This is a genomic window from Aliiglaciecola lipolytica (assembly GCF_018860635.1).
Lineage (GTDB): Bacteria > Pseudomonadota > Gammaproteobacteria > Enterobacterales > Alteromonadaceae > Aliiglaciecola > Aliiglaciecola lipolytica_A.
This window is the reverse complement of record NZ_JAHKPT010000017.1, coordinates 1-57,671: the sequence shown is the minus strand read 5'-3', so window position 1 is coordinate 57,671 and position 57,671 is coordinate 1. Positions and strand designations below refer to the sequence as shown.

The following is a 57,671-nucleotide window of genomic DNA, read 5'->3' as shown; positions in this document are numbered from 1 at the left end:
AAAAAAACCGCTGCGGTAACATTATATTACGACGACAAAACCCTTAGTGGGCGGATTTCAGCGTCCTATCGAGACAATTATATCCATCAAGTCAATCCAATGACTTTACAAGACGAAGATGAAACTGGTTTTCATTCCACCTTATATATTGATGCGAGTTTTAGCTTGCAGTTGAATCAGCAGTGGCAATTCAGCTTAGAAGCACAAAACCTTACTAATCAACGAGAAGAGCAATACAGTGATTCGACCGATCGAGCGTACAACTCAACTACCAGCGGTCGTACGTTTTATGTGGGTTTATTATATAAATATTAATCTGTTTAGTTGCGAAAAAAATGGATTACAACAAACACCTTTGCTGCTTGTATTTGTTCTCGCTTGCCTGCCTAATTAAGCGTTTAATATTGGCTATTTTTGGCATAAAGCTCTCAATTTTTTGATATTCATCTCGATAGCTTATTCTGCCGAGTATGCCTTTTTTAGCAAATAGTTTTAGTTCTGGCTTTAGCTGCTCATTAATCGATTGGATGTCCGCTAGGGTTTTATTTTGTACCTCGACGCTTTGTTTTTTAAACTTGCTGACAAAACATTGGCATAGATCGACACTTTCAGTTTTACTCACTTTTGAATCAAACAAGCCGATGAGCTCTTCACCGCTAATATCGTTTAGTACCTGAAATTGCGCCATGTAGATTACGATGGAGTGTTCGGTTTTATCTCGACAACTTGCATAAAGCGTATCAACGCTTAGTTGTTTGCTGCATGCGGTCAGCAGAATAGTGGCTAGCAGTAAGAAAACGAGTACTTTCAAGTTACTTCCTTGTCTTTAGATTTGCGCTTGTTGGCTAAAAACGCGACTGAATTAGAGTCTATCTAAACGCAAAGATTAACACTAATGCGTCAACTCTGTGAGATTAGCGAAACTATCCTTACCTTTTTTCGGCGCGTGTATCTCTCATCAATTCAATTAATTGCGTTAGGCTTGCGGTGGCATCTTCAGATTGTTGCTGAGTTAAATTATCTTCCACTTGTTTCGCTAATTCACTTATACGGTCGAATCCGTAGCTACCCGCAGAGCCTTTTAATTTATGCATAAGTTGCTGCACTTCATTCCAATTTTGCTGTTCAACAGCGCTTTGGATATCGCTAATTTTGGTCCCAAAGCTAGCTTTGTAGTCTTCAATTAATCGCTCAAACTCGCTGCTAGGCTGAGAGGTTTGGTGCTCTATTGGATTATGCGTACGCAAATCCATCAACTCACTTAATTTAGCGTAAAATGCCTCGGTCTTAATGGGTTTACCAAAGTGCCCTGTTGCCCCTGCCTGCATCACTTGTTTAATACTTTCGCTATCAACATTGGCGGTGAGCATCAAAATAGGACATTGAATACCCGAACTTAACAATCTGCGAGTTGTTTCTAAACCGTCCATATCGGGCATTTGCATGTCCATTAATACCAATTCGAAGTTATGTCGTTTCGCAAGCTCTAGTGCCTCAATGCCGCTGCTTGCTAAACTAATTTTCACACCGGTTTTTCTGAGTAAATAGGCGACTAACTGTAAATTGTCTTGGTTATCATCCACACACAGAATATGTCCCGATAGGCGTGGTATTTTTAGGTCGTTGTGTTGGTACTGCTGGGCAATATCATCGGCTTCTTTTTGGGATGTTAGCATTGCCTTATTGCGGGCTTCAGACCAAGGTAAATAAACAGCGAACTGGCTACCTTCGCCCTCTTGAGAGGTGACTTTAATATGCCCCCCCATAATTTCAATCAGTTGTTTGCTGATATATAAACCGAGTCCTGTGCCTCCATATTTACGATTAATCGCAGAACTTCCTTGAGAAAAGGCGGTGAACAGGCGCAACTGTTGCTCTTCACTCATGCCCACGCCACTGTCAGACACGACAAAAATTAAACGTCGTTTATAACTATCAAAATAAACCTGCAACTCCACCTGGCCTTGGTCGGTGAATTTAATGGCGTTGTTGCACAAATTAAGCAATATTTGCTTCAATCGAGTGGGATCTGTATTGATATAATGGGGCAACGGGAAGTGCAGTTGCAAATTGAACTGCAAGCTTTTTTCTTCAGCAAAACGGCGCATGTAGGACTGCACTTCATTTAATAAACTGACGGTGCACGTATCGATATTTTGCAGGTGGATTTTGCCTGCCTCAATCTTAGATAAATCCAAAACATCATTAATAATATTTAACAGATATTGGCCGCTACTGTTTATCGCTCGCGTTGCTTGCTGTTTTTCCTGAACGCTTGCTTGGCTATCATCTAGTACTTGGGTATATCCAATAATGGAGTTCAACGGTGTGCGTATTTCGTGGCTGACATTGGCTAAGAACCGATTTTTAGCTTCATTGGCAGACTTCGCCAACTCCTGCTCTTTTTGCACAATTTCAATTTGATATTTGGCTTTATTGGTTTGCCTGATTTCTTCGGCCTGATCTTTTATCTTTTGTTCACGCTGCATAACAGCTTGCTGCATGTTGCCAAACTCCAGCGCCAATTCGCCAAGTTCACTTTTTTCGGATACCTGAATTGCATCACTGTATTTGCCGCTGGCGACCAATTTAGCCGCATCCAGCAGTCGACCTACGGGTCGAGTGATACTGCGCGCAATATAGTAGGAACCAATCACCGCTAACAATAAACCCACCGCGAAGAATGGCAGTAACTCGAGCATAAATTGTCGTAAGGTATTCAACCAAGTCTGAATGGAGTCTTGCAATACCACGACAAACTGTCGACGATTATCTTCAAACAGCACAAATGGCAATAATACGGTGTCATGGGTGTCTACCGTTTGAAACTCGATAGCGCGATTTTCGTCTGGCAACATTAGACTGGCGTTTCTTATAGCATCATTTAACAATTCGTCGTTATCAATAGTCGATAGCGGAAGCAGTGCTTGATTATCGCTGACAACAGTAAGGTTGATATCAAGAGAAATTAAACTTTTAATTCGCTCGAACAGGCTTAAGTTGAGCTTTTTACCCATGATTAACCAGCCAATCACGCCGGGAGCACGAATAGGCTCAGCGGAAACCAAAAACGGCTGTTCTCCCATCATAGTGATCCAAGCTTGGTGTTTTTGTTCGTCACTCAGTTCTCGGCCTAAGGCTTGGGCAACTTGACTGTCCTGCCCACCATACTGGGAAATAAGCTTAAACTTTTTATCTAACACTAGGGCAATATCTGCGTCTATGCGGCTCCCAAAGTTAAATAAAATAGTACGGATAGATTCCTCATCTTCTCCTTGTCCAATGGCACTGCGCAGTGCCCAGTCTTTGGAAACCGTTTCTACATTTAGATCAAGTTGCGATTTGGCATTCGCCAACTCGTTTAAAAATACATTGCGGCCCACGTTCAAACGAGACAAAAATTGACGTTCAGCCTGATTATAGGCAGCGTTGTATATACTCAGCAGAGTTAACGCGAACACCATGCTAAACAAACTAACCACCAGCACAAATATTTTAATTTGTAATGGAGTCCAGATTAAATGTTTGCGTCTGCCTAAAATTGGCTTCAAATTAAAACCTAATAATTTAATTAATGATTAAAAAAACCTGCATTGAGGTTAGCCAGGTTGTTTGATTCTTCTGTGGGTAACTCTAACAGAGTGACCCGAACCTCAGTGCATAACTTTCATTGAATCAGATGTATATTTGACACTTTCTGTCAGACTTTTTGACAAGCGTCTAAAACACCTCCCCCACCAAAAACACTTAACCTTTTGTTTTTAAATAACATATCAAACATGGTTCGATTTATGCTGTATAAGAATAGTACAGTTTTTTTGATTGGTAACCCCAGAAGTATCAGGTGAAGTATGTCTTGTTTAACTCGTAAGTTGCAGCAAAATTTAACACGTTATGTCAAAAAGCACAGCGCTAACATTGCCGATAAGCCAGTGGAATGTGTAAAAGAAGAGTTAGTAGATAAGGGCCTGTGTCCGTCACACATCACCGACGACCAAATGCGCGAAATATTGCGTTGCGCTTATCAGTCGGGTAAATAGCCAGTAGCCAGCCAATCGCAAAAGGCATCTAAGTGCTAATACAATATGTATTTTGCACTAAATGCTAGATGGCTATATTTTCTTCAAAGTAACGATTAAAGTCGATGTCGAATTGGCTGGGCTTGACCCCCTTTTCAACCTTCATTTGGCTTTGGGTCAAGTCGATCTCTTTGATTGGTAAATAATTTCCAGTGCGGGCAGAATAAAAGATCTTCACAACAGGTTTCAATGGTGCCAATTCATTGCAACTGACCACCATACCCACTTGTTCGTTGTTTAGCTTCACTAGGCTGCCTACAGGGTAGACGCCAACACATTTAATAAACTTTTGCACTAAGGGCTGATCGTACATCACAGGTGAGTCAGCCAGTAATATTTTGAGGGCTTTTTGAGAAGACATGCCTGATTTGTAACAGCGATCGGCTGTTATCGCATCATAAGTGTCGACTATGGCTATCATGCGGCCATATAAGCTAATTTCATCCCCTCGTAAACCTTCTGGATACCCATAACCATCCAGACGTTCGTGATGCTCTGACATGATTTTTATAATGTGTTCAGGTAATCCCATTTCTTCTAAGGTTTGAATCCCAAGAAAGACGTGATCGCGCATAATATTCATTTCTTGATCGGTAAGTCGGCCGGGCTTGTGCAGAATACTATCTGGTATTTTAATTTTACCAATATCGTGTAAAAAGCCGGCTAACGCGAGTTCTTGCACTTCAATTTCTTGTAAGCCAATAAATTGCGCAAAATTCGCAAGCAATATCGCCACGTTAAGGGAATGCTCCAACAGATAACTGTCTTTTTCACGTATTTTAGTTAAACACATCAGCGCGTTGGGGTTACGATCGATAGAGCCAACAAGTTGTTCAGTAAATTCTCTAGGCAGTTTTAAATCAATTGGTAAGCCTTTGGCTACCAACTTAAACATCCTATTTTGAATTACTTTACCTTTGTCGTGTAATTGCTTAGCAACTGCAATTTCACTGTCAAAAGTAATATGTCCCCTGCGTTTAGTGGGCTGTTTTTGTTCTTCTGAGGGTTGATTATCTACGTCTGGTTCAGGCTCTGGAGTAAACTCTTTACTAGGATCAATAAGAAGTCGGATGATGCCTTTTTTTTTCAACTGGCTGACAATAGCGCGTTTAGTCACCTTTCCTTGGCTTTTGATTTTCATATTGCCACGCTGCTCAACAATAGCTTGAACGTACATGCCTGGCTTCAATTCATCAATTGAAATTTCTTTTAACACCGGCCGAAAACTCGTTGCTTAAAATAGATACGCTTAAACATAAACCACACTGCTGTTTGGTACAAGAACATTTACATAATCTTTAAATTTATCAAGTATTTAGTAGTTCAATTTAAATAGCATTTCTGCTAAGTCAGGTTGCCATTGAAATACCTTCAGTTTCACTCTGTTATTAAATACTGCAACATTCTCTTGTTGTAATAACCCTGTTTGCAAATTGGATTGCTCACTTTGCGCCGGAAAAGCAATTTTACCGTCTGCTCGAAGTACTCGATGCCAAGGTACTTGCAGCGAATCAGGGGCATAACCTAACGCTTTACCAACTAAGCGAGCCCGTCCCGGTAAACCCGCTAAATCAGCGATTTGCCCATAACTGGCAACCTTGCCAATTGGAATCTGTAAAACCGTATTCCAAATTCGCTCATAGTGCTGCTGATTCACGTTACTATGCTAATGGAAACTGCAAATTAAGTTGCTCAACATCAACCGGCTCGCCACGACGATTTACCTGACGATACAAACTCAGATCTGTGGGGCTAACAAAGCCTGCCACTCGCTCTAGATCGTTAAGTCTAGCTCCCTGCACAACCAAATAGGTCAAATAGGTATGTCGCAACGCCGCCACCGAAAACTGCTCAGCAAACGCTAAACCGGCATCATGGGCGATGTTTATCATCATCTGGTCGAGTTGTTGAGCATCGTGTCGCCCACCTAACAATTGACTTTCGGCAGCTTGATTGGCCCGCAAATTATCAACAATTTCCATACAATCGGCGGTCATTGGAACGCTTCGAGCATACTCTCCAGAGATCTCTAAAGACTGGGTTTCTGGGTCAACATCCTGAATCGTCACATTGAGTAATTCGCTAGGACTGACACCATTTAAAATCAATGAAATTGCCAATTTTCCGTCACGATTAGCCACCTTGTACAAACTTCCACATTCAGATTCTGACAATAAACGAGCTGCACTTGGCGCATTGTTTTGGGCTAATTGTAAGGGTGTTTGTTGATGTCCTAATTGTGCATTTTTTTGTTGCTCTAATGCGTGCTGTGCCGCCAATTTTTGCTCTAATGTCAGCCCTGAAGAAGAAGGAACAACATTGTAGCTTGTCATCGTTGGGGCTGGCGTTTTTTGGCGATGAATGAAACTGAATAGCAGCAGCGCAAACAAACTCACCAGCGTAGCTGCAGCTAAAGCAATCGCCGAATCTCGCCAATAATTAGGGGATATTGGGTAAGTTGGAACAAAGGGTTGCTCCAATACGTTGATTTTTGCTTGGAACGGCTTTTGTACTTCAGTTTCTACCAGTTGATCCTTCAATTGCTGAGCTTGTTCTTGCAACTGACTTAGTGAACGCATTAATCGGCCGTATTCTTCTAGCTTTTGATTAAATACCTGTGCCTCTTTACCCAAATCATCAAGCTGAATTTCTAATTGTTTTTGCTTCTGTTCAGAGGCCACCACTGTGCGTTGTAGATCTTCCACAAATTTCTGCTGGCTTTCAGCGGCGACAATAGCATAACGGGACTTCAACTCTTCTAATCTGCGTCTTTTGTTGACGATGCTTGGATCTAAGCGCATGTATTCAGCGGTATATCGCTGCGATAACTCGTAGAGTTCAGCTTCAGTATCTCGTATTGTACTGCGAATATCGTCCAGTCTATTTTTGTCGCCAGGGTGAATAACCGAATCTCCTTGGGCGATACTCTGTTTCACACTTTCTAAGGTTGCCGCAGCTTCTGCTTGCTGGGTCTCAGCCGTGTCTAACGCGGCCCCCATACTTTTAATCTTTGACAACGCGCGGTTTTCATCGCGCTCCATTGAAATAATGTTATTTTCTTCACTATACTGCTCCACTAATTCGCGCTGCTCGATAATCTTCTGTTCCAGCGCAATGAGCTTTTCTTGTCCTAGTGATAAATCTTCTACCGTATTTTCCTGAGTTTCTTCTTCTAACCTCGCCAAATACAAAGCCAACCATTGTTCAAGCACAGGTTGTAAATGGTTTTTGTTTTCGCCAGTGGTAAATAGATTAATAATCCGGCTATCAAGGTGCTCTTCAGTAGACACCATATTGGCTAGCTCTTCGGTGGTTAAATTTAACGAATACTGCTCAGCCAGTTGTGTGCTTAGACTATCTAAAATTCGGTTGCTGGTAAGACGCTTATTGTTGAGGGTTATTTGCTCTTCAGGCACAGCGGTTTGTTGATTATTCAGCTGCTGAGCATAACTAAAGTGAATTATCGCTTGGCTTTGGTAGATTGGTGAGCGGGTCCAAATCCAAATCATAGCGACCACAAATACCAGCATAAAACTGATACTCAATACCCACCACTTTTGCTTCTGAAGTTTTTTACTTTCTTCCTCAGAGCGTCTATCCATGCTGTCTGTTCCAAATTGTGGCGGGATCACTTCCACGTTTTCGCTAAATGACATGTTTTATATCCATATTCCTTAAACGAGCGTCTGACATTAAGACAAACACACGAAGATTTTTATACCTAATAGATTATCAGCTATAGTAAGGCTCTGCGACTGATATTAAGTTCCAAAAATAATAAATTTGGATTCATTTTCGAGATACAAAAACCTTAACATATTTCATGACAAACTCTTACGTAAAACCAGCAATCAAAAAACGAGTCATTTGTCGACGCTGTAAGTACCCGCAAACAGTGTGTATTTGCGCGTTTATTAGTGAGGTGAAAATCCCCCTGCAATTAACAATATTGCAGCATCCGTTAGAATCGAAACATGGCAAAAACACAGCAAGACTCATTCCCTTGTGTATTGAAAATAGCGAAATATTCGTAGGCGAAAACCAGCAGGATTTTATTGATGTAAAAACTCAAGTCATGGCTGCTTCTCAAAATACTTGGGTGTTGTATCCCCATGCCTTTAGTCAACCGTTGGAAGAGCACTCAAAACACTTTCAGAACGTATTACCCGATAGGTTAATAGTGATAGATGCGACTTGGCGTAAAGCGACTAAGATGTGGCAGTTGAATCCTTGGTTACATGCTTTGCCAAGTTGGCATTTTAATACCCTACCTGACAATCAATACCGTATTCGCAAATCTACACTTGAGCATAGTTTATCTTCATTAGAAGCCACGGCCCAAGCGTTGAGCATATTGTGCGATACAGATACTCAACCTTTGTTAACCTTGTTCGACGCCATGCAAAGGAAACAAGAACGGCATATACCAAATTTAGGGGTGTGAACAACCACAAAGAGCTAAGGAAATTGGGATTTATTTTTGACGTTTAAAATGAAACCAGTTGGGCAACCTACCGACAATAACAACATAGTATGCAAATATCCCTAAAGCGGAAAAAATGATTCCACTGACACCGGGTTCCCGCCAATTTTCGGTAAAAAGTGAATAGACAGAAAAAGCAATAACCATCAGCGTAGGTGAGGCCACAAGAGCGATCATGACGCGCACGTTCGCCGGTATTTTCACCGCCTTTTGAGTTTCCACATTCGAACTTGTTGACGCTTTAGCTGATGGCGAATTTTGTGTCATGTTTTACCTTCTGTAATCATTCACTGTTGCAGAAAATCAATCACACTTTTGACTGTAGATTCAGGATCTTCTTCGTGGGGAACATGTCCAAGTGTAGCAAAAATAACCAGCTCACTGTTTTCAATTTCCTCTTGAAAACGTCTTCCTAATTCGACCGGAATAAGGCGATCTTCTTGCCCCCACATAATCAGCGTAGGCTGCTTAATCTCTGGTATTCGTTTACTTAACTCACTAGGTTGAGTTTGCTCAAAGCGCGCTTCTAACGCTTGCCTATTTCCAGTACGAGTGGTCAATTGGTAATAACGGTCTACCAACTCAGGTGTGACCTTGCTTGGGTCACCATAAACGTTTTTAACACTTTTCACCACTAAACTACGAGGCAACATGTCGCCTATAAGTAATTTAAGTAACGGTTGCTGGGTTATTGTAAACGCTAAGGGTACCGACGTAGATTGGTATGGATAACCACTGGCATCGACTAAAACAAGCTTTTCAACACGTTGCGGGTAAAACACTGCGGTTGCCCATGAAATGTAACCACCTAAGGAATTTCCCGCCAATACAAAACGATCAACCCCAAGGCTATCCATCACATCAATCACTGTCTTGCTATAACGCTCAATGGAATAATCATTTTCTGGGTTTGGACCAGTTAAACCAAATCCAGGCAAGTCAAACCGTATGACTCTGCGCTGAGACTTTAATGCCTGCGTCCACCCCTCCCAAGTATGCAATGATGCACTAGTACCATGTAGCAGCACTATTGGAAGAGGATCATCTTTTGGCCCTTCATCGCGAAGATGAATTTGCATTCCATCTAGCTCAATAAACTCTGAAGGTGCTGGCGCCCATAGAGGCGCAAGTTCAGCAACGGTTTTATCGGGTTGCTGAAAAAGGATAAGGAGTACAACATAAATTGCCACCAGCAAAATCAGTATTGAGCCCAAGAACGTCATTATGCGTTTTACCATTTACTATTCCATACTACTTCTGTGCACATTACATTCTCCACTTCCGGTTAATCTCGTCTGTTGCCGCGGAGTCTGTTGTAGCAACACAAAACTCAACACGATTAGTGGAATGTTTGTTGTCACTGGATTAAATGCTTCCACTAAAATTTGCGGAATGAAAATTAACGTGAATATCAACAAAGCTGCCAAATTAAGAGCGCTAAAGTAAATGAGTAACCTATTTTTGTAAAACAAAATCAAAGCAACCCCCAAAATTATCTCAGCCACACCGGCACATCGCGTAATTATTAAACTTTGCTGGGGGAAAACCCAAGGCTGGCTGTCATCAACATTTCCAACGGCGCAACATGCAACAGCTTAGGCACTAAGCCGTGATAAATCCAAGCCAAGCCTATGGTAAACCTAGCTAGTTGCACAACCGACACAGTTAACAACATTCAAACTGTTCAAAGCGTAATTTTTTACGATAAAGGTAGCTAGAAACCAGCAAAGGAAAAGGACAAATGAAGGCGAAAAGAGGATTGTAATCGATGAAAAATAACGTACACAACACGCAGCCAATGCCACCACAAATCAGGTGAAAACGATAAAAAGAAATACTCTCTTCGTAGGCATCAGGAAACACTAACTTTAACAGTAATTGGAATAGCCCCCAAATGCCAACTGAACTCAAAATAATACCAAAAACAATTAAATAACCAATCTCAAAACCACGACTGATCATTTCCATGCCAACGATAAAGCCAGAATCTATCACTGCGATCCATAGCGCAACAACCGCGCAAAAACCACAAAGAGATTCGAGCAAAAATAGGTTTTTCTTGGCTTTTTTCACCTTGACTGAGACTCGTTCATCAATTTCATCTGAATAAAATACTAACACGCAAATACTGTGTTTTTAACACCCTAACAAAGGCAGATGTTTAATTTTATGGTATTTAAGAGTGAGTGCTATGCAATGGTATAGCTCAGTTTCAGGCAATTCGAGAGCCAATGGCAACAAAATTGCTCGATTGCCAACAAACTGCAAGCGTCTGCAGTACAGTTCTTTAAAGGTTTCTATTAACTTAGTTTGGCAGTTAACATAAATGAAGATATTGTTTGGATCTTTAGGCTTCCAATCCATTCTTAGGGTACTACCGGTTTTGCTAAGGTAGCTCGGTTCTCCCCACTTCAACGTCTCTTCGAGGTATTTTACTTCGGGGGTATTAGTTGCCACACGTAAAATTAGGTCGCGTAAACATAACAACTGGTTGCGTGGTTTTTGTGGGTAACTATTGATTCGGTTTAGCACCGACTGCCCTTGCGTAAAGACCATATTGCTCCTGTACTCAGGTTAATTACCCACAAAAATGCAAATCAATTTCGCCACTTATGGTAAAACTAAAGGTGACTGTTTTTGTCACCTATACTTAAGGTTTTAACCATTCCATTGCGTCTTCAGGATTGTCAAAGTACTTTACTTCACCGGAAATAAACCAAGTGCCAATCTTCGCCGCATACTGTTGCCATTTTTTACTGCCATAAATAGCGATTTTGTTGAATTCATTGTTGTACTTTAAACCAATTTTGAAATCATCCCAAGCCGCCCTTAAATCCCAGCCTTCTAGTTCAGTTGCATCTATGAAGGCGTTAACTTTCGGATCTTTCACTTGGGTTAGCGCAGAGTCAATAAGTGGTGTGATAATTTCGTAATCTTCGTGAGTTAACTTTCCAACAATTTGCATGGATAGGAAAAAATTCTGTTCTACTCGTTCAATACCAATAGATAAGCCGTGTTTTTTAACTTTCATCATACTAATTCCTTATGCCCAGATTAAATTCAAATGCAGTCTCGTATTGCTGACTGCATTATCAAATTATACTCGCTATGAGGAATACATTTAGGCTTTCATGGACGTTTTCAAACCCATAACTTGATTGAAATCAAAAGAAACGAATTTAATTTTCGTCAACTTTTTAGATTCATCGAGTCAGTGCTACTGTAAGCTCAAAATTAACCTTCTTGTGATTGGATTGACGATGCTAGCCAGAGCAAAATCTGGATTGCACAAAAAACTTATAAAGGAGGATCCACTCGCTCAGAAACAGAAGTGTTGACTCGATACCATCCGGCAATTGAATAGCGATCACGTTGCGCTGGCAAAACTTCATGGGGAAAATCTTCACTTAAGAAAACCACTATGGTTCCCATCAACGGAACAACTTTAATCCCTTCAATGTCGTTATCGTCGGTAAACAGGACTAACTCACCACCGTCATCGATTGCCCAACCAGAATTAAGGTATGTCACTATTGATAACACACGCTGGGCTTCGCCTTTAAACGCATCATAATGACGTTTGTAATACATTCCGGGGGCATAATGCGCAAAGTGACTTTCAAACGAAAACAAACCAAGAAACAATCGGCTATTTAAATAGCGTTGTAGCTGGGCGGTCCAATTTAACCACTCAACTTCCTCTGGTGATTTTCCGGTGATCCAACAAATTTCGTCGGTTCTGACAAATTCATTTTTCAGGTAATCATTTCCTCGGCCAATGCCAGCAGCCTTAAAACGTTGCTCGTCCATTTTCAGCTGATATTGGCTCATGGAAGTGCAAAGCGCACTTGGTAACGCAACAGGTTTAATGCTGTACCCTTGGTGATATAAATCATCGGCAATAGCCGCAAACAAGGTTTCGTCAAAACCACTGTTATCACTTTTCAGAACCAAAGATTGGATGGCGCTCACGTTTGTTACCTTACAAAAGCCTAATTAATTTAAATTGAAAGAAAATGGATGATTATCTGGAGATGCAAAATGCAAAAAAACGCCAATTAACGCTTAAAATCTGTGCAATACTCGCCAGGGTGGCGAGTATACGACCATTTGAACATTTTACTAAGTTTATTATTTATCTAAAACGTAATTACCGCTTACGCACCAATTATAAGCCTGTAACGACATAGCAGTAGCGCGTTTTTTTATAGGGTTTAGAGTAGGTCTTTAAGAACAATTAGCCACTACCGAGCGCGCCTCTTGCCAAGCAGTGTCGGCATCAAAATCTTCAATAAGACCATTGCTGTGTTTTTGTTCTGTAAACGAGCCTATGCCATGTTGGATCATGTAAGTGGGTATATAGGTAGGCTTCCCTAGTTTTTTCAGATGTTTACAAGTAGCAGAATTATTCGATGTTTTCTGCATTATGTAAGTTAATAGTTCATTCAAGGTTTGTTGTTCATGGTCGCCAAAGGAATTCATTCTCAATACCATAATTGCTTGGTGGCCAGAACGATCTGCAACTCTACGAGTATCAAAATAACCATAGCTCATAGCCACTAAATATAGATCTGACGCCTTATCAAATTCATCCTCTTCAATGCACTCTGTTAAACCTAAAAATAGATCGGCAGGCGTGTGCGACGAATTTACATCATCAATGCCCACGCAACCTAGCGCAGTGGATGATTGCAAATTACCTTGCGTTTCATAATTCACGGTTTGGGTTGGAGAGGTTGGCTGACAAGCTGCCAAACATAATAACAATACACATGTGGCTAGTCTTTTAATTTTCATGCACGACTTCTTTTAAAATGAATATTAGATGATCTCAGAATACCAGAGTGACAGTTAGCTACTAGTCACCAACATGTCACTAAAAAGTGCCAAGCAGAAACCAACTACAGCTCCTAGTGGCGGTGCCCAGTGTTTAGCCAAACGTGATTGTGGTCCAATATCTTGAAAAATAATATACAAAATTCCACCTGAGGCAAACAACATAATTGCGCCTAAAATTGCTTCATAATCTGATAAAAAAACGTAACCGATAATCCCAGCAATAGGCCCCAATGGAATTAATGCACTCATGGTTAAAAGGGTTTTAAAAGATTTGTTGCCGTTGTTATGGTTAATTTCTCGGTAGCTATTAAAACCTTCAGGCAAATTTTGTAAACCAATGAACAATGCTAACAAAGGTGCCACTGGGGAACCCAGCGCAACTAAACCGCCTAGTGCAATTGCTTCGGGAATATAATCCAACATCATTCCCAGTAACTGCGGTGAATCATGCTTTTTCAAGCCGAGTTGCTTTTCAACAATAAAAAAAGCCACTCCGCCGAGTAACACAATCGGGATAGAGAACATAGAATGGCCCATACTGGCAATGCCTTCAGGCACTAATACAACTGACACCGCACCGAGTAAAATGCCACCGCCAAAAGCAATCACACCATGGCGTACTTCGCGCTCAATCCAAAGCGGGCGAATATGGTCAAAGCTAGCCAAAATTCCACCGATGAGAATACAACTCCCCGATAAACCGGTAAGTAAGATGATTGTTAGTATTTCAGACATTAAATTCCCACCCAGCAACTAAGATGAAACTATGATAGCAGTATTTTTTAGTTGTCTTTAGGTTCACCTCGATCACATTTTTTGCAATCCAACATAAAACCCAGTTTGGCATTCCTTCCTGACGCTGTTTCTACCCAAGGTCTATTGGCCCAAGGCGGGGTGTGTCTGACGTGCTGATTGTGACCACAATCAAGTTCGGCAACCCAATGCTTTTGTTCGTCTTTATGATAACCCTTGATAGCCTGTTTCATGGTTTTATGTAATTTAGTAATAATCTGTTAAGTAAAGCAGTTAAATCGCCATTAAACCAATCCCGCCTAGCAACATAATTGCATAGTATTTGCCCCAGAAGGAAAATAAGACAATAACCAGAAATACACAAAAGCAGCCAAACTCAAAATTAGGCTTAAAAAAAGCGCATGCCAAATAGCAGCAGTGGAAATAAAACTAATAATAGATAGCGGCACAACGAATAATAAAGTGGGAGGAACGGGTTTTGCTACGACATCATGTAACGATAACGCAGCAAGCAGTAAAAAGATTTTAACCATCAAAAACAAATGAAATGCATCCTGTGCTCATTATCGAGTTAAACAAATCACCGCATTTGTCGGCTTTACATCATCGATTATCTCAATCTGTTTTAACCTGAATAAGATCGAATTTATTTCCATACAAATCTTGAAACACCACAACAGTGCCATAAGGTTCTTCGCGCGGCTGTTCATCAAAGACAACGCCTTTGGATTGCATTTTTTGATAATCTCGCCAAAAATCATTGGTTTGTATAATCAAAAAAACGCTGTCGCCAGCTTGATTTCCCATAGCAGCAAGCTGTTGCTCTGACTCTGCTTTGAGCAACAACAAACTTGAGCTGGTTGAATCTCTTGGCGATATCTGAACAAATCGTTTACCGTCACCAATATCGACATTTTGAATAACGTCAAATTCTAATTTATCAGTATAAAAATCAATAGCATTCGCGTAACTATCTACCAATAAAGCCACGCTGCTAATATGCTGTTTAACTGACTGACTCATTCATTACATCCAGTTTGTTTTAAAAAATAACCGCTGAGGAAAGCTAGATAACAGCTCAAATTACTTATTCGGATGGATCGGCAACGCTTTTATCTTCGGCTTTTTTGACCCGTATTTTATTGCCACCCAGATTTTTATAATTTAGGTTTTGAATCGCAGCCTTAGCCTCTCTAGCGTTAGCCATTTCCACAAAACCAAACCCTTTTGATTCGCCGCTCACTTTGTCGATCACCAAAGTACAAGAACCAACTGTTCCAAATTCTTGAAATAATTCTTTTAATTCATTTTCTGAGGTACTACGGACTAGATTACGTACTAATATTTTCATGTATATTTCCTAAAAGCGCTGTTGATTGAGGATTCGCTTTAATATCTCGATTTTAAAGCGTAATACTTTGCAGAATAGCAAAACTCTATATTCAGCTAGGCTAATTAGGCAAAAAGTCGATAAATTATAACACTTATAATGAAAAACAGGGGGTTAAAAAGAAATTTGGTTTCTTCCATTCTCTTTGGCCAAATACAGTAATTGATCGGTTCGACGAATAAACTCGCTCACATTATTATCATCATTGGGATAAATTGAGTGCAATCCAATACTGGCCGTTAACATCGAACATATAGGTGAATTTTCGTTAGCTATGTTGAGCGAACGAATTTGCTCCAGTAACTCGTTAACTAATGGCTTAGCTTGCTGCAAATTTGTATCTCCATATACGAGTGCAAACTCTTCTCCGCCATAACGAGCGCACATATCGCTTGGTCTTTTAGCAAACTTTTGAAGTATCTTACCAATTGATTTTAAACAGCTATCTCCAACTTGATGTCCATAGCTATCATTTAATAATTTGAAATAATCTAGATCGATTATCGCAAGACAAATTGGCATGCCATGTCGATGACATCGCTCCCATTCATTTTCTATAAATTCATTAAAATAACGACGATTAGCGATACCAGTTAATTCATCAATACGCGAAAGGTTTAACACCTCTTCTTCAGCTAACTTTCGTTCTGTAATATTTTGATGGGTGATAACAAAGTAGGAAACTCCAGATATGTTAAAAGGAGATACTCGCATCATAAACCAGCGTGGCTCATCAGGACTATGGCAAGGATATTCTAAATAAAAAAGAGATGAACGTTGCTCGATAACGCTTCTAATACCGTTGCCAGCATTAGTCCCAAATTCATCTCCAACCGCCGACGCTTTATCGCAAACATCTAAATAATTAACTCCACGCCAATCATTGCCAACCGAACACGCATTATTGTTGCCAAACGCAGACCAGCTTTTATTGACGTATTTAATCTCACCTGCGTCATCAATAACAACAATATGTTCAGTGATTGTATCAAGAACTAAGCTTAAAAATTCAAATGAATTTTCCACTCTCTACTCCAAGGGTTATTGATAATTGCGCTTTCATTTTTACTGCTAGGTTTTCGCTGATAATAAGTGTTTTTTTCTAACGCCTCTAAAGTTTTCACGATTAAATAATTAGAAAACTCATAGGCTTAAAATCAATATTCAAGTAGCGAGATTAGTAGCCTACATAGAGTATCACAAAGCAGCTTATTTCAGCGCTTATCTAAATAAAATCACGCTTTATTTGCGCGAATTGACCGCAACCACTGCGACAAGATGAATTTATGAATTTTATATTAAATTCAACAGTTTAAGACATACCATTATAGCCTTTTTTAATGCAAGTGATATAATTAGCCGTCTTCTAATTGGATGACCAACTTAAGATAAACGTCAATCTTGGAAACCTTATGACAACGCACAAAGCAACAAACACTCACTTTCGCAAAAAAGCAATTACCCTAGCAGTGGCCAGTACCTTTATTGCCACTTCAGGATCAGCACTACTCTCATCTCATGCCTATGCACAAACAACAAATGCACAAGCAGATGCTTTGGAAGTCATTACCGTCACGGCTCGTAAAAAAGTCGAATCAATACAAGATATCCCAGGGGTTGTTAATGTACTTGATGGCAAACAACTTAGAGCTAATGGTACAGCTGATGCCCAAGCGTTAGCCCTAAATACTCCAGGACTAATATACAGTGAAACCTACGCTGGGGCGTCATCTCCTAGAATCACCATTCGTGGTGTAGGTGATGATGACTTTAATCCAAACGGCTCATCATCTGCCGCTATTCATGTAAATGGTGTTTACCAAGGTACCAATGGCTTGTTAAACGGTCAGTACTTCGATATTGATAGAGTAGAAGTATTAAAAGGCCCACAGGGTACCCTATACGGACGTAACGCGACCGCTGGTGCAGTGAACATTTTAACTAATCGTCCCGATGTTGATTTTGGTGGCTACGTTGATTTAGATGTTGGTAATTACGGCCTATTTCGCGGTGAAGGCGCTGTGGATATTCCTATTTCTGAAGACTTCCTAGTTCGTATCGCTGGTCTGTATGAATCATCTGACGGTTTTTATGAGCACTTAGGTACCGGCCCAGGAACTGGATATACCTACGCAGAAGGCACAATTGCGCCGCAAGAAAGTGTAGCGGCTCAAGGCGACTGGGGCGGGGCCGATCGTATTTCAGCTCGTGTAACTGCTGAATGGACGGTTTCAGACAGCACATTGGTGACAGCTAAAGTCACTATGGGAGAAGATAACTCTGAATTAGCTATCCCGGATGTCACCGTGGATAACTGGGCGGAGTATGCAAGCACATCAGCGTTCTTTTTAAACCCACAAGATCCTGCACTTATTGAATTTGCCAATGCCTTAGACAACGACCCTTTCACTGTCTATTCCAATATGCTACCTAAATTAGATTCAGATCAGTTTGGCGCAAACCTGCAAATTGAACACGAGTTTTCAACGGATATGACGGGAACTGTTTTAATTGGCTATGAGTCACTTGACCGTGATTACACAACCTCTGACAACCTACCATTTGCAGTTGCTGATTATTTATTCAGAAATGAATTTTCACAATTTACGATTGAAGCTCGACTAGCTGGGAGCTATTCAGAAAACCTTAACTGGTTGCTTGGCGCTTTCGCCTTGCAAGATGAAGTCGACTTTGGCACTAACTTATTGTTCTTAAACTCTGGATTGTGGCAAACCGACGTGCAGACAGATTATATTCAAGAACGTGATTCTTTTGGCCTGTTTGCCTCATCAGACTGGACCCCAGTAGATTGGTTTACGTTAGAAACGGGCATTCGTTATTCATCAGATGAAGTCACATTCGAAGGACAGACTCAAAACCTAGACCCTTATGGTGTTTACGGTACTGCACCGACATTTTTCCCTGCAGGTGACGTGTATATTGGTGTGCCAATTGATCCACTATCTCCACTGATGTTTGATGAATCTTTGGATGACAGTGAAGTAACGTGGAAAATTAGCAGTATATTTACGCCGGCACAGCAATGGCGACTATATGCAACAATTAGCACTGGTTACAAAGCAGGTGGCTTTGACGGTTCAACCATATTGACACCCGAAGAAGCTCTGCCGATTGATTCTGAAACCTTGATTGCCTATGAGCTAGGTTCGAAGTATCGTTCAACTGACGGCTTGCTCTCTGCAGAAGCCAACCTGTTCTATTATGACTTTTCTGATTACCAGTCTACGGCAACGTTATTCGTAGCAGGAGCCAGTACCAATGTTCGCGCTAATGTATCAGATGCCACAATCAAAGGCGCTGAATTTGCTCTTACTTTATCGCCAATTGATGGATTAGATATTCGTGCAGGTGCAGCGTTTGTTGAATCGGAAATCGATAACTTCCAAGGTGAAGATGCAACTATTGAAGGCAATGACTTACCGTTTTCTCCAGATGTGTCTTGGAATATAGCTGTAGTTTATGCGACAGCCATCGACGATAACTTTACTCTGCGTACACAAATTGACGCGAGCAATACTGGTGAGCACTACCAAACCATCAACAACAATGATCAGGTCGACTCTTACACTGTAACAAATGCGCGCATAGCGTTGGAAACAGAAGATTGGGAAGTGGCATTGTGGGTAAGAAACCTGGCCGATGAAGACTACAATGTTGGCTTCTTTCCGACCACAGGATTATCTCCAGATACCTTCTTAAAGGGTGCTCCTCGTACCTTTGGTGTGAACATGTTAATGCATTTCTAAAAAACACCATGGATACCAAAATCAACTGCTGATTTAGGTGCATCATTAACAAGGCGATATGACATTTCATATCGCCTTTTTTATACTCCGCCGAAGCTAACGTTAATCCTTTAAAGCGACAAAAATAGCGATTAAAGAGATCATCCCAGCATAACGAAAAGCCGAGCCTAATACCGGCACCAACATCGACTCTGAACGCCACAATTCAAACCAGCTTTCAGCAATAATAATGAAGCCACCGAACAACATAATAATAGCCACAGCACACCCTGTGAGCGCAATTTGTTTTGCTGCGTTGAACACCGTACTGTTGGCATTATGCGCTCTCCACATGCGAATTGAACCCAGCGTACACATAACGCCAGTAGTCAATTTTGCCCCCAAAATTAACAGTGCGCCAATCCAAATAACCAAGGTATTTGAGGTGGCTTGCCAGCTTTCAGTGCCACCAGTAACAGTTACCATCGAAGTCGCAGCCCCGACAGCGGCCAATGTACCGTCCCAATCTATTAGGTTGTGAAAAGACCCAACAAACCCCCAAAGTGCAACCGTAAGAATCATGATCGATTTTGCTCGTCTGAGCATAAACATCCCTCCCGCAATTTGTCATTACTTTCCCTACGACCATCTGACATTGTTCACTTTCGCATTTACACTTAACGCCTGCAGATATGCGTAGATCATTTTTAAAGCTTAGTCCAAATTAGGAAAAATCCAAAAATAGCGAGCACAGATTAGATTGAAAGGGAAATCATCAGCTTGGAAGGAAATAGCGGCTTAACAAGCGAATACTTTTTAAAGAATTTTGGGGTAGGCCATAGCATAAGTGTTTTTGCCTGTGCGTTTAACTTTATACATACTAGCGTCGGCCATATCGAGCAACGTTACGCGGTCAAGTGAATGTATTGGAGCACAAGCGATACCAATACTTGCTCCCACATGCACTTTGGTGCCATCTTTTAAAACAATTGGAGCACATACGGAAGCCATGATGCTGTCTGCTACTATCGTTAAAGCGTCATCACTTGGACCTATATCACGCAAGGCAACAACAAATTCGTCACCGCCTAGCCTTCCAACCAAATCAGTTGATCGACGCACCGCGTTTTTCATTCGCAAAGCACATTCAATTAATACTTTATCACCCGCTTCATGACCGTATCGATCATTGATCTGCTTAAAGCCATCAAGGTCGATACACATAACACTCACAGCGGTAGCATTAGTCCGGCATTCTTCCAAAAACCGCTCGATAATAGCATGACTTGAGGCGCGATTATTCAGCCCGGTCAGAGCATCATGATCAGCTTGATAACGCACCGCGGTTTCGACACTCTTACGCTCGGTGATATCATACATAACACCTTCGGTCGTTATTGCCCTTAGGGTATCCGTTACCGAAGGACCAGCATGAACCGATATCAAACAATGTACCCAACGGCGCACATCGCCTTTTTGCACCAATTCAAGATCGCCTGACACCGTTTCACCAGTGCGAATAGATTCTTGCACCATTGCACGAACTTTGTCTGGTTGACCAAAAACCCGCTCAATAAAGTTATCATGTTTGAGCTGCTGCATCCCTGATAATGACATACCGACAACTTTTGACACCGTTGGATTGCTATTGATCAACAAACCATTTTGGTCTAAAACAAAAATCCCCGCACTACTGGAATCGAATATTTGACGATATTGTGATTCCATTAATTCTATTTCGTGGCGTAATTCTCGCTCCCGAGTCAATGCAACTGTATTCGAGTCTAGCAACTCATTAGCACTATTAATCAATATGCCGATCTCATCTCCACGATGCAGCGAAGGAGTCTCTAAACGCTCACTAGTGCCAGGCGACATTATTCGTAATTGCTCAGCCAAGCGTGTAATAGGGCGTGAAACCAAAGCGGCTACAACCGCGTAGATAAGAATAGCCACTAATGCTGTTTGCCCAACCATCATCCAAGCCAAGGTTAATGCTTCTTGTTTCGCAACCTTAGCGATTTGGTCTTGGTGGGCATAAATAAGCAAAAATCCAACGATTTCCTTTTCATCAAAAGGAGAGTATAAGACTTGTTTTACATAGGTATTTCGAGTGGTATCCAGATTATTTAAAGCGCGGGGTTCGGCCTGCGGATTTTGCGCCAATATATCGCCATCGGCAGACTCAACCTGCACCAAAGCAACCAAAGAATTACGGGCTAACCCATTAACCACTTCAGCCAATAACACAGAATCTGATGCAAACGCGCCAATAGCAACGGTTTTTTCAACAGCTTGAGCAAGATCCGTAAGGGTAGCTTGACTGGTCGAAATTCCGCGCTTTTCACCTAAATGATAAGCAAATAAACCTGCTGCAATCGAAAAAATTACAGCGCCCAAAATGATGATTAGCAGAAGGCGAGTTTGTAGACCTGCGAAAACGCCAAATCCGCGTTTAGTATCATTCAAGGAAGCTCCTTAAGGACCAATATTGCTCGCAATGAATCATCTTCTGGCGCTTCGCTTAACCAACCGATTCCACTTGGATTACGCTTGAGTATATCAATCATTGCTTTTTCGTTAGGCAAAGGTTGTGGCGGCATACTCTGACCTGAAAACATCAAACGAGACCAGTAACTGTTAACTTGTGCCATGCTCCACCCTGTTAGCGCTTTATAAAAAGCCGCACTATTAGGATCGTCTCGAGGTAAATCAAAAACCAATGCAAAATCGCCGTTTGAAAAGCCTCGACTGCGTCCCATGAAAAGGTTTACCACCTCTTTTTTTGTCATGTTTTGTTGAGGATTATTAGCGTTCACTACAATATAGAAGTCTGCATGCGCCAGTTTGCCAAACAAAATGAGCAGCATGAACAACGAATAGCGTAATGTTGTTTTAATTAACCCGTTCAAAATACAAAATCCAATAGCACACTGTAGACGTCTGCGTTAGCTGATTCGAATGTACCATTTGTCCACAATCTGGCCCCGTATTCATCGATACTAACCTGATCCCATTGTATTTTTAACGCCATGTCATGACGGAAATCCCAGCGACCGCCCAACGAAAATGTGTGCTGATTAGCGCCAGAACTATTTACCGCAATTGCTGATGCAGAGGCTAAAGCTTGAGCTTGAAATGCACCTGTCTCACCGATAATAGGCGTCAGAGGTGTTGCCCAATCAGGAGTAGAAACGGGTAATTTTGGCGTAGAAATACGGCTATAGCCTGCAAAAAAGGTCACTGCACCAATTCGTCTTCCAAAACCTACATATCCAGCAGTAAGACGAGTAGATGGATGGCCTGTAACCTTCGTCAATTCAAAGGTCCACAACCAATCCAATGAGTCATAATTCATCGCAAAAGAATGATAAATCCCATGGGAATCGCTGCTGTCTAACCTAGATTGAAAACTTTCCACTTGGCTTACAATTTGAGGAATTGGCAGGGCTGTCAATGAGTTGAGCCCGTCGAGTAAAGGCACCAAGGGCGCAGGGTTATCGTCTAGACCCGCATAGGCAAGTCCAAGACGTAACGTTAATCCATTGGATTCGCGAGACACCGTGAGTCCGTAAATCGGCTTCACTGAAGTCCGGCCGTCAAAGGCCAAGTCTCCACTATGTGAACGCCCAGCATAGGCCTTAAAACGCCAAAAACTATCGTCGAATTGCATATCTTTGTTGATATCAATACCGTCTAGTGAGTGTGGTAAAGAACCATAAAATTCCACTGGCGGGCGTGCAAACGGATAAGCAAAACCAACGTTGCGATAATCTGCCGATAAAAATGCGTCTATATTGACCCGTCCGACTCGCATGGTTAAATCGGCTAAAGGTCGGTACGCCGCAAACGCCCATTCAATGGCATCACTTGCTGGAGCATTACTAGAGCGTCGCTTCAAAACAAATTGACCGACCAACTCAAACTGCGCATTTGGCGCATAGTTAAACTGCAGGCCCAATCGAGAATCAATATCTCCACGAAAGTCACCATCGTTGGCTGGTTGAGAAATATCTCGCCTAAAACCCCAGTCGCCAGGTCCATCGACGTTGGTAACTCCCAAAGTTCCAAAACCACTGATCCGCAGAGCAGAACCCGTTCCTTGATTAGATTGTGCGATTACACTAGTGGTAGACAAACACAACGTAACTAAACATAAAGAACGTAGTACTAAATATTTATAAAATTTAAATCTGAACATCAAAACGCTCTCTCGACAGAAAAACTCTTCAAACCGATGATTATATTTATGAGTGGATTTTTCTGACAAAAGGCAATCAGACAAATGTTAGGTGAATATGGTTTTAACAATGCAAGCATGTATAAAATCTCGTTACTATCCTTTAACTCAACAAACCTATACATTCAGAATAGCACAAGAAAAAATATGGGATAAAAATATTCCAAATAATCATACTAAAGTATGACCTTTTTAATTCGCGCCATGCTTTTGTTTAACTACGCCTTACCTATAGTATTTTTAGAATACCAAGGCTCAAAATGTACTAACATCTTTTGTCCATTTTGAGCCCATTTGAAGGGAATAATAACCTGAGGTTAGGCAGGCATTTTGCGGGCTAATTCAAAACTGTCGTTGAGGGTTCTTGAAAATGCCACCTTGCCGATTTTTTTCCTAATCCCTGCACGTCTAAGTTTTAAAATCATGCGTGGCTGCAAACTATTAATGATTAATCCAATATTTTTTTGCTGTAAATCATTGGCGATGGACTCCATGGCCACAATCGCACTCATATCCAGCAGCGTAACTTCAGACATATCGAGGATCACAACCCGCACATCAGGCCGAACGGAAGCAATGGTTTTCAGTGCTTTATGTGCCGAACCAAAAAACAATGCACCGTTAATATCATATACGACCGTATTGTCGGGCATGTCATAGTCCCCGTGGTCGGCCTCAATCTGAGAAGTTTGCGTAAGACTTATGCTTCTTCTTATGAACAGCATTGCCGCTAATCCAATACCTACGCCCACAGCAATCGTCATATCAAACAATACAGTAAGCAGAAAACACAAAACCAAAACAACTACATCATCTCTAGGAGCAATTTTTAAGGTCCGAATAAAATATTTAGCCTCACTCATATTCCACGCAACCATCAATAACAATGCGGCCATGGATGCCATAGGAATATACGACAACAAAGGAGTTAAAAGTAGGATGCTAAGTAAGATGAACAAGCCATGGACAACTGAAGATAGCGGCAAGCTTCCTCCAGTTTTAACGTTCGCTGCGGTACGGGCAATAGCTGCTGTAGCAGGTAACCCACCAAATAATGGAGCGATAATATTACCAATACCTTGACCGATAAGTTCATCATTTGAATTGTGTTTTTTGCCCGACATTCCGTCGGCAACAACGGCACATAATAAGGATTCAAGTGCACCCAATATAGCGATAGTTATCGCTGATGGGAGCAACAATCTAACCAATTCAAAACTGATCCCGATAGGCGCACCATTCGCTCCAGGTAAATTCCAAGGCCAATCGAAGGACGGTAGAATAGGAGGAATACCGTTTCCTACAATGCCATTGATATCAAACGAGAAGCGACTACCAATAGTGGCAACAGAAAAGTCAGCTACATACAAACTGAGTAACCAAGCGGTAAAACTGGCTATCAGTAAGGCAACCAAGTGCCCTGGAATTTTAGAACGAAACTTTGGCCATACTAACAACACCGTTAAAGTTAAAATGCCAATTAGGGTTTCTTGCCATGCAAGAGTAGGCAATGCCATAAAGATAGTGGTTAACTTATCAAGATAGTGACCGTCGAGAGATTCAATCCTGAGCCCCAAAAAGTCACCAATTTGAAAGGTGGCAATCACCACGCTAATGCCTGAAGTGAAGCCAACGATCACTGGATAGGGCACGATTTCAATGAGTTTTCCAAACTTCCCTACCCCCATCAGAACAAGGATGAAGCCTGCCATAAACCCACTAACCAGCAACCCGCCTAAGCCAAACTGTTGCACTATCGGCAACAAAATAACCACGAAAGCGGCTGTTGGACCAGAAATATTAACTTTAGAGCCACCCATTAAGGCAATAATGACACCTGCCACTATTGCGGTATACAGACCGTGCTGTGGTGGTACGCCACTGGCGATGGCCAACGCCATAGAAAGGGGAAGAGCAATAACACCAACGGTTAAGCCGGCCAGAACGTTAGCCTGAATCTCATGGTAAGACGGTTTACTTTGTATCGATTTTCTAAGTGCAGATAGCATTTGGGACCTGATTTAAGTTGTGCTCTAACGAGACTCTAGAAAAAGTCGTTAAATTACAGTCATATCACGCATTCACGTAATTAATTTGATACAAAATCAGCGAGCCTGTTGAGGGCAGGACTTTGGTGGCAATAAGTTCGAGAAAATAGATGCCCGATCAACTCAGTAAGGACACATTAAAGGTCACATTGAATTAATTTAGTCTCTTTTAATGCTGGAGGGATATGACTATGACCCAGTTTGAAGAGCACTCGAGCTGAACCATGCTTGTACAGCAATACTCTGTGGAATATTCACCATACAATTTTATGCTCGATTTACCACTACTTTAGTTTTCTGTCCAATTCCTAAAAGCGCTTTTACGCTGATATCAATATCGTACGTTGAACGTGAAACCAACTTTTTCTGCTCATTTGAGCTGTTTAAGTGTTTTTTAGTCTATTTAGTTTTGAACTAAGTAGACTCAGACAACAAACCTGTAGTCTGGCTAAATTATACTCTAAAACCCAATGCTGGAGCAAAAAAAATTGGCTAAAAACCATTAAAAAAAAGTGAAAAATCACATAATTTTTAATCCTCTCAGCTACAACCACCATTTATTAGCAAAAAATGACTCTTGTATTTATGCCTACGAATCAAGGGTATTTTTACAAAAAATTTTAGACATAAAATAAATAAACTGACTGTTATCTATATCTTTTTTGAATAATTGGCGGTGCTCAGCATTGTAAGTCACAAATTCTAAGCAAGCATTAAAGAGTAAACTCTAATCAGTTTTAAAAAGCAGGAAGTTAGTTGATACCCATGTGGTTATTCAATTTAGCGGGCATCTAGACCGAAAAATAGGCTAATCATTTGATTTGTATGTTTAAATTAACTGATATTTTCTAATTTACTACAATTTACATTCACAAATTTCAACGAAAATATGTAAGACCTTAGGCTTATCGTAATTTTTTAAAAGCTGATCTATTCTACGCCCTCAACATTCATTTGCTTTAAATAAAGCTATTTTTTATTTTTTAAGAGCAACTATGTTGCCGGGGAAATCATGAATACCACGCCGCAAGATGAGATTACATCTGGAGCTGAAAAGGTGACGGAGAATCAAGCCGTTTCCGATAGCTATGAAAAACTTCACAAACCGAGCTCTGAATTCGCAACGAGAGACGAATACCTAGAGCACGAACTGCAAATTATGCAGCCAAAACGCTGGCGACCTAATCTACCGTTTAGGGATTACCGTTTTGAATTCGAAGACACCATTCCCGCGATGGCAGCCACAATTGGAAAAGTAGTAATGGTTGCGGCCATTGCAGCTACCTTTGCTGGCGCGCTAGGGTTGGGCGATGAGTTTGTTTTAGAAAATGTGCGCTACGAGTTACTCATAGTGTCCTTTTTCATTATTTTGTTTTCGGGTTTTATTTTGCCTACCGCTAATTTAGCCGGAACCCATGGCCCGTTAATTCCGTTAATCCCCATTGTTGTCGCCACTGGCGGACACCCGATGGCATTTGGACTACTTATTGGTGCCTTTGGATTGATATTGGCATTCAGCAAAGGCGGAAGTCTGCTCGCCCGACTCACGAGTAAAGGAGTATGTGGCGGCCTACTACTTTATTTAGGCTTTATTGGCACGATTTCGCAGGTTAAAAAGCTGTTTGTTTGGGCTGAAGGTATTGATAAAACGCACATTGCTTTTATCGTTATTCTGGCCACAATTTTACTTTACGCGTTCTTAGAGCATTATAAAAAGCGTTGGTTAGCCGTGCCCTTAAGTTGTGTTTTAGGCGGCTTTACAGCCTTTGCTTTAGGTGCACCATTTGAGTTTCACACTGCACCTGGGCTACCGAATATGAACCCAATGTATTGGTGGGGAGAAAACACGGGGTGGATGTTGGGCTTACCGACCGCCGAAAGTTTTATTGTCGTGTTACCTTTTGCAATTCTTGCTGTAGCAATGTGGTCTCCCGACTTTTTGGGGCATCAAGTGTTTCAAAAAATAAGCTACCCAGAGCGTACTGAAAAAGTGCAAATGAATATTGATGACACTATGCTCAGCGCCTCAGCTCGACAAACCTTTGGTTCTATTTTAGGTGGCGCTAACTTCGCTTCGTCTTGGGGTACTTATATCGTCCCAGCCGCCATTGCTAAACGTCCAATACCTGCTGGTGCGATTTTAACCGCGTTATTCTGCGTAATTGCCGGAGTTTGGGGATATCCAATGGATCTCGCCATCTGGCAACCAGTACTGTGTGTAGCATTAATAGTAGGGGTTTTTATTCCGCTTCTAGAAGCTGGCATGGAAATGACACGTGAAGGCAAAACCACACAATCTGCGGCGATAGTGGTATTCGCTTCAACATTGGTGAACCCTGCGTTTGGTTGGTCTCTGACTATGTTGCTTGATAATTTAGGATTAATCGGCTGTAAAGAGAGAAGCTCAGAGTTAACTCACATGAGCCGTTGGATTATTCCGCTTGTCATGTTTGTTATATTAACCAGCGTAATGGCTATGGTTGGCATGTTACCGGGCATTCCAGCATTAATGCCTAGCTTTAGACACTAACTATTTGTAACACGGCAAGCGCAATTAGAGCGCTTGCCGTATTTTACTTTGATGATTAACCAGACGCGTGCAAGCTGATCACAATCGACTTATAGGCTGGTGTGTTACTTTTATCTGCAACACTGCCAATGGGTATCAAATCGTTGGTTTCAGGGTAATAAGCCGCTGCACACCCTCTAGGAATTGCATATTCTACTAGCGCAAAATCAGTCACTTCTCTAACGCTCGCCTTATCATTTGGCCAATGGCTACGAATAGTTACTTTTTGACCGCTGTGCAACCCTAATTCAGCAATGTCCTGTTTATTAATGAACAACACCTTACGCGTACCACGTACGCCACGATAGCGATCATTATTAGTGTATACAGTGGTGTTAAATTGGTCGTGACTGCGAATGGTCATCATCAATAAACCCCCTTCTGGCACCTCAACATTATCAATACTGTGCACCATAAAGTTTGCCTTCCCAGTAGCAGTGAGGAAGACACGAGCATCTCGCACACCATTGGGAAGTACAAATTCACCTAACGCATCAATTCGTTGGTTAAAGTTTTCAAAACCGGGGATCACATTAGCAATATGATCACGAATAAGACGGTAATCATCACGCAAGGCTATCCAGTTAACGCTATCGTTTTTAAGGGTGTGGTGCGCGAGTTGGGCGATAATATCCACTTCACTTTTCAGCAAATCTGACGCAGGCGGTATTTTACCGTGAGAGGTTTGAATAACGCCCATCGAATTCTCAACGGTGATGGTTTGAACACCGCCCACTTGAGTATCGATTTCTGTGCGCCCTAACGCAGGTAAAATCAGTGCTTGCTTGCCAGTATAAAGATGCGAGCGGTTGAGCTTAGTTGACACCTGCACCGTTAATTCGCATTGACTTAGCCCTTGTTCATTGGCTTGATGATCAGGCATGGCCCTAAAAAAATTTCCACCGAGGGCAAACAGAACTTTAATTTGGCCTTGCTGCATACCATGCACAGTCTCAACTGCATCAACACCGTTGTCTCGTGGAGGGTTAAAGCCAAACTCTTGTTCAAGTGCATCTAGAAATTCAGGATTCGGTTTTTCCCAAATACCCATGGTACGGTCACCCTGCACGTTGCTATGACCTCGCACTGGACACACACCGGCTCCGGGCTTACCTAAGTTGCCTTGTAACATTAAAAAGTTGGTCATTAGCTGAATATTGGCCACCGCATTTTTATGCTGTGTCATACCCATTGCCCAACAACAAATGGTTTTTTTCGATCCACAGGCAATATCTGCGGCCTGTTCAATAAGGGCTTGGCTTAAACCACTACCTTGCTGGATGTCTTTCCAGCTCGTTTGCTCGATATCGGCTTTGAACTCATCAAAACCGTGGCAATACTGCTCAATAAAATCGTGATCCAATACCGGCTGATGTTTGTTATCACGCTCAATTAATGCCTTACACAAACCTTTTAATAAGGCTACATCGCCATTTATTTTCACCGGCAAATACAAATCTCGAAGGGCGGTGCCGTTGCCAATAACACCCGAGACTTCTTGTGGGTTTTTAAAGCGTTTTAGACCTGTTTCATCCAGTGGGTTAATGGCTACGATTTTAGCGCCATTACGTTTTGCATCTTGCAGTGTTCCCAGCATTCGCGGGTGGTTTGTACCTGGATTTTGGCCAAACACAAAAATTGCCTCGGCCTGCTCTAAGTCTTCAAGGCTTACTGTACCCTTGCCCACTCCAATGGTTTCACCTAAGCCCACGCCACTTGATTCATGACACATGTTCGAACAATCGGGCAAATTATTAGTACCAAATTTACGCACAAATAGTTGATATAAAAACGCAGCTTCGTTGCCGGTGCGTCCAGAGGTATAAAAGGCAGCTTGATTAGGGTTATCCAATAAATTTAATTGCTTGGCAATTAATTCAAACGCACTGTCCCAAGCAATTGGTTGATAGTGTTCTGCGCCCTCGGGCAACCACATTGGCTCAACTAAGCGCCCTTGATCGTTTAACCATCGGTCGGATTTTTCACATAACTGACGAATACTATGCTTGGCAAAAAACGCCCCATCGGCTCGTTTAGTGGTCGCCTCATCTGCTACCGCTTTTGCACCGTTTTCACAAAACTCAAATGTAGCCCGTTTATTTAATGGATCAGGCCAAGCGCAACCAGGACAATCGAACCCTTCGATTTGATTCAAATCAGACAGCAGCCGCGTACCTTTAAAGGGCCCAGCTTTGGAAGTGACGTTCTTGTATGCAGAAATGACGGCAGGGATGCCTGCGGCCCACTCTTTGGGCGAACTGATTTCAATACGTTGACTATCTGCTGGATCAAATGAAGGCGGTTTTCCATTAGCCGGTGACGCGGTTTTCATGTTGGCTCCTAATATTAAGGTTCGCTGAAATTTATTCGTTATGTCTTTATAATGTCGCACAATTGTTCAGTTAGAGGCTTCTATGATTATACGCGATAATCCCCATTCACTGCGCTTGTTTTTTATTATAAGGGGCTCTGTTTTACCTCTTGTCTACCTTAGAATAATTTTTATCACGCTATTAGGCGCTGGAGTCGCGCTTGTGCAACATTTTTACCCTGCAACTTTTCCCAGCTTCACCCTCGCTCCAGTGGCGCTATTTGGTGTCGCGTTGTCGTTGTTTCTTGGTTTTAGAAATAACGCAAGTTATGACCGCTGGTGGGAAGGGCGTAAACAATGGGGCAAACTTATAGTGGCATCTCGAAGCCTTTCGCGAAAGATGGTCTCTTATGTTGACGGTACGCAAAAACAAGGTGCTGAAATGCAAAGGTACGTAATAAACTTAATTATTGCGTTTAGCCACGCGCTGCGTCACCAATTACGTAGCACAGATCCATGGCCTGACATTACTCCTTACATGGCACAAAATGACATCCAGTTTCTGCGGGATGCTCAGAGCTTAACCGATGGAATTTTACGTTTAATTGGTGCAAAACTAGGGGAGTGTCGACGCCAAAATTTAATATCAGACTTTTTAATGCTGAAAATGGACGAGCATATGACGGCAATGGCAGATGTGCAGGCCTCATGCGAACGCATTCAAAATACTCCATTACCCTTTGCTTACATGCTGCTTGTTCAGCGTACTGCTTATTTGTACTGTTTTATTTTACCCTTCGCCATCGTTGCCTCACAAGGCTTAGTAACGCCTCTATTTAGCGCAATAATTGCGTACACATTTTTTGGATTAGATGCATTAAGCGAAGAATTAGAGGAGCCGTTTGGGGTATCAGCCAATGACCTGCCATTACATGCGATGTCGAGAACAATTGAAATAAACCTGTTGGATATTCTAGGCGAAAAAACACTTCCTAATCCTATTCAAGCCCATAACCATCGATTGGAATAGACCATCAGCCATAACAAAGCTGCAAAGTTAGGTTATTAAGGTAAACATTGCAGCTGAGAATTGGTTTGGCGTAGCCTCTGGCAATCGCCTATGGAAAATGAACAATGGAAATTAACGTTTCCATTGTTACACTGCGGGTAAGTTTTGCGCTAACCACTGTTTAAATTGAGGTTTTGGTAACGCCCCTGACAAACGCGCAACCTCCTTGCCATGATGGAATATCATTAACGTTGGAATAGAACGAATTTGATAGCCACCAGCCGTGTGCTGATTATGCTCTGTATCTAATTTTAGAAAACAGGCTTGAGTAGACATTTCACTCGCCACTTGTTCAAAAGTGGGTGCAAATTGTTTGCATGGGCCACACCATGATGCCCAGAAATCAACCACTACGGGTAAACCGTTATCGGTAATAAAACGGTTAAAATTCTGGTCGGTAGCGATAACAGGATGGTTAGAAAGCACCGGTTTTTTGCACTTCCCACATAGAGGTTTATCATCAAGCTTGGCTTTGGGAAGGCGGTTTTTCGCATTACAATGTGAACACACAATTTGAATAACTGAATCTGTCATCTTAAACCTCAATGAAAACCTACATTATTACCTTCAAACATTGAAAGTGCAGGGTTTAAGTTAATATGGGTTTCGTGCGGTTTTAATTCAAGTAGAGCAAGATTAACTATTTGCTGTATAAAGAAAAATCATTCAATTTAGGTTAATGATTGCTGTGCTAATGCCTAAAAAACAGTCTACTGTTTGACGCACTCAATGGGCATCATCCTACCAATTTCAACAGTCAGATTATCGCCTTTTCCACGAATAGTATTAGGGCCATTGCTGTAAATGAATCCCGAACCACTTTTTTGCTGAAACAACTTAATTTCATCTGAATTTCGCAACAACACTGCCACTTCTTGCTCAGTGTAAAAACGCACTCGTAAGTTCTCACCGTTGACACAACTGAAGGCCACGTCATAGTCAGGCGTTGATATATTCTGATTCGTCGTTGTAGTACATCCAGCTAATACACTCAGCTGCAGCGTGATAAAACCAACAATGACGCCCCTAAGAGTAACTCCATGTCTTTGGGTAAAAGCACGATTGGCTATCGGATTAATATTTACCATGGGATACAACCTCCTTGCGGTATGCGATAAATTCTCAACTTTAACTTTTGAGTAGGGATAATATTTTAGTTAGGTTATTAGCGCTAAAAACTCAAAGACATCAGCTGTAATGACGATATAGCCACAGACAGAATAGAGAAGCTCTCTAAGTCTTTTCTGTGGCCTGCGCGATCCGCTTATTTAATAAATTTGATACTAAGAGGGTACACCCAAACCTCTCCATTATTGGCTTTGATTGCAGCAATAATGGCAAACACTAAATTAAGTACGGCCAACACAATAAGCCCTAAAACACCGATAAATACAAACACTAAAATAGCGCACACTATCGAATAAATAAAAACACTAATCAGCCAATTAACGGTTATCTTTCCATGTACGTCAATAAGTTCATTTTTATCTTTATTGGTAGCCCACATGACGATGGGTAAGATAAAACCCAAGCCTGGTATGATAATACTAGTTAACTGACTTAAATGAATTAACATACAGTAAGTGTTTAACGGCATTCCCCAATATTCTTCTTTATTATCATTCATATCACTCTCCTTGTATTGAGTATTTCGGGGGGCGGCAGAGCCCCATTGGATTAATTGTTAAAGTCTTTTGGTTAACTGTTTTACTATTGTCAGATATGTCATTATACAAAGCACAAATTATGTTTTAACGATAATGATATGCAGGTCGAATGGCAAAAATAGCGATGTATATAACTGACCATAAGATACCAAATTCTATAGAATATTCTACGTTTCTGCGTTTTAAATATTAGCTAGCCACAAACCCAACGAAGTACTAAAGCGGGGGTAGAGGAATAGCGCAAAAGCTCTGTACAATCACCTTGTCTGTTTATAGCCACTTTTAACTATTTAGTTACTGACACTGCACTCATACATTTAATATTAAATTCAAAGAATGGAAACCGTTTCAATTTCCATAACAGAGTTGGCATTAGCGCGTTCGATGATTTTGACTAATGCGGATTGAATAACCTCATCAACCCTCGCATCGGTTTTGCTTGAAAAGCGCTCTTCTTGCACCTCTGCACCCTCTTCTAATAAAAATTGAACGGCAACTTCGGTAGCTTTATCGGTACTTTGACCAAAATATTCCAAGGTAATTGTTGGATAACCTTTAAACCCCTTTTTTACCTGTTTCGCAATGCGCTTTTTCGCTTTATCTACATTCATGCTAAATCCTTTATAACGCTGCAACTAATCGAAAATACAGCAGCAAAGTAAGCCACTAAATTTAGTGGCACTGTAATTACAAAAATCCTGAGAGACTCGAGTGTGAACCCTTAAAATAATGGCTTAACGACATTGATTGATAACAGCTAACCGTAAATCAATATGCGCGACTAAATAACCGTACTGTTTTTTAGAAAGCGCTGCTTTTTTATATTCTTGTTTGGCGAATGCATGAGTCCAGATTTCTCCACATGGTGGATCTGGAATGCTAGTATCTATCTCAAGAAGATGTGTTTCGCTTATGCTATGCCCGTTTTTAACAATATTCTTTGCACACAGACTAAGTGCGTACTCCACCGCATACTTATCAACACTTGGTAAACCGACAAATTCAACCTCACAAGCGAGTTTTTGATTGCCTTTAGCGTCCACATAAGAAAGCTGCCCCGTTGTGCATGCTGCTAGCAATGTGACGCTGAAAACGACCAACAATTTTATTAAATTCAAACTATTACCCTGTGCAATTACAGCCCGTTTAACTATTGTAGCGGCATAATCATCAATCGAATGTAAATTCAGGTTATATTGTTTTTCATCAATTTATCGGAACTTAGCCATTTTTCACACTCTAATTTATGAACTATTTGCATATTCTCACGTATAAAATCCAAGACAAAAAGGAACTAGTTTATGTTTTCAATATTTAAGAGCGACCCAACCAAGAAACTCAGAAAGGAACATGCTTTAAAATTAGAGCAGGCCATGCATGCCCAGCGAAAAGGTGATATTCGAAGTTACTCTCAACTGACCTACGAAGCTGAGGAGATTTATAGCAAAATTCTAACCATTGAAGCATCACAGGAAAGCCTGCGGAAATAGGGTAACTCCCCCGAATAGCGCTTTAACTTTGCTTTACACATCGCATGTTTAGCTACGGATATAGCTATCGCGAGCATAGATATCATAGCTAAGAAGTCAAAGTGATAGATTTACCCCATAGCTTTTTTCGAAGGATGGTTAACCTTTAGAAACCACTCTAATTCGTTCAGCTGGAACCCTTAGTTGCTCCATCAAATACACTTTAAACGAGGCTTCATAAGGTTGTTCATCTACGGCTTTTTGCATACATAAAAGCCAAGCATCTCTTTCCTCAACGCCAACAGACAAGTGTCTGTGTGCAAAAGGAATGTTAATAGCCCCGTAATGCTCGGCATACAATTTAGGACCACCAAGCCAACCGGATAAAAAATAAGTCAACTTTTTACGAGACTCCGTTAAATCATTTGAGTGCATATTTCTAATCTTTTGGGCTTCACCGAGCACAGTCATATTCTCGTAGAACGCATCGACCAGTTTAGTTATGCCAGGTAATTCACCCGCCATAAGGTAAGAATTGTTTCCTACCCCGTACTCACGATTTTTTAAACTCATAAAAGACCTTTATTTACCCATGTTACGAACTAAAACAGCGGCTTCAGAGCCTGTTAAACGAAAAAATCAACAAAACGAGAAACTCAACAATTAAAAACTTTTCACTTGAACTGCAATTCATAATTGCCCGTTGAGACCCTTAGTTTCAAACCATCAGTTTTTTCATAAAGCCTGCGAGCCTTTGCAAGCCTTCCTCTAACTCTGATTCAGCAGAAGCAAATGATAGGCGCACAAAATGATCCCCTTGATACTCACCAAAATCATTGCCTGGCGTTAACGCCACGTGCGCATCTTGCAATACACGTTCACAAAAATCCATCGCGGTGAACCCGGTGCGGCTGACATCAATATAAACATAAAAAGCACCGTCAGGCTGAACGGGCACCTGCAAATTACATTTTTTCAACCCCGCCAGCACCAATTCTTTGCGGGATTTAAGCGTTTCTCGACGTGACTCACAGACCGCAATAGACGCTGGAGTAAAACAGGCTAGCGCTGCTTTTTGCGCTAAAGTCGATGGACAGATATAATAGTTTTGCGCCATACGCTCCATCACTGGTATCGCACGTTCAGGCACCACGCACCAGCCTAATCGCCAACCTGTCATACCGAAATACTTCGAAAAACTGTTGATGACTAACGCCTCATCATCAAATGACAGAGCCGTGACAGGTTGTGTGCCAACGTTTCCATGATGCAAATTTAGATAGATTTCATCAATAATGCGCCACGCTCCACGGCTTTTCGCAAATTCACACATTGCCGCCAGTTCATCAGGCGCGACAGCCGTACCTGTAGGATTAGACGGCGTAGCGAGCATTAAACCACGAGTGCCCGCTTGCCAATGCTTTTCAAGTAACGCCATGTTCAATTGAAAACGCGACTGTGCTTGAGTTGGCACCAGTTGCACACTGCCGCCAAAGCTCTTGATAAACTGACGATTACAGGGATAGCAGGGGTCACCCATAATGACGTTATCACCGGGATCAACAAATGCCGCAGATAACAGTAACAAGGCCGCAGAAGCTCCTGCAGTAACCACAACACGATTAGGATTTAAATCAACATTGTGGGCGGTCTTATAAAAACCCGCTATGGCCGCGCGCAATTCAGGCAAACCTAAAGCTGAGGTATAAGGCAGTGGAGCAGTGGTTGCTAAAGTTTGCATGGAGCGTAATACATCAGGTGGCGCACCAAAATCTGGCTCCCCAATGTTTAACTTAACGATATGATGGCCTTGGGCTTCTAACTCGGCAGCTTTAGCGCCAAAAGCCATAGCGAAGAAAGGGGAAATGGCTTGCGCACGTTGTGAATATTGCAATTGATAAAACTCGACTTATTGATGAAAATAATTTGCCAATTGAAGCAAAGATGAAGGTCTATTATTTTGCCATTTTTAGCCAAGCAAAACATCACTAATTGTTATTTTCAGTCTTCACAATTGTTGCCGCTGGGCGAGCTTGCTCGTTAACGGTTAGTTGAAAGATATCTGGACGGGAATAGTGCCCAGCGGGATCTAAATCATATCGAGCTTTAACAATCTCGTCTAAATCAATCTCAGCACATATTAATCCCTCTTCATTGTATAAAGGGCCCGCTAGTATCTCACCCATAGGTGAAATAATCACGCTACCGCCTCTAATTAGAGGTTTATCCTTTGGCCAAGATGGATCTAGGCTGTTTTCTGCAGTCGGTGAGGATTGATATTGACAAGCACTGACTAAAAAGCAGCGTCCTTCATAAGCGATGTGTTGCATGCTTGCCTGCCATATATCGCGATCGTCAACCGTTGGTGCACACCAAATTTCAATACCTTTGGCATACATTGCTGAGCGTAACAACGGCATGTAATTCTCCCAGCATATGGCCGCACCAATACGCCCTGCAGATACCTCTAACACGGGTAATGTCGAACCATCACCTTGCCCCCAGATTAACCGTTCACTGGCGGTGGGCATCAATTTACGATGCTTACTAATTTCACCTTTTTCGGTAATGAATAACGCCGTGCAATAAAGAGTTGAACCACCGCGCTCGATAATCCCTATCACGATTGACGTATTACAACTTTTTGCCAGTTCAACCAACTCTTGCACTTCCGGACCATCAATATCAATTGCTTGCTGCCAGTAATGTAAAAAGTCTTCACGCCCTTGCTCCGTTCGATATCCCACTTTAGTGCCAAAGTCAGCTCCCTTGGGGTAGCCACCCAAAAGCGCTTCTGGCATCACTAACAAATCACATTTGGAATCTAAAATACGCTCTTTATAACCTAAGATCAGCTGTAACGTTTGCGCCGTTCCTTGGGAGGAAGAGCCAATCTGTAAAGCTGCGATAATTTTCTTTTTCATCGGGAATTCTCAACGTAATTTAAGCCAAAATTTGGATTTCTGACCTGCTGATTAAACAACTATGCTTACTCTTTTTTGCTTCTAAATATCTTATCAAATGCGTCATAAACTGCTAAATGCAAAGTGTCGCCATGACTTAGTTGCTCAAAATAATTAAAAAAAACGGCATCGTGCGAAGGTTTATTTGCTATAACTTTTTCAAATAGCGCTTTTGCTACTCGCTCCATTATTTCACCCTCTTTCCCTACGCCTATATAAATGGATTTAGGCGAACTTGAGGTTAATGCTGTGAATTTTAATAGTGACTCATCATCCCACCATAAACTCGGGCTGATAATAATATAGTTATCAAATAGATTAGGCTTTTTGAACAAAATTTCAGTGGCCAGCAATCCTCCTAATGATTGACCAATAATGGTTTTACTGGCATTTGCTCGATAATTTTTCGCAATCAATGGTTGGATTTCTGTACCGATAAACTGAATAAATTGTTCAGAGCCTCCACTTGTTGGAAAGTCTTTTTGATCTAAAAGGTTATTAGAGGGGTAGGTAAAATCGCGCTTTCTATCAACATTTTCAATACCTACAACAATGCTTTCTGGGAGCTGATTTATCCAAGAAAATGAGCCAAATTGGACTAAACCGGCTAAATGAATAAAATCTTCAGAGGCAGATCCATCAAGCAGATAAATCACCGGATAATGTTTATCAATAGCCGCGTCATAGCTGCTAGGAAGATAAATGTTAAGGATTCGATTTTCATCTAAAACAAGGGAATGAAACTCGATAGTGTCACCAATCGTAAACTTACTTTTAGCAATTATTTCAAGTTTAGTCTCGGCAAGTAGATTATGGCTACCAACCAAACATAAAACCAAAATGAAAAAATTCGTAATCTTCATAGCGCTCCTAATTTACGCCTAACTAAAGTGCAAATGTACAACAAAATCTAATGTAATCTATTTTGAAAACGTTTATTCAATCAACGAGTTGAATATCAAGGCTTTCAAGTAATCTAACCGCCTCAAAGCGACTAAATTTGGCGTTTTTGAGTTTGTTACGATAAATATCAATGTTGTAGTCAGTGGCTTCTGAAAAATCTACACCCGACAAGTTTGTATTATCAAAAAAGCTGCCTTGCAGTTCGGTATAGGTAAAGTTTGAATGACTAAGATCACCTTCTCGAAAGTCGACGTTAAGCGCCTTGCACTCCTGCAGCACTAAATCTTGTAAACAGAGTCCGTAAAACGAACTATCGTTAAGAATCGATTTGTAGAACTTAATTGGCGAGTTATATATTAACTCTGACCAAGCCGCTTTAGTCCAATCAATACCGATTAATTTTGAATCTCGAAAACAAACATCTGAAAATTGACTGTATTCAATTTTGCTATTACTTAAATTACAATCAGTAAACTCACAATCTGTAAAAACGCACCTAACAAAAGCCGTGTTGCTGAAGTTACAACGGTCAAAGGTACAGCCTTCAAACTCTTTCGAGCATATTTCTTCATCTGATAAATCTAAATCTTTAAATTTATCAGACCAATATTCATTTTTTTCTGCAAAATTTAACAACCCTTTGAGCTCCTTAATATGTAAGACTTGCCGTCTCATTTACCGTTAGTTGTCGCCACAACTAGGTTTGATTCCATGCTTTAAAAGACTTCAATTCCGTGACTACTCAACCAATATTCATCTAACTCCCAAGTGACGCGTTTAACGTCCTCTTGTTGCTTTATTAATTCGGCAACTTTCGACTGAGTAGCGGCTAGTATCTGTTGTGCTTCCACCATTTTTAAGGAGCTTTCGCTTTCATTGCGAAGCTCAGGAAACAGCTGTTTTAAAACGGTTACTGCTGATACTTTCCCCGAACGTGGACTAGATATGGTAGCTACCCCAGCATCAAAAGAGACGACACTAAAGGGATATGGATAATTATCAATTTCGCTATTGTCTGCCAACACATTATTTAATTGATACACCCGCAAATCAAAGAAAAAGAACCACCATAGAAAAATGATACCAACCACTATCAACAAACGCTTTTTAGTAACTTTGTTCATTATTATTCCTAATTTTCAAATTGAAGTACAAAGCAGGTGATTTACACCTCGAATTAAGCTAAATAGTTAATTCAGTGCTTTATACAGTCATAGAGCTACGAAAGGATATATACCTAGAAACCCAAAAAAGCCGGTACATATTTTGGGTGTCAAACTCCCCTCGTTGTCATATCCCATTACGGGGCCACCGCATATAAGATAGAAACACCTAATACAAAAAATACGAACCGAACACCCGTTTCCCGAAGTTCTTTGGCTCGTTTAACCTCAGGAATGAGATCTGCGCCTGCGATATAAAGAAAATTACCGGCCCCCAACGCCACAAGAAAAAACACATTCATACTCTGTCCCACACTATAAGCAATAACCCCACCAAGAGGGAAAGTTAGCGCGGATATAAAATTATAAATTAGTGCTTTTCGAGTTGAAAAACCGGCATGAACCATCGCTCCAAAGTCACCGATTTCCTGGGGAATTTCGTGTAATGCAGCGGCGACCCAAGCTGCGATACCAGCACGGATGTCCACAACAAAGATAGCACCAATTGCAAGCCCTCCAAGAAGATTGTGAACCCCGTCTGCGAACAACAACAAGGGCCCTAATGGCTGCACATGTTCAGAAGGTAAACGATGGCAATGGTGCCACTCAAGTAGTTGATCAAGGGCGAAGAAAGCGGTAAACCCAACTACCACCCAAAGCAATACTAAGCTCTGAGGTTGAGGGGCTTTCAGCGCATGAGGAAGCATATGAAAGAAAGCGCCCCCAAGCAAAGAACCAGCTGCAAAAGCAACAATTGGTTTCAGCAAAATCTTCAAAATTTTCTCGGGCAAAAGAATGAAAAGCCCACCAATGATGGCAATCAGACTCATTATAAATCCGAAAACCAAAATGATCAGTAGCGTAGAATCCAAGTTCCTTTCCCTCCCAATTATTGAAGCATGATTGATAGCTCAAAATAGGTAGCAACTTCTTCGCTAACACAATTAAAATTATTCAAATATTAGGCTAAGTCGCTAAAAGCTAACCTGTAAATGTTATTCCAGCCATAACTCAAGAAGAAGCCCGAACTAACTTGTGTTTACCTTATTTTCCTCATCATCTCGATAATGAAGCGTCTGTAGAGCCTAATTGCCTAGTCTAATGCCGGCACATGCTGATCTATAAGAATTTGATTTCCATCCGGATCTTCTAGCATAAAATAGGCTGGCCCAGATGTTGATTCGTCAGCTTCTGCAAGGAGTTTAATGCCCTTTGCTTTGATTGTTTTTTGTAGCGTACGAACATCGGTAAATTGCGCTAACTCTTTTCCATCATTATCCCAACCGGGATTAAAAGTCAGAATATTCTGTTCGAACATGCCCTGAAATAAACCGATGATTGTGCTTTCATTCTGAAGGACCAGCCAGTTTTGCGCTTGATCCCCACCACGCACTGTGAACCCTAGTTTTTCGTAAAACGCTCGGGATACCGATATATCTTTAACAGCAAGACTGACAGAAAAATTCCCCAATTGCATGGCAGGTTCAACCTTTGCTTCGGTTTTTTGGGGAGTCGCGACACAACCACTTAAAAACACGATCAGTAATAAAATAACTTTCATTATGCTCTCCAGATTTATGACGGATTACTCTTTCTTTAGAATGTGACTTGTTTGAGCGTTAGTTGCGTCTAAATAATCAACTAAAAAGCGCATCAAGTCGATATATCTGTTTAGCATTTCCTGAAGACAGACTAATTGAAAGCATTTTTTTAGCCACCTCATCACCAGAAATGGGACGATACCGTTTAAAGAATGGCAGCATGCATAAAGGGGGAAGAATCCAACTTGCCAAGGTTTCACCTAAACGAAAACTTTCTCGCTCGCCAATGAGCAGTGACGGTTGCAATATACTTACTCGTTTGAAAGGTAATAAACAAACAGCGTCTTCTAGTTCACCTTTCATCTTTAGATAAGGACTGATGCTTTTCCCGTTAGCACCACTAGATGAAACAAGAATATAGTGACTGACACCATTTTCAGCGGATATTTTTGCGGCTTGATACTGATATTCAAAATCAACTTTCCGTTGTTCCTGGACAGAACCGGCTTGCTTCGCGGTTGTACCAAGACATGAAAACAGAACATCACCGGTAAAAACATCAGCGTATTTTTCTAGCTCGTCAAAGTTGACGACTTGATTAACAATTTTGTTAGATTGATATTCAATGGGACGCCGCGTAACAGCAACAACCCGTTCAACGCGCTTATCTGCCGCTAATCGGTCAACCAAATTTTTGCCGACTAATCCTGTCGCCCCTATCACAATTGCAGTCTTCATTGCTTAACTTCCACTTTCTAGAATGTCAGTATTTCAACTTAATTATTGATTACTAAGTTTACACCCTAACTCTATCCTAAGTTGCATACTTAACGAGTGCAGCCTTTACCAAAGTAATAGGAATGACAGCTTTTATCGTTGATTTGAACCTTTGTTAGATAGTTCAGCAGCATCTCAGCCTAAGCGGTTTGTTCCAAGCCTTAGTGCTTTTTGTCGATAGACAAGAATCTAGCAGCGTTATCGTGAAGAATCGCGCGTTTCTGCTTTTCAGACAAAAAAGGAGCGGACTCAATCACCTCAATACTCCCCGAAATCGCGCCCCAATAATCAGAGCCAAAAACGATCCTGTCTTCATGGCCTGCTTGAACAAAAGTCTTGATGGCGCTATGAATTAGAGGAGTGGGAACCAAGGTCATTGGTGATGTCTCTACCATCACATTTGGGTACTTATCTAACAACACCAACGCTTGCTGAACAAAATCAGGGCGAAATACGTGATACAAAACTAAACGAAGTTGAGGGTGCCGAGCAAGAATTGGCTCGTAAAGTGCTGGAAACGCTAAGCTTTCATTAAAGTCCGCGCAACATCCGGCAACACGCCCTTCTGGAGGTGGTCCTGCATCGGCGTGCACCAGTACCATCAGATTATATTCAGCCGCAAGAGCATAATATGGCCACATGCGGGGATCATTCGGGGCAATGCCTGCATACACGTTATACAGCTCTCCAATTGCGCCGATTCTGCCCGCCTCAGCCTCTTGACGCAGCCAATCTAGATCCGGCCAATCGCCACCATTTTCAAAACAAGGGGATAGATTTGGATCTACCCCATCTGAACAAGGAAATGCCACACTGCCTATCAAACGAGTAGGGTCAGCACTACGAATTCGCTCAACGTCAGCAGGAGAACCGCCGATAACGGCTCGAACGATGGAATGAACATTCAAGGTATCGAGCAGGTAGCGCGTTTGAGCCGCATCGGCTGTCTCGTTTGTTGTAAGTGAATACCATCGCGATGCAGTACTGCTGGGAGCAGCGTGAAGATGAACGTCAATAACTGGCGATGCAGTGGTTTGTGCAACCGTACAGCTCCAAAGCAGTAAGGCACTTAAAAGTGAGAGAATGACTCTTAAATCAAACAAGTGGCTAGCGCCCTCCAAATTAAAGCCTTAACGACCAATCTAGCGTTTATCAATAACAGCATTAAATCCAATCAGTTCCGCCAGAAGTAAATTGTGACTAGTAGTAGCGGCAGAATCCGAGCTATTAATAGTGTAGTCGAAATTATTTCATCGAACATGAAAACCACGAAATAACTGGCGATTACCGGGGTTACTGAGATAGCCGTTATTGACGTTATCTGTGGACTTCAGTAACGCCGAAATCCACAGCGACAGCGCAAATCCATTAAAGCAAATCACACACATTCAACAAGAACTTGTATAATCTCGCCTTTAGCTGAGTTGTTTCAACCATTAGCCTGAGTTAGATAGTTGCTATTGAGGGTGTAGATAGCAATCTAAACATCGACAGAAAATAAACTGAGAGCCAAAGTAGGAAGTCAATATGACGACTCGTATTAACGCAGATTTTGAACAACGTATTGTGATTCGTCCGGAAGATTATCAATGGGTTGAATCGCCGATGCGAGGTGTCGAGCGTATGATGTTAGACCGAATTGGCGATGAGGTGGCTAGGGCCACCTCTATTGTAAGGTATTCTCCATTTAGTGAGTTTTCAGCACACACTCACTCTGGTGGAGAAGAGTTTTTTGTGCTCGACGGCGTTTTTGCAGATGAACATCAAGATTATCCCCAAGGCTCTTATGTGCGTAACCCGATAGGAACCTCACATACACCTAAAATTGGAAAAGAAGGCGCGGTTATCTTTGTCAAACTGCATCAATTTGAGCAAACCGATGACGCACAAAAGGTGATTCATACTCCTTACCAACCATGGCATCAAGGGCTTGTCGATGGACTGACTGTCATGCCTTTACATCAATTTGGAACTGAACAAGTTGCTTTAGTTAAGTGGGCACCGAATACCCAATTTAACAGTCATCAACATTGGGGAGGTGAAGAAATTTTCGTTTTAGACGGCACCTTCCATGACGAACATGGCAGCTATCCTAAAGGCTCTTGGATACGAAGTCCTCACTTCAGCCGCCATACTCCATTTACTAAACAAGACGGTGCATTAATTTATGTGAAAACGGGACATTTGGGATGAAGCTTTGCTAAATGCAAAAATGCGGCGAAAAATTAGTTGGATAGATCAATTAGCGAGGGTAAATATCTTAATGCCGAGGGTGTTGGTCGCTCTTTTCAGTCCGATTAAATTGTTCGAGATATTATAACTGATACTTTCCCAGCAAGAATTTTAACCCTTACCCCACTCACGATTTCTTTTAAAATCAAACTAGGTTGATTATATCCAAAATAACAAATATTAAAATTTTCATGCTTGTAAACCCAGCAAACTGATAGGCATAATCTGTGGTTTTACTGCGAGTAAGCTTATGATTAATCAGCTACAGCAAAAATATCAACTGTCATTATTGTTGTTACTGGCTACTGTAGCAATATTGGGGGTTTTTCCATTTGCGGTGATTCGTTATTTTGAAGGCAATGTTACCGCTGCAGTCATAGATATGGCTCTGGTACTGGGTATGATCGCCTTTGTTGCCTATGCGTTTTACTCTAAAAAAATCCGCATGGTAAGCGCGGTGTTAGCCGTATTTATTAATGCCGGTGTTGTAGCCATTGTGAGAGCAAATGGGATTGATAGCTTTTTATGGGTTTACCCTGTGTTCGCAAGTACGTTTATGCTGCTAAAACCTGTTGAAGCCTTTGGCGTTAATTTAGTTGCAGGCGCATCTATCGTGGCACTATCTGACATTTTAGCCACTGTTTCACTCGACTCTTATATTGTCACCATTTTGATGCTGTCACTAAGTACCTTTGTGTATGCCAGTCATAGTGCGAAACAATTTCGTTTACTCGAAACCCTGAATACGGTTGATGCGCTAACCGGTGCATTTAATCGCAGAGCCATGAGCACAGATATAAAAGCAGCCATTTCAAATTCAGAGCGCACTGGTGCCAAGCCATTATTGGTGATCCTAGATTTAGATTACTTCAAGACGGTGAACGATAAATACGGTCATGCAGTTGGCGACGAAGTTTTAAAAAGTTTTGTTGCTATTACCAGAACCCACATTCGTCAATATGATCGGCTTTATCGGTTCGGCGGAGAAGAGTTTGTGTTACTAATTTCACAAATAAATGATCAACATCATACTTTTATTAACAACCTCAGACAGGCAATTAAGAATGCGTTAAAAACCCCAGATGGCAAAGAAATAACAGTGTCCTTTGGTGTCGCGTCTTGGCTACCTGATTCCACGGAAGACACTTGGTTGCAGCGCGCAGATGAAGCCCTTTATATAGCTAAAAGTGAAGGTCGTGATCGCGCAGTGTTCAGCGACGAATGCAGTGGATAACGGCGAATTCACAATAGATAAGCAGTAAAGCAACTTGATGTATGTTTGCACTAAACAATCGCCAAAACAGTTAACTTTTTACTAAGTGATGAAACCAGTTGGGTTACTGGTGCAATTTGGGATGTTGATGGCGGAGTGATAGCAGGGCAAAACTAAGATAATCAGGTAACCAATCAAACATTGGTTACCTGTATTTACTAAAAGTAACATAACAGCCTATTACTGTTTTTAGCAGATTAAGTAGGTGGAATTGTTTGTCACTTCAAGATCAATCTTTATGCACTGCATGGCCGGCCGCAACCATTGCCTCTTCATCCCCAGTGCTGGCAAGCAAATTTTCTAATACCTGTTTAGTCTCATCTCGACTGTTTATACGAGGAAACTCAGTGTCTGGTACTGGAATATCGAGGAAATTACAAAGTGGTTCCCAGCCTTCACTTACCTTGTATACAAGCAACCGTTCTGGAGCAATATAGTCAATAATTTCAGCTGTGCGATTATTGAAAAAATCGATCATGTATTTTCTATCATCCATGCGGTTTTCCATGATATCCCAAACCGTTTTTTGTACCATTTCCCCAAACGGACTATTTTTAATGAAACCGGCAAAGGCACTAGAATGAATAGTCTCACTGGTAGATTCAAACCATTTGTCTGCGTCACGAACGGTCAAGATAACTTTCCCTTGAGGGTAATAGTCAGCAAGTTCTTTCCAATAATTACATCCCGGATTATCAACGGTTGCAGTATATCCATTGAAAATTTTGTCCCAGTCGGCATTTCCTTCAGCCGCATTGATCCAATCTGTTGCAGTTTTAGGATTCTTTAGTACTTCAGTCATATGGTAGCACTGCCCAAGACCCAAGGTTTCAAGTGCCACTTTTAACGACGCAGTACCAGTTCTGCCCATACCAGCACCAATTATTTTTATTGTCATATTTCAACTTTCCTTATTCACGTATTTACATCCGTATTTGCTTCACAATCCAGTAGGCTAAAACTAGCGCCCAATGCAGCAAAGCTAAGGGCTGATGTTCGCAGCACTTATTTGACAATCGGCCACTTGACCTCATTATCACGATTTTTCAGCTATAACTGGCAGCACAATAGCACTGTACAAAAATCAACCGACAGACTAAGCCAAACTGGCAGAAAAGTGCAACTATTGTTAAATATCTGTTTGAACAGCTGTTGATGAACTCATCTGATATGAATGTATATAAGCGAAGTAAATTTGAAAAAGCGGCACGCTAATAACAAAGCGAAAAAGTATTCGTTAATTCACTGAATTGCAGAATCGGCACAAAACTACGCACTACCGCCACAATCGCTTTGTACCCAGCAAATAATAAACACCATAGACACAGCAAACGCTTGAACTAACTAACCAAAAAGCGATTGAGTTTTGATGAACCACTGGATCTGATGTCACAAAAGGCAGTAGCAAACCAGCAATACCACGAATCAAATATACAGCAGTGATTAACACTAAGGATGTTTTTAAAAGCGGTAATTTAAAGACTAAACCAGCGCCAGAGAAAGCGTAAAGCCCCCAAACGAAAAGAATGGAAGCAATAACTAAGGTAGCAATTGTGGGATACGTGTCTCCCGCAGCTGCCATTTGGGCCATTCTTTCACCTGCACCAAAAAAACGATACCAATCAGGCCCGCCAAAGATACAAGCAAGATGCAACAGCGCTGCGAAAAAGCTTAAGCAGCCTGCAATAATGAGTAAGTTATTTCTTTGCATTTGAAATCCTTTTTGCATATGCCTCGAAGCTAAACAGTTTAAGTTTAGGTATGGATAGTTAAAACATGTACTAAAACACAACTCAGCCACCGTGGCATAAGTAATTACCGGTTGAGAATCTACGGTTCTAACTTCTGGCAATGCAATATTAATAGATAGCGAGACGCTCTCTTCTGTGCCAAAGGAAATATCCTCATGAAGCACTTTTAGCAAGGCGAGTTATTATCATAGTACTGTCATAATCAAAATGAAAACCATGATTAAATCTTATTAAAGGCAATGTGTTAGCTGTTACTTTTCGCGGCGTTGGTCGTTCGACACATACATTGTTTTTTTCCCTTGGAAGTCTGTAAATAACTTTTCATGGGCCGCTTTCGAAAAGCTATCTGTACGAACAGTATATTGCGAAATCCAATTGATTAGCATTTCTAAATTCTTATCTTGCGCTTCTTTGGACTCATATTTATGCGGCTCCCATGGACGGTTTTTTGCATTTTCGATGCAAGCAGAGACGGGTAAATTGAGAAAAATCACTTCATCCGCTTGTTGAGTTACCAGTGCTAGCAAATCCGAATAACAACCTTCAATAACCCAACCACTATTCGCAACTAAAAATTCATTTATCAATTTACTGGATTCTAAAATAGGCTGTCGCTCTGGTGGCATAATAGGTTTCCACGCCACGGTATCAAGATCTAAATGGGCTAAATGATTACTCAACGCTAATTGTTTTGCTAAAGTTGACTTACCAGAGCCTGAATTACCAAAGATTACGAATTTACTCAAAGCTTTTCCCTTAGTGTATAAAGCCATGTTAAACGGCTAATTATAGTTGCTTAAAATCATCGGCGAAGCGAACGCAGTTATTTGTTTTGTGTCTGTTTCAGCTGCCCAATGCAACTAAAAGAGGCTTTTCCTTCTGGGCAAGCATCGTCATGTATTTGTGAAATCGTCTTTGTCTAGTTTCGGCTTTCTTCGCACTTGTTAGGCCATAGGCGATAACATAACGATTTGATTTATTAAGGGTTTCAAAAAACGCTTTGGCGATAGGCTGATGTTCTAGTGCAGCTATAAAATCTTCCGGCACTTCCATTTCACTTGCCACATACGCATTCTCCCAACGCCCATCAGCTTTGGCAGCACGAACATGGACCAGCCCAGGTTCCATCATTCGACCTTCGTTTATCAGTCGTTCAACATGCTCAGTGTTCCTTTTAGACCAATTGCTTCGAGGGGTTCTGGGCGTGATTCGCTGAAGGTAAGATTGCCCATCAATTGATTTTTTGACACCGTCAATCCAACCCCAACATAAAATTTCCATGACCACATCGTTCCAAGTAACACTCTGAATTCCGCTGTTTTTCTTGAATATATTTACCCACAACTCACTTTCAGTTGCATGCTTCAAGTGTAGCCACTGGCGGAGTTCTTGCGGGCTAGCAAATGACATGATTTTCAATGCGTCTGGTTCAGCCATTTAAGTAAATTCTGTTGAGCATAATACTGGGTTTATCGATACAAACTTATTGCCTAAACGTGACCACGAATCAGGCCCAATGCGCCATTTTCCGTTTGGCTGCACTTGATTGATTTGGTATATCACAATTGATAGGTCACTCTCATTTCATTCAATTTAAAGGACGACTCAATGCCATTAAAATTTGTTCCACTAAAACTTAATTTAATAGTGACATCATCCGTACCCGTTATAACGTTGTAACCTGGGTTTCCTAACGAAATATTCAAAGCTTTCTCAACTTGTTTGAAAGGTTGTTCGATAAATATTTCATTATTTATGGTCAGCTCTGAAGCGTTAAATTTATTATTTATAATCACTGGCATGTCGTAGTAATGATGGGAGAATATCTGCCCAATCACAATTTCCCGCAATTGATTTCGAGAAATCAAAAGTCCAATGTTTTTACCGTAGAACAAAAATTCCCTATGTTTATTTATTCTAAAAGAACCATTGGGCTCCCCTAAAACTTCAATGACCTTATCTTTAGACGAAAGCCATTTTGCACCTAAGAATCCTTTATCGATATCAATGTTTAACTCTGTTGCGCTGGAAAATAAAGCCACAAATAAAAGTAAAAAAAATGAAGTTTTCACTAAAGTCTCCCAGATATAAAACGCGATCTATTAGCATGCAAAGCTATAGTTACGCAAAAAGCACATCGAAGCAAAGCAAGCTTTTGCTAAAACTTACGCAGAGTTTCCTAAACTTGCTTAACATGGTGAGGTAACAGCTACGCAAATTGTTATGTCTTTAATTGTCAGATTGCCCCGGCAATTTTTCGAAGCTCGTAACATTACTCAAATTTGTTACCCAATTTGCGCAACTACCCACAAATATTTTAGCGGTAGGAAAAATTGCAACAGGGCCATCAAGACTACCTGCAGGAACGACTATGCTATCAATTTCTTGACTAATCGTTGGGACCGCCGAACCACAAATTTTACAGAAACTCTTCTGATGTAATGTATTTGGGTGTTGATAACTGACAACTTCGTTTTCACCTTGTAGCCAAGTTAGCGTGCTGGATTTAGCAAACAGGTTGGCTGCATGAGCAGAACCTGTATCCTTCTGACAGCGGCTGCAATAACATAAAAAGAACGACTGGAATTCACCGCTAAGCTCATACTTTACGCTACCGCAAAGACAAGAGCCGTTATGTTTGTTGCTCATCAATACCTCCTTATTTTCGATAACACAGTACTCAGTAATAAAAAGCAGCTGTTAGCATGCCTTACAAAGCTTAATTTACTTTAGACTTTCTGGATGAGTGCTGCCAGCAAGTTTTCTCTGCAAACACGATATGGCTCTTTATTACTTTCACTTTGTTAACAACAGTTAATTCGTCGCTTTTCAACATTCGGAGATTTCAAAATACAACTTGTCTTGCTAGTGCTCGTCTTTATGCTTAAGTGCACAGGCTTTGCAGATACAGGCTTTATTTATAGCAGCATCTACCAGCTGGGTGAATAGCTTTTCTGGAAAGCGAATATCCTCCTCCATGCACCAACAGGGCTTATTGCTATTTGATAAATTAGCGCAATAATTCGGTTTATTACATAACGGGCAATTTTCAGGGCTTACATATTGATCTTTAGTCATAATCAGCCCAAGAATATGCGTCCCAACGCGCGAAAGAAATCAACAGAATGTCCTTGTTATGCATCATATTATTTGTCGTTAGCCCATGAGTTTAAATCATCTGGAATACTATAACGTTATCCAATATTGAAATTATCTTTACTACTGCGCATCGCGAATAGCGGTTGCACACTAGGGTTAATTGCTTTCGTGGATAGCGTGTGTGCGACGCTTACCTCGCCAGATAATAAAAAGACCGGACATAACAATTAATATAGAGCCGAGCAGTATCGCAGGTGTCAGTACTTCACCAAACAGCAAAATGCCCATGGCTATACCAAACAGAAGTCGGACGTACCTAAAAGGGGTCACAGCGGATACTTCCCCTGTTTTCATGGCTTTCATCAAACAAGAATAAGCTAGCGCACCGACCACGATGCAGCCCACAAGAGCCAGTGATGCTTCGCTTTGAGGAACAACAAAAGGTGCATCGGCCCAAACGGAGTATAGCAACCCAGACACGGCTACCGACAAGAATCCATAGAGACCAAGCAGTGATGTTCCAATAGTCACAGGGGCAGCCCTACTAGCGAGATCACGACCAGCAAAACCGATCATTCCGATTATCGCAAGCAAAGATAACTCAGAGAATCCATCAGTACCGGGTTGAACGATTATTATCACCCCTAGAAGCCCCATAATAATGGCTAACCAACGGTGCCACCCCACTTTTTCACCAAAGATCATTGCAGCACCGGCAACCACAACAAGAGGTGTTGCTTGTAAGATTACCGTAGCCGTAGATAGTGGAATTAAAACGATGGCAAGTACGTAAAAAATACGTCCGGTTATCTCGAAGCCTACGCGTATTAACATTGAGCGCGATAAAACGTCTGGGATAAAAAGAGGCTCACGTTTAACGTATAGCATCCCCATATAAATCAACATGCCACCCAGACCGAACAGGATAAGCACCTCGCCAATTGGAAGCGTTTTGGTCGCCACTTTAACAAATGCGTCCTCAATAGCGAATGCGCCCATAGCCGCAACCATCCAAAGACTACCGATCAGGTTTTGCCGATTTATTTCGGTATATATAGTGCTCTCCAAGACCGCTTGTCTCCAAAGTAATTCGTTGTTAAAAGGCTTAAATTTCAATTCGTTTGCGAAAAAGTATAATTTTCTATGAAGATCGCTCTCAAATTGGCCGACTGACATAGCTCGGCCTTAGAAATTGATACTGATAGTTAGTGTGTCTGCGCTGACGTCAATTTATGCAGGACTGCTAAAGACTTGTCACAAAATCACTAAGTGTAGACTAATACATGCTAGCTATAAGACTGAACGAAGTGACGGGTGCAAGCCGATGCAATTGTTAGATGACCTATTTATCCAACCAACACAACTCATATACAAGTATTCCATTACTGATGAATTTAAGTTTATGCACTTTACTATAATCGTCCTTAGGTTGAGGTTCTACACCTATTTGTAACGTAACTGTACTTTTGGAGATTATTTCATCATTCATTATAACTATCGCTTTAGATAATGAATAAAGTCTCCTGGAAAGCATAATAAATCACCCCATAAAGGTTTATCGCTATCTGGAGTTCCTTGTCGTCAAGTTCTGCCAAATCTTTTTGTAAAAACCCTATGTTTGTTAATGGCGAACCGACACCTCGCAATTGGGTTTTAAAATAAACGTTTCGTCGATGTATGGAATGTGGAGATTAGGATTTTTAGTCGCAATTTCAATTACATATGAAACAGAAACAATAATTTGGGTACTTTCATGAAGCATAGATACCGCAGGATGAGATACATCCAAAGCTTGCTTGACGTTTTGACTTTAATAATTGGATAAATTGGATAAGTATCGACGGTACAAGGGTAGTATTCACTATACTCGTCAAGAGTAAAAATAATATAGAGATAAGAAACGTTGTTTTCAAAATCATCTCAAGATTTAATAAATTGCCGAAACAAATAGTAGAAGCAAAAAGAGTAATGTCTTTTGGTTTAAAAATTATAAACTAAGCAAAAAATCAGAAAAAATAGAGTAAAGAAAATAAAACCTTTTTTATAACCGCGATTTCTTACTTTTATCCAAAACTCTTTTTGTGCTTTTTGCTCAGCATGACTTAACAAATGTTCACAGTGAGGACACCTATTCCCAAGATACATAATTAACTGACATTTTGGACATTTTGCAGAAGGTGAAAACTCTGCCATTCCCATGATGGTTGGTTTCTCAGACTTCATTATATCTTTGCCACATAGGGCCCCACAATTTTAAGATAAGCTTGCTGGCAGTATTTATTGGAAATAGGCTGCATGCCGCCAATATTAGGCCTAGGGAACAAGTTTATTGATTTTGCCTTTATGCCCAAAATAAATACCACCTAATCCACCTGCATAAATTAAAAATTGCTCTATACCTAAAACAGCAAAATAGTACCAACCTTGCTCATCAAGTAAGGCATTGCGCATTTGTATATCTTGCCACAAGGATATAAGACCTATCGAGTACAAAGCACCAACAAAAATGAATATTGCACTCAGCCACCATCGAATAAAACTAACTGCAATAGCGACTATAAAAATTCCAACGCCAGTGAAAAGTATCTCTATAAGACTTGGCATTTTATCCGAAACTTCGGCAAATGCAGGAAATGGTAGAATTGTTGCTAATGGAAAAAGATATTTCATGCTACCCCTAACCCTCACAATGACGGGTAAAACCGCATGCGTTTCCCGCTGATAAGCAAAGCATATTTGATACTTTTATTGAGTCGGAACATGATTGAAAAAACGATCAGCTTGGGTCGCTAAATGTGGCAATTGTCCGAAATCAACTAAGATACTTGACCTTAATTGCCACTCTTCTGGATGTCCAAGCATACCTTTTAGCTGGAAAGAAAAACAAACCTCTCCAACAGATGAGCAAATTGCAGAGAGACTAAACTGACTTTCTATGGACTCCCATTTACGAGCTGATTTCCATGGTTTGTTAAATGCAGCCAACTCATTTAAAAAATTTAGCAGCCCCTTTTCATCTGTATATGTGCAAACGCGAACGGATGCACAAGCAACTCCAGATGAATGGACGATAAAATAATCATGCTCAGGATGAGTGAACCTGAGCGAGTTAGCTGAAACTGATGAATCTATCGAAAATTCCATTTTCCCTTGAGCACCTAATGTTTTAAAACACAAAAAGATTGGTATCTAAGCGGCGGAGGCAACCAATGTTTTGCCTTATTATAGTTATTTTGAAAACAAACTAACTTTTGTTGGTGAGGATTTTGCCAACTCTAATACTTCGTTGTAATTTAACCCGTCAATTTTTTTACCAATAATGAAATAGTTGATTTCGTTAGTCATTGTAGGGTCTCCCTCTATGTCATAAAAACTTTTGACATCTGAAAACTGTATCGCCATCAAAGCCATTAGAAACTCAACTTCCTCTGCACGTTTTAGACGTTTGCTTACGTACAAAATTCCCTGCTTCGTTGATTCAATTGTTGAGCCATCAAATACATAATCTCTTTTTATGCTTGCGCAGCCGCTAACAATAATAATGAGTACAGCACAAAAAATATGTTTCATCGAATCTCCTTATAAATATTGTAACTTCCCTTGAGCCTACTTTTTTAGGTGTTGATATCTAATTTACTTGGTTGCGCTATATGCCTACACCCGATGGTTTATCAATAACACCTAAAAAGAGCGCTGTGAGAATAAACATAACATACTTTTTATCGGTCTCGAAATGCACAGAAAACTTGTTGATTTGAGCACGAGCGCCTCGTAAGTGAAGTGATTTACAATTCAAAACAACACACTAAGGACTTAACTTAGTGTGTTGGTGTTGCGGGTTAAAATCATAAATTCGATTTAAGAAACAACTCAATTTGACTGAGCATCCACTCAGGTTCGTCAGCCATCACGAAGTGCTTAGCGGTTGGGGCATAGGCCATGTGCTTAAATTCTTCCGGAATATTAGCCAGTTGCGTGACGTAATTGTTTTTTGTAGCTGCATAACTTACATAAGGCGCTGCTTGTGCCGGTGCGCCAATTGTAAGCACGGGGCGCTCAATTTCATTGAGCTTATCTCTGAGATCTAATTGCATCAATTCACCGAATGCCCGTCCCGATGTCATTGGGTCTGAAGTCATCATCTCATTTAGCATTTGTGAGTGCCAAGCTTCATTATTCGCCATCGATTTGACCATGATTTTAGGATCAAATGAACGTGGTGTTTCGCCACTTGGTGCTTGCTGATTAGCAAATAAAGCCCCAAGTGCTGGTAGTCCATCAACATTCACAATTGCTGATATTTGAGGATGTTTTTCTGTTGCCAACCACAAAGCTAAAGTTCCGCCAAGAGAGTGACCGACAATCACAACGTCTTCTAATTTATTTGTGCGGATATAGTCTAAAATCGCATTCTTTTGAAATTCAAGATAGTTAGCGCCAACGGTTTCTGGTACGGCGGCTTTTACCCCGGCAAATCCAGCTAAAGTAAGGGCATGAAGTTGATAACGATCAGAAAAGTGCTCAATGGTATCTGTCCATACAGCAGCGGAAGAAGAGACCCCAGGAATCAAAATGATAGGCTTACCCGCTCCGGATACCACTGCATTAAATGCTTCATATTGATGAGTAATTTTAACTGACGGTTTGCTGCTTTGTGCGCTGACATAGCCTGAACTAACTGAGCTAATTAAACATAGTGATAAAGCCAAAATTTTCGATATTTTCATTGTTGTTCCCCAAATTTGTTTGAGGTTTAACTTTATCCCTATCGCAAAAATTAGGTCAGTGTGTTTTGTCATTCATTAACGATGACAAATGTCACTAATTTTTGAGACACCCATTCTTTTACCATGACACCCATCATTTTCTTACTGAGACACCCATAGTAATAAGCCCTCATTCTTTGGTTTATTCAGAACGGTAGAATAATGTGAATGTTGCTAATTTGGGGTTTGAATTTAATATTTTCTTACTATGACACCCATAGTAATAAGCCCTCATTCTCTGGTTTATTCAGAACGGTAGAATCATGTGAATATTGTTAATTTGGGTTTTGAATTTAAAATTTTCGGAGGTTTTTGAATTGCTATGTCTTTATTAAGATATATATCAGATTTAACGCATATTATTGGCAGCAAGAACTGCCCACCTTGCAGGACTATTTGGATAGTACTTATTAAGACACCCATTATTACCAAAATAAAAAACAATATGTACACTTTGAAAATAAAGCGCCTTCAGAGGTGATATAGAGGTAAAGCACTTTGTTAATTTTTATATAAATCTACTGCGTAATAAAAATTACTAAAGATGGGTGTCTTCTTTATTTTTTCTTTCTAAAGATGGGTGTCTTCTTTATTTTCTTTATTTTTAAAAGAAGTTTTTCATCCCATAGCACTAATTTCAGCTAAAGCTGTTTCAATTTCTTGTTCATTATTAAGTAATGAAGGTGCAAATCGGGCGTAGCTTTTTCGATAAGGAGTACTACTCATGATTATGCCTTTTTTATGCATTCTTTTTACTACTGTTTCAGGATCTATTCCATCTACGTCAAAGCAGACTAAACCCGATGAAAGCGCGCTACTCTCAGGTGTATATAAGGTAACATGAGGCATTTTTGCTAGTCCGACTTTGGTTTGCTGGTTTAATTGATGGATGCGGTTTTGTACATTTTCTTTGCCTAATTGCAAATGCAATTTAAAGGCCTCGGGTAACGCCCAGCGGTGCTCAAACGAGTGGAAACCACCCGGTGACATGTGTTCGCCCACTGGCACATTTCCTGGTTTCACCAATCCCATCCAAACATCGTACGATGCACTAAAGCTAGGAATAACCGCTTCAGCCTGATCCCAAGCTTTATCGTTACCCCAAATAACACCAGTTCCTCTAGGACCAAAAATCCATTTATGCGTACCAGCAATGAAAAAATCACAGCCAAGTTCGCTCACATCTTGATTTTCAACCCCAAATCCATGAACTCCGTCCACACAAAATAAGATTTGTTGAGCTGACTTACGCGTTTTATTAATTCGAGCAATCTCATCGGCCATTTCTCGTATAGGGAGTTTAACGCCGGTCGACGAATGAACCCATGTGGCGGCAAAAACTCGGGTGTTAACATTTATTGCTTCTTTTAAGCGGGCAACAACTTCCTTAACATTCACTTTTGCTGGATTATCATAAAGAGCAATACGCTGGATTTTAATACCGCTTCGATTCGCCCTATGAACCAATGACATATCCGTTGAATAATGATCATGAACTGTTTGCAAAATTTCTTCACCGGCTTGTAACTTTAATCCACTGTAAACCATGGCAAGCCCCATAGTGGTACTGTCGGTTAGGGCGATATTCTCCCCTTTACCGCCCATATATTGAGCCGCACTATTTGAAATTTCACTATCGATAGTTAGGAAGTTTTCGTGCCAGTAATCAGAAGGGTTTTCATCAAAAGATCGTCGATGTTTTTCGATAGCATCAGCTACAGGCTTTGGGTGCGAAGCCAACAAAAAAGTCGATAACTGTATGTAGTCGTGAGTCAGTGGAAACAATTTTCGCAATGCACGCCAATCACCGGTTCGAACTGTTGAAACCCCCATATCAGTGCTTGAAGAATGTGCTAGCACAGCTCCAGGGGCCAACATACTCGCTCCAATCCCAAAACCTAAACTATTCAAAAATTCCCGTCGTTGCATCTCTATCTCCTTTTTAATTTAGATAATATTTTCGATCCTGAATTTAAATAAACGAAAGCAACTAGTTGGGTTAAGTGCAATGACAACTAATATCGTTAAAAATCTCATATTAAGGGAAATTAAGTATAGTCCATTTTTGACATAGCGACTTTAATGGGTAACACAGTGAAAACACGTGCATTAAACCTTTGCTAATGTGCAAGAGTGACGTATTACTTTATCGATTTATTGGCAGTTTGAAGCATCAAAATTGCGTCAATGCCCCAACCTCAAGTAACTATTAAGAAGTGTCTATTAAGACACCCAAAACAAAGAGTGTCTATTAAGACACCCAAAACAAAGTGCCTAATGCCGATTAAGACATCCAAATTATTAAGTCCCTTTAATTCAAACCAATTCAGAGCGAAAAAGTGATGTGAATATGGCGCTTTTGGGGCTTTGATAAGAAAGTGGGGGGAAGTTTGGAATTGTTGTGGCTTTATGTAGCTATATCTCTGATTTAATTCATATTACAGACAGCAAGAATCGTCCATCGGGTATGAGGATTAAAACAAATTTGGCTGCTAAATTGTTTAGGCTTGTTGTAATAATGCTTTGGCCTTTGTTATCCC

Annotated in this window: 62 protein-coding genes and 1 pseudogene (1 of these 63 running past the window's edge); 10 read left to right on the top strand and 53 right to left on the bottom strand. The window is 40.9% G+C overall.

Annotated features, from left to right (window positions below):
* Positions 1 to 315: the end of a TonB-dependent receptor gene (locus KO530_RS07110; RefSeq protein WP_216047721.1), read on the top strand. 2,733 nt of this gene lie to the left of the window's left edge; the window shows 315 of its 3,048 coding nt (coding positions 2,734-3,048); its start codon lies beyond the left edge, outside the window; its stop codon occupies positions 313 to 315.
* 25 nt (positions 316 to 340) lie between these two features.
* On the opposite strand, the gene KO530_RS07105 is transcribed toward KO530_RS07110, so the two are convergent.
* Entirely contained in the window at positions 341 to 811 is a 471-nt protein-coding gene (locus KO530_RS07105) for a hypothetical protein (RefSeq protein WP_216047720.1), read from the bottom strand.
* Between the two features lie 118 nt (positions 812 to 929).
* A complete protein-coding gene (locus tag KO530_RS07100) occupies positions 930 to 3,551 on the bottom strand; it encodes an ATP-binding protein (RefSeq protein ID WP_252728972.1) in 2,622 nt (873 codons plus the stop codon).
* A 300-nt stretch (positions 3,552 to 3,851) separates the two neighbouring features.
* Here KO530_RS07100 and KO530_RS07095 point away from each other — a divergent pair, with 300 nt between their 5' ends.
* The gene (locus tag KO530_RS07095; protein WP_216047719.1) at positions 3,852 to 4,040 is read left to right on the top strand and encodes a hypothetical protein; all 189 of its coding nucleotides are present in this window, start codon (positions 3,852 to 3,854) and stop codon (positions 4,038 to 4,040) included.
* 64 nt (positions 4,041 to 4,104) lie between these two features.
* On the opposite strand, the gene KO530_RS07090 is transcribed toward KO530_RS07095, so the two are convergent.
* The 3 genes from KO530_RS07090 to KO530_RS07080 all read right to left on the bottom strand — a co-directional run bounded on the left by KO530_RS07090 (position 4,105) and on the right by KO530_RS07080 (position 7,735).
* A complete protein-coding gene (locus KO530_RS07090; protein ID WP_216047718.1) occupies positions 4,105 to 5,295 on the bottom strand; it encodes an HD-GYP domain-containing protein in 1,191 nt (396 codons plus the stop codon).
* 99 nt (positions 5,296 to 5,394) lie between these two features.
* Positions 5,395 to 5,736 (bottom strand): MGMT family protein, encoded by a 342-nt coding sequence (locus tag KO530_RS07085; RefSeq protein ID WP_216047717.1) that lies wholly within the window; start codon positions 5,734 to 5,736, stop codon positions 5,395 to 5,397.
* Between the two features lie 4 nt (positions 5,737 to 5,740).
* Positions 5,741 to 7,735, bottom strand: a complete 1,995-nt coding sequence (locus KO530_RS07080) for a hypothetical protein (RefSeq protein WP_216047716.1) — start codon at positions 7,733 to 7,735, stop codon at positions 5,741 to 5,743.
* A 167-nt stretch (positions 7,736 to 7,902) separates the two neighbouring features.
* Between KO530_RS07080 and KO530_RS07075 the strand changes: the two genes are divergently transcribed.
* Positions 7,903 to 8,523, top strand: coding sequence for a tRNA-uridine aminocarboxypropyltransferase (locus KO530_RS07075; protein WP_216047715.1), 621 nt, complete (start codon positions 7,903 to 7,905; stop codon positions 8,521 to 8,523).
* Between the two features lie 30 nt (positions 8,524 to 8,553).
* Here the strand turns inward: KO530_RS07075 and KO530_RS07070 are convergent, their stop codons facing one another.
* The 13 genes from KO530_RS07070 to KO530_RS07010 form a co-directional block, all read right to left on the bottom strand.
* On the bottom strand, positions 8,554 to 8,829 hold the full coding sequence (locus KO530_RS07070) for a hypothetical protein (RefSeq protein WP_252728970.1): 276 nt from the start codon (positions 8,827 to 8,829) through the stop codon (positions 8,554 to 8,556).
* Positions 8,830 to 8,849: 20 nt separating this feature from the next.
* Positions 8,850 to 9,800, bottom strand: a complete 951-nt coding sequence (locus KO530_RS07065) for an alpha/beta fold hydrolase (RefSeq protein WP_252728968.1) — start codon at positions 9,798 to 9,800, stop codon at positions 8,850 to 8,852.
* A gap of 3 nt (positions 9,801 to 9,803) precedes the next feature.
* Positions 9,804 to 10,067: a DoxX-like family protein gene (locus KO530_RS07060; protein WP_354667867.1), complete on the bottom strand. Its 264-nt coding sequence runs from the start codon at positions 10,065 to 10,067 to the stop codon at positions 9,804 to 9,806.
* A 160-nt stretch (positions 10,068 to 10,227) separates the two neighbouring features.
* On the bottom strand, positions 10,228 to 10,683 hold the full coding sequence (locus tag KO530_RS07055) for a hypothetical protein (RefSeq protein WP_216047714.1): 456 nt from the start codon (positions 10,681 to 10,683) through the stop codon (positions 10,228 to 10,230).
* Between the two features lie 15 nt (positions 10,684 to 10,698).
* The gene (locus tag KO530_RS07050) at positions 10,699 to 11,118 is read right to left on the bottom strand and encodes a DUF1801 domain-containing protein (RefSeq protein ID WP_252728966.1); all 420 of its coding nucleotides are present in this window, start codon (positions 11,116 to 11,118) and stop codon (positions 10,699 to 10,701) included.
* A gap of 94 nt (positions 11,119 to 11,212) precedes the next feature.
* Positions 11,213 to 11,593: an STAS/SEC14 domain-containing protein gene (locus KO530_RS07045; RefSeq protein ID WP_216047907.1), complete on the bottom strand. Its 381-nt coding sequence runs from the start codon at positions 11,591 to 11,593 to the stop codon at positions 11,213 to 11,215.
* A 266-nt stretch (positions 11,594 to 11,859) separates the two neighbouring features.
* The gene (locus KO530_RS07040; RefSeq protein ID WP_216047713.1) at positions 11,860 to 12,534 is read right to left on the bottom strand and encodes a 2OG-Fe(II) oxygenase; all 675 of its coding nucleotides are present in this window, start codon (positions 12,532 to 12,534) and stop codon (positions 11,860 to 11,862) included.
* 255 nt (positions 12,535 to 12,789) lie between these two features.
* On the bottom strand, positions 12,790 to 13,359 hold the full coding sequence (locus KO530_RS07035) for a hypothetical protein (protein WP_216047712.1): 570 nt from the start codon (positions 13,357 to 13,359) through the stop codon (positions 12,790 to 12,792).
* Between the two features lie 54 nt (positions 13,360 to 13,413).
* The gene (locus tag KO530_RS07030) at positions 13,414 to 14,136 is read right to left on the bottom strand and encodes a ZIP family metal transporter (protein ID WP_216047711.1); all 723 of its coding nucleotides are present in this window, start codon (positions 14,134 to 14,136) and stop codon (positions 13,414 to 13,416) included.
* A gap of 47 nt (positions 14,137 to 14,183) precedes the next feature.
* Positions 14,184 to 14,387 (bottom strand): DUF3565 domain-containing protein, encoded by a 204-nt coding sequence (locus KO530_RS07025; protein WP_216047710.1) that lies wholly within the window; start codon positions 14,385 to 14,387, stop codon positions 14,184 to 14,186.
* Positions 14,388 to 14,769: 382 nt separating this feature from the next.
* Positions 14,770 to 15,177, bottom strand: coding sequence for a VOC family protein (locus tag KO530_RS07020; RefSeq protein ID WP_216047709.1), 408 nt, complete (start codon positions 15,175 to 15,177; stop codon positions 14,770 to 14,772).
* Positions 15,178 to 15,241: 64 nt separating this feature from the next.
* Entirely contained in the window at positions 15,242 to 15,505 is a 264-nt protein-coding gene (locus tag KO530_RS07015) for an RNA recognition motif domain-containing protein (protein ID WP_216047708.1), read from the bottom strand.
* A 153-nt stretch (positions 15,506 to 15,658) separates the two neighbouring features.
* On the bottom strand, positions 15,659 to 16,570 hold the full coding sequence (locus tag KO530_RS07010; protein WP_216047707.1) for a sensor domain-containing diguanylate cyclase: 912 nt from the start codon (positions 16,568 to 16,570) through the stop codon (positions 15,659 to 15,661).
* A 386-nt stretch (positions 16,571 to 16,956) separates the two neighbouring features.
* On the opposite strand from KO530_RS07010, the gene KO530_RS07005 reads away from it, so the two are divergent.
* Positions 16,957 to 19,311, top strand: a complete 2,355-nt coding sequence (locus KO530_RS07005; RefSeq protein WP_216047706.1) for a TonB-dependent receptor — start codon at positions 16,957 to 16,959, stop codon at positions 19,309 to 19,311.
* Between the two features lie 102 nt (positions 19,312 to 19,413).
* On the opposite strand, the gene KO530_RS07000 is transcribed toward KO530_RS07005, so the two are convergent.
* The 5 genes from KO530_RS07000 to dauA all read right to left on the bottom strand — a co-directional run bounded on the left by KO530_RS07000 (position 19,414) and on the right by dauA (position 25,539).
* Positions 19,414 to 19,896 carry a DUF2165 family protein gene (locus KO530_RS07000; protein ID WP_216047705.1) on the bottom strand — a complete coding sequence of 161 codons (483 nt, stop codon included), beginning with the start codon at positions 19,894 to 19,896 and terminating at the stop codon, positions 19,414 to 19,416.
* A 210-nt stretch (positions 19,897 to 20,106) separates the two neighbouring features.
* Entirely contained in the window at positions 20,107 to 21,759 is a 1,653-nt protein-coding gene (locus KO530_RS06995; RefSeq protein WP_216047704.1) for a sensor domain-containing diguanylate cyclase, read from the bottom strand.
* Entirely contained in the window at positions 21,756 to 22,202 is a 447-nt protein-coding gene (locus tag KO530_RS06990; protein WP_216047703.1) for a hypothetical protein, read from the bottom strand. Before KO530_RS06990 ends, KO530_RS06995 begins: the two co-directional genes overlap by 4 nt.
* Entirely contained in the window at positions 22,199 to 23,491 is a 1,293-nt protein-coding gene (locus tag KO530_RS06985) for a hypothetical protein (RefSeq protein ID WP_216047702.1), read from the bottom strand. Before KO530_RS06985 ends, KO530_RS06990 begins: the two co-directional genes overlap by 4 nt.
* Before the next feature lie 356 nt (positions 23,492 to 23,847).
* A complete protein-coding gene (dauA, locus tag KO530_RS06980; RefSeq protein ID WP_216047701.1) occupies positions 23,848 to 25,539 on the bottom strand; it encodes a C4-dicarboxylic acid transporter DauA in 1,692 nt (563 codons plus the stop codon).
* Positions 25,540 to 26,590: 1,051 nt separating this feature from the next.
* On the opposite strand from dauA, the gene KO530_RS06975 reads away from it, so the two are divergent.
* On the top strand, positions 26,591 to 28,108 hold the full coding sequence (locus KO530_RS06975) for a DUF3360 family protein (protein WP_216047700.1): 1,518 nt from the start codon (positions 26,591 to 26,593) through the stop codon (positions 28,106 to 28,108).
* Between the two features lie 55 nt (positions 28,109 to 28,163).
* Here KO530_RS06975 and KO530_RS06970 read toward each other — a convergent pair whose 3' ends face one another.
* A complete protein-coding gene (locus KO530_RS06970; RefSeq protein ID WP_216047699.1) occupies positions 28,164 to 30,479 on the bottom strand; it encodes an FdhF/YdeP family oxidoreductase in 2,316 nt (771 codons plus the stop codon).
* 82 nt (positions 30,480 to 30,561) lie between these two features.
* Between KO530_RS06970 and KO530_RS06965 the strand changes: the two genes are divergently transcribed.
* Positions 30,562 to 31,488, top strand: coding sequence for a bestrophin family protein (locus KO530_RS06965; RefSeq protein ID WP_216047698.1), 927 nt, complete (start codon positions 30,562 to 30,564; stop codon positions 31,486 to 31,488).
* A gap of 126 nt (positions 31,489 to 31,614) precedes the next feature.
* Here KO530_RS06965 and trxC read toward each other — a convergent pair whose 3' ends face one another.
* The 5 genes from trxC to KO530_RS06940 all read right to left on the bottom strand — a co-directional run bounded on the left by trxC (position 31,615) and on the right by KO530_RS06940 (position 34,312).
* A complete protein-coding gene (gene trxC / locus KO530_RS06960) occupies positions 31,615 to 32,061 on the bottom strand; it encodes a thioredoxin TrxC (RefSeq protein ID WP_252728962.1) in 447 nt (148 codons plus the stop codon).
* Positions 32,062 to 32,237: 176 nt separating this feature from the next.
* The gene (locus KO530_RS06955; RefSeq protein ID WP_216047697.1) at positions 32,238 to 32,615 is read right to left on the bottom strand and encodes an MliC family protein; all 378 of its coding nucleotides are present in this window, start codon (positions 32,613 to 32,615) and stop codon (positions 32,238 to 32,240) included.
* A gap of 176 nt (positions 32,616 to 32,791) precedes the next feature.
* On the bottom strand, positions 32,792 to 33,154 hold the full coding sequence (locus KO530_RS06950; RefSeq protein ID WP_216047696.1) for a DUF4870 domain-containing protein: 363 nt from the start codon (positions 33,152 to 33,154) through the stop codon (positions 32,792 to 32,794).
* A 369-nt stretch (positions 33,155 to 33,523) separates the two neighbouring features.
* The gene (locus KO530_RS06945; RefSeq protein ID WP_216047695.1) at positions 33,524 to 33,805 is read right to left on the bottom strand and encodes a hypothetical protein; all 282 of its coding nucleotides are present in this window, start codon (positions 33,803 to 33,805) and stop codon (positions 33,524 to 33,526) included.
* A 123-nt stretch (positions 33,806 to 33,928) separates the two neighbouring features.
* Entirely contained in the window at positions 33,929 to 34,312 is a 384-nt protein-coding gene (locus KO530_RS06940; RefSeq protein WP_216047694.1) for a hypothetical protein, read from the bottom strand.
* A 183-nt stretch (positions 34,313 to 34,495) separates the two neighbouring features.
* On the opposite strand from KO530_RS06940, the gene KO530_RS06935 reads away from it, so the two are divergent.
* Positions 34,496 to 34,684, top strand: a complete 189-nt coding sequence (locus tag KO530_RS06935) for a DUF6435 family protein (protein ID WP_216047693.1) — start codon at positions 34,496 to 34,498, stop codon at positions 34,682 to 34,684.
* A 138-nt stretch (positions 34,685 to 34,822) separates the two neighbouring features.
* Here KO530_RS06935 and KO530_RS06930 read toward each other — a convergent pair whose 3' ends face one another.
* The 10 genes from KO530_RS06930 to KO530_RS06885 form a co-directional block, all read right to left on the bottom strand.
* Positions 34,823 to 35,236: a group II truncated hemoglobin gene (locus KO530_RS06930; protein WP_216047692.1), complete on the bottom strand. Its 414-nt coding sequence runs from the start codon at positions 35,234 to 35,236 to the stop codon at positions 34,823 to 34,825.
* Between the two features lie 145 nt (positions 35,237 to 35,381).
* Complete coding sequence (locus tag KO530_RS06925) at positions 35,382 to 36,557, bottom strand: aminotransferase class I/II-fold pyridoxal phosphate-dependent enzyme (RefSeq protein ID WP_216047691.1); 1,176 nt, start codon at positions 36,555 to 36,557, stop codon at positions 35,382 to 35,384.
* A 94-nt stretch (positions 36,558 to 36,651) separates the two neighbouring features.
* A complete protein-coding gene (locus tag KO530_RS06920) occupies positions 36,652 to 37,587 on the bottom strand; it encodes a carbon-nitrogen hydrolase family protein (protein ID WP_216047690.1) in 936 nt (311 codons plus the stop codon).
* 65 nt (positions 37,588 to 37,652) lie between these two features.
* Positions 37,653 to 38,489, bottom strand: coding sequence for an alpha/beta hydrolase (locus KO530_RS06915; RefSeq protein ID WP_216047689.1), 837 nt, complete (start codon positions 38,487 to 38,489; stop codon positions 37,653 to 37,655).
* Positions 38,490 to 38,565: 76 nt separating this feature from the next.
* A complete protein-coding gene (locus KO530_RS06910; protein WP_216047688.1) occupies positions 38,566 to 39,165 on the bottom strand; it encodes a pentapeptide repeat-containing protein in 600 nt (199 codons plus the stop codon).
* A gap of 80 nt (positions 39,166 to 39,245) precedes the next feature.
* Positions 39,246 to 39,653 carry a hypothetical protein gene (locus KO530_RS06905; RefSeq protein ID WP_216047687.1) on the bottom strand — a complete coding sequence of 136 codons (408 nt, stop codon included), beginning with the start codon at positions 39,651 to 39,653 and terminating at the stop codon, positions 39,246 to 39,248.
* A gap of 176 nt (positions 39,654 to 39,829) precedes the next feature.
* Positions 39,830 to 40,540 carry a ZIP family metal transporter gene (locus KO530_RS06900; protein WP_289847875.1) on the bottom strand — a complete coding sequence of 237 codons (711 nt, stop codon included), beginning with the start codon at positions 40,538 to 40,540 and terminating at the stop codon, positions 39,830 to 39,832.
* A 245-nt stretch (positions 40,541 to 40,785) separates the two neighbouring features.
* A complete protein-coding gene (locus tag KO530_RS06895) occupies positions 40,786 to 41,169 on the bottom strand; it encodes a VOC family protein (RefSeq protein WP_216047905.1) in 384 nt (127 codons plus the stop codon).
* A gap of 160 nt (positions 41,170 to 41,329) precedes the next feature.
* Positions 41,330 to 41,971, bottom strand: a complete 642-nt coding sequence (locus KO530_RS06890; protein WP_216047685.1) for an NAD(P)H-binding protein — start codon at positions 41,969 to 41,971, stop codon at positions 41,330 to 41,332.
* 200 nt (positions 41,972 to 42,171) lie between these two features.
* Complete coding sequence (locus KO530_RS06885) at positions 42,172 to 43,113, bottom strand: amidohydrolase family protein (RefSeq protein ID WP_216047684.1); 942 nt, start codon at positions 43,111 to 43,113, stop codon at positions 42,172 to 42,174.
* 424 nt (positions 43,114 to 43,537) lie between these two features.
* Here KO530_RS06885 and KO530_RS06880 point away from each other — a divergent pair, with 424 nt between their 5' ends.
* From KO530_RS06880 to KO530_RS21905, 3 genes and pseudogenes are all read left to right on the top strand, one after another.
* Entirely contained in the window at positions 43,538 to 44,203 is a 666-nt protein-coding gene (locus KO530_RS06880) for a cupin domain-containing protein (protein WP_216047683.1), read from the top strand.
* 289 nt (positions 44,204 to 44,492) lie between these two features.
* Complete coding sequence (locus tag KO530_RS06875) at positions 44,493 to 45,476, top strand: GGDEF domain-containing protein (RefSeq protein ID WP_216047682.1); 984 nt, start codon at positions 44,493 to 44,495, stop codon at positions 45,474 to 45,476.
* 69 nt (positions 45,477 to 45,545) lie between these two features.
* Positions 45,546 to 45,632: pseudogene (locus KO530_RS21905) on the top strand (sugar dehydrogenase); the annotation flags it as partial.
* 112 nt (positions 45,633 to 45,744) lie between these two features.
* Here the strand turns inward: KO530_RS21905 and KO530_RS06870 are convergent.
* The 14 genes from KO530_RS06870 to KO530_RS06805 form a co-directional block, all read right to left on the bottom strand.
* Entirely contained in the window at positions 45,745 to 46,413 is a 669-nt protein-coding gene (locus KO530_RS06870; RefSeq protein WP_216047681.1) for a sulfotransferase family protein, read from the bottom strand.
* 378 nt (positions 46,414 to 46,791) lie between these two features.
* On the bottom strand, positions 46,792 to 47,226 hold the full coding sequence (locus tag KO530_RS06865) for a hypothetical protein (protein WP_216047680.1): 435 nt from the start codon (positions 47,224 to 47,226) through the stop codon (positions 46,792 to 46,794).
* A 291-nt stretch (positions 47,227 to 47,517) separates the two neighbouring features.
* On the bottom strand, positions 47,518 to 48,012 hold the full coding sequence (locus KO530_RS06860; RefSeq protein WP_216047679.1) for an AAA family ATPase: 495 nt from the start codon (positions 48,010 to 48,012) through the stop codon (positions 47,518 to 47,520).
* A 97-nt stretch (positions 48,013 to 48,109) separates the two neighbouring features.
* Positions 48,110 to 48,703 (bottom strand): YdeI/OmpD-associated family protein, encoded by a 594-nt coding sequence (locus KO530_RS06855; RefSeq protein WP_216047678.1) that lies wholly within the window; start codon positions 48,701 to 48,703, stop codon positions 48,110 to 48,112.
* A gap of 122 nt (positions 48,704 to 48,825) precedes the next feature.
* The gene (locus KO530_RS06850; RefSeq protein WP_216047677.1) at positions 48,826 to 49,338 is read right to left on the bottom strand and encodes a hypothetical protein; all 513 of its coding nucleotides are present in this window, start codon (positions 49,336 to 49,338) and stop codon (positions 48,826 to 48,828) included.
* Between the two features lie 157 nt (positions 49,339 to 49,495).
* On the bottom strand, positions 49,496 to 49,915 hold the full coding sequence (locus KO530_RS06845; protein WP_216047676.1) for a GFA family protein: 420 nt from the start codon (positions 49,913 to 49,915) through the stop codon (positions 49,496 to 49,498).
* 216 nt (positions 49,916 to 50,131) lie between these two features.
* Positions 50,132 to 50,344 (bottom strand): cysteine-rich CWC family protein, encoded by a 213-nt coding sequence (locus tag KO530_RS06840; protein ID WP_216047675.1) that lies wholly within the window; start codon positions 50,342 to 50,344, stop codon positions 50,132 to 50,134.
* 177 nt (positions 50,345 to 50,521) lie between these two features.
* Entirely contained in the window at positions 50,522 to 51,433 is a 912-nt protein-coding gene (locus tag KO530_RS06835; protein ID WP_252728960.1) for a DMT family transporter, read from the bottom strand.
* Positions 51,434 to 52,345: 912 nt separating this feature from the next.
* Positions 52,346 to 52,588, bottom strand: a complete 243-nt coding sequence (locus tag KO530_RS06830) for a hypothetical protein (protein WP_216047673.1) — start codon at positions 52,586 to 52,588, stop codon at positions 52,346 to 52,348.
* A gap of 90 nt (positions 52,589 to 52,678) precedes the next feature.
* Positions 52,679 to 53,035 carry a hypothetical protein gene (locus KO530_RS06825; RefSeq protein ID WP_216047672.1) on the bottom strand — a complete coding sequence of 119 codons (357 nt, stop codon included), beginning with the start codon at positions 53,033 to 53,035 and terminating at the stop codon, positions 52,679 to 52,681.
* Between the two features lie 75 nt (positions 53,036 to 53,110).
* Positions 53,111 to 53,509 carry a DUF6228 family protein gene (locus tag KO530_RS06820; protein WP_216047671.1) on the bottom strand — a complete coding sequence of 133 codons (399 nt, stop codon included), beginning with the start codon at positions 53,507 to 53,509 and terminating at the stop codon, positions 53,111 to 53,113.
* Positions 53,510 to 53,593: 84 nt separating this feature from the next.
* Positions 53,594 to 53,935 (bottom strand): DUF6694 family lipoprotein, encoded by a 342-nt coding sequence (locus KO530_RS06815; RefSeq protein WP_216047670.1) that lies wholly within the window; start codon positions 53,933 to 53,935, stop codon positions 53,594 to 53,596.
* A 275-nt stretch (positions 53,936 to 54,210) separates the two neighbouring features.
* Positions 54,211 to 55,092: an alpha/beta fold hydrolase gene (locus KO530_RS06810; RefSeq protein ID WP_216047669.1), complete on the bottom strand. Its 882-nt coding sequence runs from the start codon at positions 55,090 to 55,092 to the stop codon at positions 54,211 to 54,213.
* 657 nt (positions 55,093 to 55,749) lie between these two features.
* The gene (locus KO530_RS06805; protein WP_216047668.1) at positions 55,750 to 57,060 is read right to left on the bottom strand and encodes an aminotransferase class V-fold PLP-dependent enzyme; all 1,311 of its coding nucleotides are present in this window, start codon (positions 57,058 to 57,060) and stop codon (positions 55,750 to 55,752) included.
* Between the last annotated feature and the right edge of the window lie 611 nt (positions 57,061 to 57,671).

Coding starts and splice junctions, on each gene's coding strand:
- KO530_RS07095 (WP_216047719.1), top strand. CDS start 3,852: ATGTCTTGTTTAACTCGTAAGTTGCAGCAAAATTTAACACGTTATGTC.
- KO530_RS07080 (WP_216047716.1), bottom strand. CDS start 7,735: ATGTCATTTAGCGAAAACGTGGAAGTGATCCCGCCACAATTTGGAACA.
- KO530_RS07075 (WP_216047715.1), top strand. CDS start 7,903: ATGACAAACTCTTACGTAAAACCAGCAATCAAAAAACGAGTCATTTGT.
- KO530_RS07070 (WP_252728970.1), bottom strand. CDS start 8,829: ATGACACAAAATTCGCCATCAGCTAAAGCGTCAACAAGTTCGAATGTG.
- KO530_RS07065 (WP_252728968.1), bottom strand. CDS start 9,800: ATGGTAAAACGCATAATGACGTTCTTGGGCTCAATACTGATTTTGCTG.
- KO530_RS07050 (WP_252728966.1), bottom strand. CDS start 11,118: ATGGTCTTTACGCAAGGGCAGTCGGTGCTAAACCGAATCAATAGTTAC.
- KO530_RS07045 (WP_216047907.1), bottom strand. CDS start 11,593: ATGAAAGTTAAAAAACACGGCTTATCTATTGGTATTGAACGAGTAGAA.
- KO530_RS07035 (WP_216047712.1), bottom strand. CDS start 13,359: ATGAAAATTAAAAGACTAGCCACATGTGTATTGTTATTATGTTTGGCA.
- KO530_RS07030 (WP_216047711.1), bottom strand. CDS start 14,136: ATGTCTGAAATACTAACAATCATCTTACTTACCGGTTTATCGGGGAGT.
- KO530_RS07025 (WP_216047710.1), bottom strand. CDS start 14,387: ATGAAACAGGCTATCAAGGGTTATCATAAAGACGAACAAAAGCATTGG.
- KO530_RS07020 (WP_216047709.1), bottom strand. CDS start 15,177: ATGAGTCAGTCAGTTAAACAGCATATTAGCAGCGTGGCTTTATTGGTA.
- KO530_RS07015 (WP_216047708.1), bottom strand. CDS start 15,505: ATGAAAATATTAGTACGTAATCTAGTCCGTAGTACCTCAGAAAATGAA.
- KO530_RS07005 (WP_216047706.1), top strand. CDS start 16,957: ATGACAACGCACAAAGCAACAAACACTCACTTTCGCAAAAAAGCAATT.
- KO530_RS07000 (WP_216047705.1), bottom strand. CDS start 19,896: ATGCTCAGACGAGCAAAATCGATCATGATTCTTACGGTTGCACTTTGG.
- KO530_RS06985 (WP_216047702.1), bottom strand. CDS start 23,491: ATGTTCAGATTTAAATTTTATAAATATTTAGTACTACGTTCTTTATGT.
- dauA (WP_216047701.1), bottom strand. CDS start 25,539: ATGCTATCTGCACTTAGAAAATCGATACAAAGTAAACCGTCTTACCAT.
- KO530_RS06975 (WP_216047700.1), top strand. CDS start 26,591: ATGAATACCACGCCGCAAGATGAGATTACATCTGGAGCTGAAAAGGTG.
- KO530_RS06970 (WP_216047699.1), bottom strand. CDS start 30,479: ATGAAAACCGCGTCACCGGCTAATGGAAAACCGCCTTCATTTGATCCA.
- KO530_RS06965 (WP_216047698.1), top strand. CDS start 30,562: ATGATTATACGCGATAATCCCCATTCACTGCGCTTGTTTTTTATTATA.
- trxC (WP_252728962.1), bottom strand. CDS start 32,061: ATGACAGATTCAGTTATTCAAATTGTGTGTTCACATTGTAATGCGAAA.
- KO530_RS06955 (WP_216047697.1), bottom strand. CDS start 32,615: ATGGTAAATATTAATCCGATAGCCAATCGTGCTTTTACCCAAAGACAT.
- KO530_RS06950 (WP_216047696.1), bottom strand. CDS start 33,154: ATGAATGATAATAAAGAAGAATATTGGGGAATGCCGTTAAACACTTAC.
- KO530_RS06945 (WP_216047695.1), bottom strand. CDS start 33,805: ATGAATGTAGATAAAGCGAAAAAGCGCATTGCGAAACAGGTAAAAAAG.
- KO530_RS06935 (WP_216047693.1), top strand. CDS start 34,496: ATGTTTTCAATATTTAAGAGCGACCCAACCAAGAAACTCAGAAAGGAA.
- KO530_RS06930 (WP_216047692.1), bottom strand. CDS start 35,236: ATGAGTTTAAAAAATCGTGAGTACGGGGTAGGAAACAATTCTTACCTT.
- KO530_RS06920 (WP_216047690.1), bottom strand. CDS start 37,587: ATGAAAAAGAAAATTATCGCAGCTTTACAGATTGGCTCTTCCTCCCAA.
- KO530_RS06915 (WP_216047689.1), bottom strand. CDS start 38,489: ATGAAGATTACGAATTTTTTCATTTTGGTTTTATGTTTGGTTGGTAGC.
- KO530_RS06905 (WP_216047687.1), bottom strand. CDS start 39,653: ATGAACAAAGTTACTAAAAAGCGTTTGTTGATAGTGGTTGGTATCATT.
- KO530_RS06895 (WP_216047905.1), bottom strand. CDS start 41,169: ATGCAATTGGGGAATTTTTCTGTCAGTCTTGCTGTTAAAGATATATCG.
- KO530_RS06890 (WP_216047685.1), bottom strand. CDS start 41,971: ATGAAGACTGCAATTGTGATAGGGGCGACAGGATTAGTCGGCAAAAAT.
- KO530_RS06880 (WP_216047683.1), top strand. CDS start 43,538: ATGACGACTCGTATTAACGCAGATTTTGAACAACGTATTGTGATTCGT.
- KO530_RS06875 (WP_216047682.1), top strand. CDS start 44,493: ATGATTAATCAGCTACAGCAAAAATATCAACTGTCATTATTGTTGTTA.
- KO530_RS06870 (WP_216047681.1), bottom strand. CDS start 46,413: ATGACAATAAAAATAATTGGTGCTGGTATGGGCAGAACTGGTACTGCG.
- KO530_RS06865 (WP_216047680.1), bottom strand. CDS start 47,226: ATGCAAAGAAATAACTTACTCATTATTGCAGGCTGCTTAAGCTTTTTC.
- KO530_RS06855 (WP_216047678.1), bottom strand. CDS start 48,703: ATGGCTGAACCAGACGCATTGAAAATCATGTCATTTGCTAGCCCGCAA.
- KO530_RS06845 (WP_216047676.1), bottom strand. CDS start 49,915: ATGAGCAACAAACATAACGGCTCTTGTCTTTGCGGTAGCGTAAAGTAT.
- KO530_RS06840 (WP_216047675.1), bottom strand. CDS start 50,344: ATGACTAAAGATCAATATGTAAGCCCTGAAAATTGCCCGTTATGTAAT.
- KO530_RS06830 (WP_216047673.1), bottom strand. CDS start 52,588: ATGAAGTCTGAGAAACCAACCATCATGGGAATGGCAGAGTTTTCACCT.
- KO530_RS06825 (WP_216047672.1), bottom strand. CDS start 53,035: ATGAAATATCTTTTTCCATTAGCAACAATTCTACCATTTCCTGCATTT.
- KO530_RS06820 (WP_216047671.1), bottom strand. CDS start 53,509: ATGGAATTTTCGATAGATTCATCAGTTTCAGCTAACTCGCTCAGGTTC.
- KO530_RS06815 (WP_216047670.1), bottom strand. CDS start 53,935: ATGAAACATATTTTTTGTGCTGTACTCATTATTATTGTTAGCGGCTGC.
- KO530_RS06810 (WP_216047669.1), bottom strand. CDS start 55,092: ATGAAAATATCGAAAATTTTGGCTTTATCACTATGTTTAATTAGCTCA.
- KO530_RS06805 (WP_216047668.1), bottom strand. CDS start 57,060: ATGCAACGACGGGAATTTTTGAATAGTTTAGGTTTTGGGATTGGAGCG.